Here is a 57,470-nt window from a genome sequence, read left to right as displayed (position 1 = left end):
ACCTGTAATTACGAGGCTAGAAAATATGGTGTCCATTCAGCCATGTCTTCTAAGGAAGCCTATGAACGTTGTCCTAATGCTGTCTTTATCTCAGGAAATTATAGTCATTACCGAGAGGTAGGGATGCAGATTCGTGAGATTTTTAAACGCTATACCGACTTGGTAGAGCCTATGTCTATCGACGAAGCCTATCTTGATGTGACGATAAATAAACTTGGTATCAAATCGGCGGTTAAGGTAGCTAAACTTATCCAGTATGATATCTGGCAGGAACTTCATCTGACTTGTTCAGCAGGCGTTTCCTACAATAAATTTATCGCCAAACTAGCTTCTGATTTTCAAAAGCCTGCTGGTTTGACGGTGGTGCTTCCAGAGGAGGCTCAGGAATTTTTGGAAAAGCTCCCTATTGAAAAGTTTCATGGGGTAGGTAAAAAGTCAGTTGAACGTCTTCATGATATGGAAATATACACCGGTGCCGATCTTCTGAAGATTCCTGAGATGACGCTGATTGATCGTTTTGGACGTTTTGGATTTGATCTCTTTCGAAAGGCCAGAGGGATTTCCAATAGTCCTGTCAGGCCCAATCGCGTCCGTAAATCTATCGGAAGTGAGCGAACCTACGGCAAGCTTCTTTATAATGAAGATGACATCAAGGCTGAGTTGACTAAGAATGCTAGGCGGGTAGCTGAAAGTGCTCAGAAAAATAAAAAAGTTGGTCGAATTATTGTCATCAAGGTCCGTTATTCGGATTTCTCGACCTTAACCAAGCGTATGACCTTGGACAAATCGACTCAGGATTTCGACACCATCGAAAGAATTGCCCATACCATTTTTGATCAATTGGAGGAAAATAGCAGCGGTGTTCGCCTGCTCGGTGTGACGCTGACGGGTCTGGAAGATCAAGAAGGCAGGCAATTGGACCTAGATGATTTAGAGTCATTATAATAGTAGAGTTTTGATTTTTTCTTTTGGAAAGTGACCTTGAAGAATCATCAGACCTATGCTATCTTAAATAGTAACTAAAAGAAATGAGGGAATAATCTTAATGAAAAAAGTTCTTACCTATTTAGGACTGATTCTGGCAGCTTGCTTGCTTCTCGTAGCTTGTGCTTCCAATAAGCCAGCTGAGAAGAAAAAAGCGACACCAACTCCGACAGAACGTGCCAAGGCTGATGCGACAGTTTTAATTGATACTATGCTTGGAAAATCTAGTAACGGTTTTTCAAAACTCTACGGTGAAAATTACGAAGCCTGGACTGAAACGAAAGTCTTTGAAAAACAAGTTGCAGATACTATCGAAGAAAAGGGGTATACACCGGAAGACAAGTATACGTTTAAATACATTGAAGGTTATGATGCTAAGACACCAACCCAAGTGCTTTCTAAGTTCCTCAAGGTCCGTCGTAATATGATTGGTAAGATTCAGGACTATAAGCTGAAAGATGTCAAAGTTAAAGGAAATGAAGCGACAGTTACCTTTACTTCACGCTCTGTTAGTGCCTATGGTGCTGCAGCTGCTGTTCGTACTCTCCTTATGAGTCTCTATGATAACGACATTGACAAGTTGAAACAGTGGAATCAAGCTGATAACAACGATGTAGAAAAAGGTAAAGCCAAAGATCTCACAACGAAATTCCTTTATGGTGAAAACTTTAACGGCGATTTGACACAATTTAAGGATATTGATAAAGAAATGGCCTATACACCTTTGACAGGTGCTGATGATCTAGAAAAGACCTTCAAGCTAACCAAAGATGATGGGGGTAACTGGACTATTTCTGTAGAAGATTATAAAGAGCTTGCCGAAGCCTTGGTTGACCATGATGAATCAGGAAGCAGAGCTGTTTACGCTGAACGCATCCATAAGAATTTATCAGATTATCAACCTGAAGACAGTAGCGATTCAAGCAGTAAGTCATCAAGTAAGGATAAGTAGAGTTTTATTGCATTTGATGTTAAACATGTACGGAAAGCTTTTTTGGACGAGAAGAGTTGTCACACCAGTGGCAGCTCTTTTCTTATTGTTCGTTGTATCCATTCCCCCTATAACCATTTTCTATCACCACTTAGGTTTTTATTATTAGACGAGTTTGGAGGAAGATGGTAAACTGTTATCACTAACTATTAATGAAAGTATCGAGGATTATAGATATGAAAAAATGGCTTGCAGGTTTAGGGATTCTTGGCTTGTCGGTTTTGACTTTGGCTGCTTGTGGGAACAAGAGTGACAGTAAGGCATCTGGTGAAAAGCAGACGATTACTGTTGCGACAGACTCTGATACGGCGCCTTTCACTTTCAAAAAAGGCGACGACTTCAAGGGTTATGATATTGATTTGGTCAAGGCTATTTTCAAGGATTCGGACAAGTATGAGGTCAAGTTTGTGACGACACCTTTTGATTCCATCTTGACAGGGGTGGATTCTGGACGTTATCAGATTGCGGCTAACGACTTCAACTACAATGAAGAACGTGCGCAGAAATATGGTTTCTCAGATCCGATTTCACGTTCTAACTATGCCATCACTAGTGCTGAGGGTACCAAGTATACTAGCCTAGATGATTTGTCTGGTAAGACGACAGAGGTGCTTCCTGGCTCTAACTATGCTCAGTTGCTTGAAAATTGGAACCATGCCAATGCGGACAAGACACCAATTACTATCAACTATGCTTCTAGCTCAACGGGTCTTTCAACACGTATTCAACATATTCAAGAAGGAAAAATTGATTTTATCCTTTACGATGCCATTTCGTCTGAGTACATTGTCAAAGATCAAGGCTATAAGCTAGCTGTAAACAAGATTAAAGACGATATTGGTATGAAGACTGATGGTCTTGAATATCTTCTATTCTCAAATGATAAGCAAGGTAAGGAACTCAAGGCCTTTGTTAATAAGCGTATCAAAGAGCTTAAGAAGGATGGAACCCTTGCCAAACTCAGCAAGGAATACTTCGGTGGCGATTACGTCAGTGATTTGAAATAAGACTGTTAAAAGTTGAGACTGCTGTCTCAGCTTTGAATTGAACACAAAGCTTTCTTTTGAGGCTTTCCTGAGGTGATGACGGACGTCAGCGACCTTCGTCGAAGCTCCATGACTAAGTTTTGAGCCTAAGGTCTCAAAACTTCCGAACACCTGAAACTTTAAAGTTTCAGGTGTTTTTCTCACGTCGGAAAGCCTCGGTTTATGCTCACTTTGTTCGTGAAATAAGGAATTAGTTCAAATCTTCTTAGTCTTAATAAGGTATTGCTATCAGTGATACGATTTTCTTATCACTATGATAAGAAAAGACTATTTCACAGACTTTCTGAGTCGTGCTAAAATGAATACTATAGAATTTATGATAAGATAATTGGACGGTTAGCACTAGGCTAACCTACTTTTTTAGAAAGAAAGGGCGACATTGTGAAAAAGAGTATAGAAGCATTTAATCGGTCACCTTGGTATCTCCAAGTTATCATGGGTTTGGTTGGTTTGGCAGTAGCAGTTACTTTAGCCATTCCCTTGTCTTGGCTAGTAGAAATTCTTTGGGGTTATATTTTGCAACTGGTTACGATTGTCTTCAAGTGGATTTCATCTTGGATGCCAGCTGGTAAACTCTTCTCATGGAAGGCAGTCTTCGATGCTGTTCCTAAGATTGTGGAACGCTTGCCTTTAACTTTGGGCTTGACCATTGCAGGTGCTTTCTTCGGTTTGATTTTGGCCCTTGTCTTTGCGGTCGTTAAGATCAATCGAGTACGTATCCTTTATCCGATTCAAGCAGTTTTTGTAAGCTTCTTACGTGGGACACCAATCCTTGTACAACTCATGTTGACTTACTATGGTATTCCACTCTTCCTTCGTTACTTGAATGGTGAGTTTGGTTTAGATTGGAACATTAATGAGATTCCACCAGCTATCTTTGCCATTACAGCCTTTGCCTTTAACGAAGCAGCCTACATGAGTGAAACCATTCGTGCAGCAATTCAAGCTGTTGATGCGGGGGAAATCGAAGCAGCCCGTTCTCTTGGGATGACATCAGCACAGGTTTACCGTCGTGTCATTATCCCAAATGCGGCAGTTATTGCAACTCCAAGTTTGATTAACAGTTTGATTGGTTTGACTAAGGGAACATCACTTGCCTTTAGTGCTGGTATCGTCGAAATGTATGCACAGGCTCAAATCTTGGGTGGTGCCGACTACCGTTACTTTGAACGTTATATCTCAGTTGCCCTTGTATACTGGGTAATCTCAATCTTGATTGAGTACATTGGTCGTTCAGTTGAAAATCACATGGCCATTAAGGCGCCTGAAGTGACTGACATTTCTGGAATTGGAGGTGACCGCTAATGATTAGTATCAAAAATTTGACCAAGGAATTTTCAGGTCAAAAGGTTCTCGATGGTATTGATATCGACATTGAAAAGGGTGAAGTTGTAGCTCTTGTTGGTGCCTCTGGTGCAGGGAAATCAACAATTCTTCGCAGCTTAAACTATTTGGAACAACCTGATTCTGGTACCATTATCATTGATGATTTCAAGGTAGATTTTGAAACAATTACCAAAGAACAAATCCTTACTCTTCGTCGTAAGTTGGCCATGGTGTTCCAACAGTTCAACCTCTTTGAACGTCGTACAGCCTTGGATAATGTTAAGGAAGGTCTTAAGATTGTTAAGAAACTTTCTGACGAAGAAGCTACCAAGATTGCCAAAGAAGAGCTCGCTAAGGTTGGGCTTTCTAATCGTGAAAATCACTACCCACGTCACTTGTCGGGTGGTCAAAAACAACGTGTGGCCTTGGCCCGTGCCCTTGCAATGAAGCCTGATGTGCTCTTGCTTGACGAACCAACATCTGCTCTTGACCCTGAGTTGGTTGGTGAGGTTGAAAAATCAATCGCTGATGCGGCTAAGTCAGGTCAAACCATGATTTTGGTCAGTCACGACATGAACTTTGTTTATCAAGTGGCTGACAAGGTGCTCTTCCTTGAAAAAGGTCGTATCCTTGAACAGGGAACACCTGATGAAATCTTTAACCATCCAAAAGAAGAACGAACAAAAGAATTTTTCGCTTCTTATTCAAAACAATATCTTTAAGATGGGATTTTTGTTACAATAGAAAAGGTAGTGGGAGTGGACGATACTTTAGTCCATAGTCAAAGTCCCACAAGGATGATTAGGAACTTTTGAATGTTTCAAAGGCGACTAAGTGTCCAATCAGAGACTGCATCGTGCAGTTATTACTAGTCGAATTTAGAGGTTGGAGAATGTTATCTCAGCCTTTTCTATTTCTCACTTTAGGATGATTTATGTTATTAAATATTTTTAAATTTTACCTCTTAGGCCTTGTGATTGCTTTCTTTGTGTGCTTGGTGATTGGTGCCATTTGGCTTGGATGGCGTGCTTTACGTCGTGCGGACAAAACTGTGAAGGAGCGTCAAGGTGCCCTCTATGATGCTATTATGATGTCGATGGTTTCGATTCCCGTTTTGGCATTTGCTTTTATGGCGATTCTTATCGTGCTGAATGCATAATTCTAGCTTTGTTGGCACATTAGGTGTAAGATATCTCTACAAGAAAATCATATAAGGAGTTACTCATGTACGATACAATTGTTATTGGAGCTGGTCCTGCGGGGATGACTGCAGCACTCTATGCAGCACGTGCCAACCTTAAAGTGGCAACTTTGGAGCAAGGTGCTCCTGGTGGACAGATGAATAATACGTCTGATATTGAAAATTACCCTGGTTTTGAAAGTATTTCTGGTCCAGAATTGTCAATGAAGATGTTCGAACCTTTGGAAAAATTGGGCGTTGAAAATCTTTATGGTATCGTGTCTGGTATCGAAGACAAGGGTGACTATAAAGTTGTCAAAACTGGTGATGAAGAGTACCAAACCAAGACAGTTATCATTGCGACTGGTGCCAAACACCGCCACATTGGTGTTGCTGGCGAAGAAGAGTATAACAGCCGTGGGGTGTCTTACTGTGCGGTCTGTGATGGTGCCTTCTTCCGTAATCAAGACCTCTTGGTTGTTGGTGGTGGAGACTCTGCCGTTGAAGAAGGAATTTATTTGACACGCTTTGCTAATAGCGTGACCATTGTTCACCGTCGTGATGAATTGCGTGCCCAAAAGGTTCTTCAAGACCGCGCCTTCGCCAATGAAAAGGTTAAGTTTATCTGGGACTCAGTCGTTGAAGAAATCAAGGGTGATGACATCAAGGTTCGCAGTGTTGATATCAAGAATGTCAAAACTGGTGAGGTGACTAACCACGAATTTGGCGGTGTCTTCGTTTATGTGGGACTTGATCCTGTTTCAGATTACTTGACAGGTCTCGACATCACTGACCAGGACGGTTGGGTAATTACAGATGATAAGATGGCGACACGTATTCCTGGTATCTTTGCCATTGGGGATGTCCGTCAGAAAGACCTTCGCCAAATTACAACAGCCGTAGGGGATGGTGCCACAGCTGGTATCGAAGCTTATAACTACGTGACTGCACTTGGTGATAAGTAAAATGAATGAAAACTCGGGAGCTTCTCGAGTTTTTTGTGTTCTCTTGGGGGGATTTAGCTTGTCTAGTCCCCTTTGGACCAACATCTAAGTGTGATTTTTTGTTATAATAGAAAAGTCTTACTAAAAATCAGTAAAAACGAGGTGACCGACTTGCGTGTTGTAGCAGGTGAATTTGGCGGGCGTCCGCTTAAAACGTTAGAAGGCAAAACGACTCGTCCAACAACGGACAAGGTCAAGGGTGCCATTTTCAATATGATTGGTCCTTTCTTTGATGGAGGACGTGTTTTGGATTTGTTCTCGGGGAGCGGTAGTCTGGCCATTGAGGCAATTAGTCGTGGCATGTCTTTTGCTGTCCTCGTGGAAAAGGATCGTCGGGCACAGGCTGTTATCCAGGAAAATATTAAGATGACAAAGAGTGAGAAACAGTTCCAGCTTTTGAAGATGGATGCAGTACGTGCGCTGACACAATTGACAGGAAAGTTTGACTTGGTGCTTTTAGATCCACCTTATGCCAAAGAGCAGATTGTGGCCAATATTACTCAGTTAGAGGAGCAAGGACTCTTGGCTGAGGAAGTTATGTTGGTTTGTGAAACTGATAAGGCTGTGGACCTGCCTGAAGAAATTTCAAACTTTGGGATTTGGAAACAGAAAACCTATGGTATCAGTAAGGTGACCGTTTACGTGCGTTAGCCTTTTATAGGGAAGTTGTAGAAAGGAATGCTATGACAAAGATTGCTATGTTTACGGGGTCTTTTGATCCGATTACTAATGGGCATATGGATATTATTGCCAGAGCCAGCAAGCTCTTTGATGAGCTTTATATCGGTCTCTTTTATAATAAAAATAAGCAGGGCTTCTGGGATGTGGAGACTCGCAAGCGTATCCTGGAAGAGGTTGTGGCAGATCTTCCCAATGTCAAGATTATAACGGCCCACGATAGTCTGGCTGTAGATGTCGCTAGAGATCTTGGGGTGACTTATTTGGTTCGAGGCCTTCGTAATGCGACAGATTTCGACTATGAAGCCAATATGGATTATTTCAATAAGGGGTTGGCACCTGAGTTAGAAACAGTTTATTTGATTGCCAGTCATGAGGTAACACCAGTCTCTTCAAGTCGTGTGCGTGAGTTGATTTATTTTGAGGGAGACATTAGTTCTTATGTTCCTCAAGCAGTTGTTAAGGAAGTGGAGGCCAAGCGTGGCAAACAAGAACGAATCTAAATCACTATTAGGGAAACTTTGGCGGATTAAGTGGTGGTTGTTAAGTATTTTTACGGTACTTTTCCTCCTATTTGCCCTCTTTTTCCCGCTAAATAATTATTATGTTGAGCTTCCGGGTGGTGCTTTTGATACCAAGGAAGTCTTGACTGTAGATAAGAAAGCTGATGATTCAAAAGGATCCTACAATTTTGTGGCAGTGGCTCAAACCAAGGCGACTTTGGCCTTGATGCTCTATGCTCAGCTTAATGATTTTGCAAAGCTTCAAACAGCTGAAGAGGCAACTGGAAATTACTCTGATGAAGATTTCATGCGTATCAACCAATTTTACATGGAGACTTCCCAAAACCAAGCGATTTATCAGGGCTTGACTCTGGCCGGTAAGGAGGCTAGCTTGGAGTATATGGGTGTCTATGTGCTTCAGGTGGCTGATGATTCTAGCTTCAAGGGTGTCCTCAATATTGCGGATACGGTGACAGCTGTCAATGGCAAGACCTTTGATAATTCTGCTGACTTGATTAAATACGTTCAAGGACTTAAGCTGGGTTCAAAAGTCAAGGTCACTTATACGACAGATGACAAAGAAAAGACTGCCACTGGTAAGATTATCAAGATTGCCAATGGTAAAAATGGTATTGGTATCGGTTTGACAGATCATACCGAGGTCAAAAGTCCTGAAAATGTGAAGTTTAAACTTGATGGTGTTGGCGGCCCAAGTGCGGGTCTTATGTTTACCTTAGCTATTTACGATCAGGTGTCTGGTCAAAATCTTAAGGCTGGTCGTAAGATTGCTGGAACAGGAACCATTGAAAAGGATGGTTCTGTCGGTGATATCGGTGGTGCCTACCTTAAGGTGAAATCAGCGGCTGATAGTGGTGCAGACATTTTCTTTGTACCAAATAATCCGGTAACCAAGGAAATGAAAAAGGCTGATCCGGATGCCAAAACCAACTATCAAGAGGCCAAGGAAGCTGCCAAGAAACTGGGAACCAAGATGAAAATCGTCCCTGTTAAAACAGCTCAAGAAGCCATTGATTATTTGAAAAAGACTAAATAAGAAGAGAGAGTAGGGCAGGCAGAAATCCATGATTTTTGTCTGAGTCTTACTCTCTTTTTTAGGTCAAAGTGTTATAATAGTCTTTATGAAAAAACGTTATAGAACAGTCAATGATTACTATCGTGAAATTTTTGGCGAAAAGATTTTCAAACTACCAATAGATGCGGGTTTTGATTGTCCCAACCGTGATGGCACAGTGGCTCATGGTGGCTGTACCTTTTGTACGGTATCGGGGTCTGGGGACGCCATTGTAGCTCCTGAGGCACCGATTCGTGAGCAGTTTTACCATGAGATTGACTTCATGCACCGCAAGTGGCCAGAAGTTCAGAAATATCTGGTTTATTTTCAAAACTTTACCAATACCCACGCGCCGCTTGAAGTTATCAAGGAACGCTACGAACAGGCTATCAATGAGCCTGGTGTTGTTGGTATCAATATCGGTACCCGCCCAGACTGTTTGCCAGATGATGTGATTGATTATCTGGCAGAACTCACAGAACGTATGCATGTGACCGTTGAACTTGGCTTGCAGACGACTTATGAAGAAACGTCAGAACTCATTAACCGAGCACACAGCTATGATCTTTATGTGGAGACGGTTAAGCGTGTGCGTGAGCGTGCGCCAAAGGCTGAGATTGTGTCGCATCTGATTAATGGGCTGCCAGGGGAAACCCACGAGATGATGGTGGAGAATGTTCGCCGTTGTGTGACGGACAATGACATTCAGGGGATTAAACTCCACCTCCTCCACCTGATGACCAATACGCGTATGCAAAGAGATTACCACGAGGGGCGTCTCAAATTGCTGAGCCAGGAAGAGTATGTGTCAATCATCTGTGACCAGTTGGAAATCATCCCTAAGGATATCGTCATTCATCGGATTACTGGTGATGCGCCGCGAGATATGTTGATTGGTCCTATGTGGAGTCTCAACAAGTGGGAAGTCCTTAATGCCATTGACAAAGAGATGGAACGTCGTGACTCATGGCAAGGGTGCAAAGTAGCTAGCGAGAAGGAGGAAAAAGCATGATTAAACGCCCCATTCATCTATCTCATGACTTTCTAGCAGAAGTGCTGGATGATGAGAGTCTAGCTATCGATGCGACCATGGGAAACGGCAATGATACAGCCTTTCTGGCTGGCCTTGCTAAGAAGGTCTATGCCTTTGACGTGCAGAAACAGGCGCTTGAAAAGACCAGTCAACGCTTGTCAGACCTGGGAATTGAAAATGCGGAACTCATTTTAGATGGTCACGAAAATCTGGACCATTATGTCACGGAACCTATTCGAGCAGCTATTTTCAATCTGGGCTACCTGCCATCTGCAGACAAAAGTGTCATCACTAAGCCCCATACGACTCTTGAGGCCATTGAGAAAATCCTTGACCGCTTAGAGGTTGGTGGGCGCTTGGCTATTATGATTTACTACGGTCATGATGGTGGTGATATGGAGAAGGATGCTGTGCTAGAGTACGTTATCGGTTTGGACCAGCGTGTTTTCACAGCTATGCTTTACCAACCCCTTAATCAAATTAATACCCCACCATTTTTGGTGATGTTGGAGAAATTACAATGATTACAGATATTAAAGAAAAACTTGCAGATATGCAGGCCAAATATATTGATAGGCAGAGTGCCGAGGGTACTTTGAAAAAGGTTGATAATCGTAAAACGGCTAAGATCAAGAAAAAGTTAGCTAGTCTTGAGGTCGAACGTTGTCATAAACTTTTAGCCAAGGAAGATGTCACTGCCATTGATAAAAAAATTAGTAAGCAAAAAGAACTATTCTCAAACTGTTGTCATAAGGAAGGGTAGGAAGAGCTATGCATCTATCGTTAGCTTTGCTTGTTCTTCTTTTTAGCTTGATTTTATCGAACGTTATCAATCGTGTTTTTCCACGTCTTCCCTTACCTTTGATCCAAATTATTTTTGGAGTGGGTATCGGTTCTCTTTTTAAGGGACGTGCTTTCGAGCTTGAAACGGAACTTTTTCTAGCTTTCATTATTGCTCCCTTGCTGTTTCGTGAGGGTGAAGAAAGTGATATTACCAGTATTTTACGTAACTGGAAACTCATTCTATTTTTGATTTTTCCAGTCATCTTCGTGTCTACACTGGGAATCGGTTATCTTGCTAAGGCTGTCTTGCCTGCCTCAGTGCCTTTGTCTGCCTGCCTAGCTATTGGGGCGGCTCTTGGGCCAACGGATTTGGTGGCCTATTCTGCTATTTCTAAACGCTTTAGTTTTCCAAAGTGGATTAGCTATATTTTGCAGGGTGAAGGACTCCTAAACGATGCCTCTGGCTTGGTTGCCTTTCAGGTGGCGGTGACTGCTTTGACAACGGGTGCTTTCTCCCTCCTTGATGCGAGCTGGAATTTGGTTATTTCTGTGCTTGGTGGTTTTTTGGTTGGCTTGATTACAGCCTTATTTAATCGTCTCTTTTTGACCATTTTGGATAATATGGATGCTGCAGATGTCACAGGTGCTCTCTTACTAGAGTTGGTACTACCGATTTCCTCTTACTTTGTAGCCGAGGAAATTCATGCTTCCGGAATTATTGCTGTTGTCGTAGCAGGAATTTCACTTGCCAGTCGCTTTAAAAAAATCACCGTTTTTGATGCCAAGTTGGATAGTGTTTCTCATACGATTTGGGGAACCATTACCTTCATGCTTAATGGCATGGTCTTTTTCCTCTTGGGAACAGAACTTCCAACCCTAGCAGCCCCAGTACTGCGTAGCACTACCTACGATAATATCTGGATGCTTCTTGCTATCGTCCTTTTAACAGCGACCATGTTTGGCATTCGTTTTGTTATGATTAGTGCGGTATTTGCCCAAAGAGCTTGGAGGGCCAAACGATCACTGAAAAAAATCTGGAAGGGTGCTACTCTTTTAACCTTTTCTGGTGTCAAAGGAACGGTCTCTATTGCAACCATCCTTTTGCTTCCGGTTGCCAATATGACGGCTTTGGAACATAGTCTCTTGCTCTTTACGGTAGCGGGTGTCACTTTATTAAGTTTCTTAACAGGTATTCTAGTCCTACCTAAGCTAGCCACTGGACCAGCGCACACAACCAACCATTATATGCAGATTGCCATTCTTAATGATGTGGTCGGCGAGTTGGAAAAAGATCTAAAACAGTCAACTAATCAAGGAGCTGTCTATGCTACTATTGACAACTACAATCAACGCTTGGAAGATTTAATCTTGGAGCAGGAATCAAATGATGTCAAAGAAGAGTTGGCCAATATCCGAGTCATGATTATGGAAATTGAGAGTGAGGGTCTGGAATATGCCTACAAGAAGGGCAAGATTTCAGAACTCGAATACAATCTCTACCAACGTTATATCAAGAGCTTAGAGCGTCGTATTAACCGTGGTTTTGTCTCTAGTCTTTCTTACGCTCTAGCTGTCTTTGTGCGTGGCCTTCGTAGATTGTTGCACTTGGCTCTTACTTTCAAGTTTCGTATTAATCAGGATGAAACTAGGAGGGGTCCTAGGTTGACGGAAGAAAACCGTGACCATATGGCTGAACTTTATTTAACAAATACGGAGCAGATTTTAGAAGCCTTGAGTAATCTGGAAGGTGTTTATCATTCAGAACTCTTGTCTTATTTGAAGCGTAATCGACTTCAAGAGGCTGAAATAATTCAATCAGGTGCTTTTGTTGAGCGGGTTATCACCCACCTTCATCCAGACAATATCGATGAAATGTTACGAGGCTACTATTTGGAACGTAAGGTTATCAACGAGTACGAGCAGGCTGAGCTTATCTCTAGCCGTTATGCCAAGCAACTTCGTAAGGAAGTCAATACTTTGGAGGATTATTCTCTCAAAGAAACTAGCAACACTTTAACCTATGATATGATTAATCTGGCTCGAGGTCGAGCTTAAGCAATGAATGTTATCACAAAAAGAAGCCAAGAAAAATTTTGGCTTCTTGTTCATATATTTTTATAGAACAGCTTGTCGTTCCAGCCTTAATTTTGTATGGCGTATCGAAAATAAAAGAGGAGTAGTGATAAAAGAACAAGTCCCCTAGACATTATCTGGGGGACTTGTGTCTTTGAGTGATTTTTATAGAAGAGGGTTAATGTAAAAACGATGGTCATCAATTGGAATAATTTGAACAGGATTTTGGTAGAAGTCAGCTAAAACTTCCGGTGTGATGATATCATTTTTTGGTCCTTGTGCCACGATTTTTCCTTGACGGAGTAGGAGGATGTGGTCCATTTTTTCAGTGATTTCTTCAGCATGGTGGGTGACGTAAAGGACCAGTGGTGCGTGAGGAAGCGAGGTGATACGGTCAATCTGACGTAAGAGCTTTTCGCGGGCAAACAGATCCAAGCCAACAGTTGCTTCGTCAAGGATGATGATGTCGGGATCTTCCATCAGACTACGAGCAATTAAACAGATTTGCTTTTCTCCCTGAGAGAGACCACGGTATTTACGACCAATCAAATCACCAGCACCAAGTGAAGTCAGCATATCCTTGGCTTCTTGTAGCTCTTTGTCTCCATAGGCTTTGTAGAGGATTGAGCTCTTGTATTTACCTGTAAGGACGATTTTTTCAGCTGTCATATGTTGAGGAAGACGCTCAGTGATGAAGGAGCTGACGATACCGATATGTTGACGAAGACCTGTGATGTCTCCATTCCCAAAGGTGTAGCCTAGTATCTCAGCCTTTCCCTCAGAAGGAAAGAATTCAGCTGTCAACAAACGTAGGAGGGTTGATTTTCCAGCACCGTTAAGTCCCAGAATAGCCCAAGTTTGACCTTTTTCAACTGTCCAGTTAAGGCCAGACAAAAGTGTTTTTCCTTGGCGGGCCAAACTGACATTTTCTAATCGTATAAGTGACATAAGTCTCTCCTTTGATGATAAATTACTCTAATTATAGCATAAAATAGACACCTTTATTGGGAAATTATGGTATAATGAAAGTCAGAATTTTTTTTTAGAGGAGAAGAAAAAATGGAAGACTCGAGTGGTCAGTCCTTATTATTTCAATCTATTTTACTACTAATTTTAACCTTGCTTACAGCCTTTTTCTCAGCATCTGAGATGGCTCTCGTATCACTTAACCGCTCACGTGTAGAGCAAAAGGCAGAAGAAGGTGATAAGAAATTTATTCGCCTACTCAAGGTTCTTGAAAATCCAAACAACTTCCTATCAACTATCCAAGTTGGTATTACCTTTATTAGCCTCTTACAGGGGGCCAGTCTCTCTGCGTCACTAGGTGCAGTGATAGCGACTTGGTTTGGTCATGTGGCTTGGGCTAAGACAGCGGGTAGCATGATTTCTTTGGTTGTCTTGACCTATATCTCTATCGTTTTTGGGGAACTTTATCCAAAACGTATCGCTATGAATCTCAAGGAAAATCTAGCCATCTACTCGGCACCTGTCATTATTGTTACAGGTAAGATTGTTAGTCCCTTTGTTTGGATTCTTTCGGCGTCAACCAATCTTTTGTCTCGTTTGACACCTGCGACCTTTGATGATGCAGATGAACAGATGACACGTGATGAGATTGAGTACATGTTGACAAAGAGTGAGGATACACTTGAGGCTGAAGAAATTGAAATGCTCCAAGGGGTATTCTCTCTTGATGAATTGATGGCGCGTGAGGTTATGGTTCCTCGTACAGATGCCTTCATGATTGATATTGAAGACAACACTCAAGAAAATATCCAAGCTATTCTCAAGGAAAGTTTCTCTCGTATTCCTGTTTACGAAGATGACAAGGATAAGATTATCGGTGTCATTCATACTAAAAACCTTCTAAAAGCAGGTTTTGAACTTGGTTTTGAAAATATCAAACTTCGTCGAATCATGAATGAACCACTCTTTGTTCCTGAGACTATCTTCGTAGATGATCTCTTGGCAGCCTTTCGTAACACCAATAATCAGATGGCTATCTTGCTTGATGAATACGGTGGCGTTGCTGGTCTTGTTACCTTCGAGGACCTTTTGGAAGAAATCGTTGGTGAGATTGACGACGAAACAGATAAATCTAGTGTGGAAGTTCGTGAAATTGGTGAGAATACCTATATTGTCGAGGGAGCTATGACTCTTAACGACTTCAATGAACATTTTGATACAGAACTTGAGAGTGATGACGTTGATACTATCGCAGGTTATTATTTGACTGGTGTGGGAGCCATTCCAACTCAAGAAGTCAAGGAACACTATGCAGTTATCAACAAGGACAAACACCTCGAATTTATCAATGATAAGGTTAAGGATGGTCGTGTAACCAAACTTAAGGTAATCATCACGGCAGCTCCAGAAGAGGCAGAAGAATAGTTTTCTACATGTTTTTATTAGAAAATATTGGAACTTAAAAGCGACTATTTACTAATTAGGCACTTTCTCTCATTATGAGTGAAAGTGCTTTTTCTTATCTATCTTGGAATATCAGCTTATCAAAATAATAAGATTAGAAAACGTCTATAAAACACGTCATAAAGCCTTTTTTACCTATCAAAACTGCCGGACTTTGTCAGGAAAACAACCATAATTTTGAAGATAATCTAACATTTTTCAGCGTATTGATAGATTTAGAATAAAAATAAATAAGATTTTAATTAAAACAGTCTTTTATTACTTTTTTATGGTAGAATATAAATTAACTGATAAATGAAAAAAGGAGAATCTTGATGGCTTCTAAAAAATCTATATATAGTAGCTTGCTTTTACTCACCCTTACCCTAGGAGCTTTTGTACCAGTAACTTCTTTTGCGGACGATGGTATTGCGACAAATGATGCTGTTCTTACACAACCAACGACAGATCGTGCAGTAACTGGTCCTTCAACAGCCCCAAGTGATGGAGACTTGGCTCGTAGCAATGATTCAAACACAGGTGCGGCAACGCCAACAACACCAACACCTACAGTTCCTGAAGTACCAGCTGAACCAACAACACCAGCAACTCCAGAAACACCTGCGACACCGGCTCCAACAGCTGATTCATCTACAAAACCAGCTGATAAACCAACTGAGAAACCAGCCGATAAGCCGGAAGACCCAGCTTCAGCAACTGATAAAGGGACAAGCGAAGCACCTCAAAACCCTGAAACTCCAGCAGTGAATGTTAATGGACAACCTGTTGTTACTGTAACACCGACAGCTCCAGTTATCACTGCAGCTGGCCAAACAATTGTGTCTACACAAAATAGCCAAATTGTTATCGCTAACACTGATGGTACAACAAGTGTTGTTGCTCCTGAAACAGTAGGATTCAAAGTGAACGCTGACGGTACATTGACTGGTAAAGATGCTAAAGGTAAGGAAGTTACACTTCCTAAGACTGGTGAAGCATCAACAGTAATCTTGACAATGGTAGGAACATTCTTCCTTGCTGCTGCAGCCTTTTTGGGGCTTAAGAAACGTGCCTAGTAATATAGATGATAAAAGACTGGATTTTTCCAGTTTTTTTGTTTTTCTTCTGGTATAGTATAGATATTCCTTAATTTCAGATGTATTATAGTATAACCTTTGCCTGAATTCAGGCAGATATGGAGCATGTTTCTGATAAAAGAGGTATAATAAAAACATGTAAAAAGCGTTTTCAAGGAGGCTGCCATGGCAGAAATTGATTACAGTCAGGTGACTGGACTTGTTCATTCAACCGAAAGTTTTGGATCCGTAGATGGTCCTGGTATCCGTTTTATTGTTTTCATGCAAGGCTGTAAGATGCGTTGCCAATATTGTCATAACCCAGATACTTGGGCTATGGAGTCAAATAAGGCTGTTGAACGTACAGTTGAAGATGTCTTAGATGAGGCTCTTCGTTTCCGTCATTTCTGGGGTGAGCATGGTGGTATCACTGTATCAGGTGGTGAGGCCATGCTTCAGATTGATTTTGTCACTGCCCTCTTTACAGAGGCTAAGAAGCTAGGGATTCATTGTACGCTTGATACTTGTGGGTTTGCTTACCGCAATACTCCTGAGTATCATGAAGTTGTTGACAAACTTTTGGCTGTTACTGACTTGGTCCTACTTGACATCAAAGAGATTGATCCTGAACAACACAAGTTTGTGACCCGTCAACCTAATAAAAATATTTTGGAATTTGCTCAATATCTGTCTGATAAACAAGTTCCAGTCTGGATTCGCCATGTTTTGGTACCTGGTTTGACAGACTTTGACGAACACTTGGTTAAGCTTGGTGAGTTTGTAAAAACCTTGAAAAATGTCGATAAATTTGAAATTCTTCCCTATCATACAATGGGTGAGTTCAAATGGCGTGAGCTCGGTATTCCATATCCTTTGGAAGGGGTCAAACCACCAACGGCAGATCGGGTTAAAAATGCCAAAGCTCTCATGCACACTGAAACGTATCAAGAGTATAAAAATCGTATCGGTGTTAAAACCTTGGATTGAAAAAGAAGCTCTTGACAAGAGCTTTTTAACTTTGCTATTATTTAGGGAGCAATAAAGAGTAGGTAAATTATGTTTCGTATTTTAAAATTTGATGATGACTTTGTTTATCTCAGTCATCCTGACGGGCGACTTAAGAAAATAGATCGCACGCTTTTTGATTTTGATATAAAATTAGGAGACCGTATAGATGTCTATCAGGATGGGGACTTGACAGTTGTTACTCCGGCAGAAGTCCAAACGGACTTGAGCCTAGAGGGAGACAAATCTGTTAAATCACACCTCTTGCAGGGGATTTTAGATATTTTCCTTGAGACCCTTAATATTCACAATAATCATTTGGGTGACTTGAAGAAGATTTTCACACAGTTATTGATTACACTCTTCATGGCTTGGAGCTTGTTGGGAGTTATTCTGGTTGAGATTCTTCTCTTTGCAGAGTCAATTATTGTCTTCCTATGGAGACTCTTGGTTCGTCTTATTAAGTGGATGCATATTAAAGACAATACTAAGGTCTTGATTGATGAGACGCAAAAACGTCATGCTAAGCGTGAGCGTCAAAAAGCCCAAAGACGTGAGCAGGAAAGACGTCGTCAGGAAGAACTTGAAGAACGTGAATATCTTCGTGAAACAGAACGTCAAAAGGAACTCATGATTGTTGAAGCTAGCCTTAGTCAGGAAGCAGAGCGTGAGAGCCTTTCAACTAGTCTTGCTTTGGAGCAAGCAGGTGCCTCAAGTCAATCTGCTAGTGAAGACTTGGCCGAAGAAAGCCAGTCAACTTCAGAGTCAGAAGTGATGTCTGAATCAGCAAAGTCTGAAAAATAGAACAAAAAAAGAACTGAGATTTAGGATCTCGGTTCTTTTTCATATGAGAAAAGCACCAGAGGTGCTTGTGAGAGGTGACTAAAGTGTTTTTTCAGAGTCACGAACAATGAGCAAGTCAACTTTTGCGTGACGGAGAATGTATTCAGAAGATGAACCAATAAGCAAGCGTTCAAAAGTATTGAGACCTGTGGCACCAACCATAATAAGGTCAACATTTTCCTTATCAGGGATATCAACAGCCAAGAGGCTCTTAGGATTACCGAACTCAATAACTTTGCGAATCTTGGTTAAACCAGCTTCTCTGGCTTGGCGTTCAAAGTCAGCCAAAACAGCTTTAGCTTCGTCTTCTAGTTTTTCATAGATGTAAGAGTCGAAAGTCGCAACGCTTTGAAGGGCGCGTGTATCGATAACGTGTACCAATAGTAACTGAGCATTATTACGTTTTGCAACGTGCACACCTTTAATAAAGGCCAGTTCTGATTCGTAAGAACCGTCGATAGCTACCATAATACGTTCATATTGTTGAGACATAAGCTCTACCTCCTATCTTTAGCTTTATTATACTCCTTTAATCTAAAAAATGAAAGCGTTGTTATAGATTTTCTGAAATCTTTTTTTGACTGCTTACTTTAGGACGCTCTTAGTAATGTGAAGATTTCAGTATTATCTAAAAATTGAAGATTGCTTGAAAAAGAGGTATAATACAATCTGTTATTAGCTTCGTAAGAAACATGATAATTAAAAAAGAGGAAGAAAAGTCTTCAGAAATGATACCAAATGGCCGAGCCTAAAGTTGGTGTCAATAAAAGTGGAAATCCCCATCAGGTGTTGAATTTTCTTATTTTCTGCTAGATGTATCTGCTTTTAGTATCTTTTGAAAGGATTAACTTATGAAAACATTTGATAAATCATCAAAGTTGGATCACGTTGCCTATGATATTCGTGGACCAGTTTTGGATGAAGCCAACCGTATGATTGCCAATGGTGAAAAGATTCTTCGTCTTAATACAGGAAATCCTGCGGAATTTGGCTTTACAGCACCGGATGAAGTCATTCGTGATTTAATTATGAATGTTCGTAACAGTGAAGGGTATTCGGATAGTAAAGGGATTTTCTCAGCTCGTAAGGCGATTATGCAGTACTGCCAGCTAAAGGGATTCCCAAATGTAGATATTGATGATATTTATATTGGTAATGGTGTTTCAGAGATGATTTCCATGTCTATGCAGGCTTTGCTTGATGATGGAGATGAGGTCTTGGTCCCAATGCCAGACTATCCTCTTTGGACAGCTTGTGTCAGTCTAGCTGGCGGTAATGCCGTACACTATGTCTGTGATGAAAAATCTAACTGGTATCCAGATATTGATGATATCAAATCAAAGATTACGTCAAATACTAAGGCAATTGTAGTCATCAATCCCAATAATCCTACAGGTTCGCTCTATCCTAAGGATGTTCTTGAACAGATTGTAGATATTGCTCGACAAAATGATTTGATTATCTTTGCGGATGAGATTTATGACCGCTTGGTTATGGATGGTAAGAAACATACTGCGATTGCTAGCCTTGCACCAGATGTTTTCTGTGTGTCTATGAATGGTCTTTCTAAATCTCACCGCATCTGTGGTTTCCGTGTAGGTTGGATGGTTCTCTCTGGACCTAAAAAGAACGTCAAAGGCTATATTGAAGGGCTTAATATGTTGGCCAACATGCGTCTTTGTGCTAATGTGCTCTCTCAGCACGTTATTCAGACTTCACTTGGTGGCTACCAATCCGTGGATGAGCTCTTGATTCCTGGTGGTCGTATCTATGAACAACGTGAGTTTATCACGAATACCGTAAATGCTATTCCAGGGCTCTCAGCTGTTAAGCCAGATGCAGGGCTTTACATCTTCCCTAAGATTGACCGTAACATGTATGATATTGAAGATGATGAAGAATTCTGTCTTCGTCTCTTGAAGAAGGAGAAGGTTCTCCTAGTTCCAGGTAAAGGCTTTAACTGGAATGAACCAGATCACTTCCGTATTGTCTACCTTCCTCGTGTGGAAGAGTTGGCTGATCTCGGTAACAAAATCGAACGAGTCTTGTCATATTACAAGCGTTAATTTCTTAAAAAACTGGACAAAAAGGCTTGTCCAGTTTTTATTGTTTCTAAAAAGGGGATGTATTTGAGCAAAATCCGGACGTTTTTCCTAAAAATGCCATAATATACTTAATATAATGAATAGTAGAATAATAAATAATTTTCAGACAATTGTTTGCAATTTCTGGGTTAAGTGTGCTATAATAGTAGGGCTAGTAGGTCTTGACGCAGAAGATTAGTGCAAGGCTTGATATTATTATGATTACAATAGAAAGTGAAGACAATAAATATGGCAAATTTGCTGGCTAAAACACGTAAAATTACATCTATCTTGCAACGCTCAGTAGACAGCTTGGAAGGAGATCTTCCATATAACAATATGGCTGCTCAATTGGCGGATATCATTGATTGTAACGCTGCTATCGTTAATGGTGGTGGTGCTCTCCTTGGTTTTGCCATGAAGTACAAAACCAACAATGATCGTGTAGAAGAGTTTTTTGAAGCTAAACAACTTCCAGAAGAATACACACGTGGAATCAGCCGTGTTTATGACACTCAAGAAAACATTGGTATTGACAGTGACTTGACCATTTTCCCTGTGGAATCAAAAGATGACTTCCCAGATGGTTTGACTACAATTGCCCCTATCTATGGTGGTGGGATGCGTCTTGGTTCTTTCATTATTTGGCGTAACGACCATGATTTTGTGGATGAAGATCTTATCTTGGTTGAGATTGCCTCTACGGTTGTTGGTTTGCAGTTGTTGAACCTTCAAACAGAGAACTTGGAAGAAACAATTCGTAAACAAACGGCTATCAACATGGCAATTAATACCTTGTCTTACTCAGAAATCAAGGCAGTTTCAGCTATCTTGAATGAGTTGGACGGTTTGGAAGGTCGCTTGACAGCGTCTGTTATCGCTGACCGTATCGGAATTACACGTTCAGTTATCGTTAATGCCCTTCGTAAGTTGGAATCAGCTGGTATTATTGAGAGCCGTTCACTCGGTATGAAAGGGACTTATCTTAAAGTCCTTAACGAAGGTATCTACGATAAATTGAAAGAATACGAATAAGAAGAATACTGAAAGAAAGTGAGGTAGGAGGAGCCTGCCCCACTTTTTTTAAAGGAGAAAGTAATATGACAAAGGCATTGATATCAATTGATTACTCTTATGATTTTGTGGCAGATGATGGGAAGTTGACGGCTGGTAAGCCTGCTCAAGCCATTGAAGACCGTATTGCTCAGGTAACTCAAGAGGCCTATGACAATGGGGATTATATCTTCGTTGCTATGGACCGACATGATGAAGGAGATACCTTCCATCCTGAAACCAAGCTCTTTCCACCGCACAATATTGCAGGGACGTCTGGGCGAGAACTTTATGGTAAGTTAGCTGAAGTATATGATGCTATCAAGGATGATAATCGTGTCTTTTGGATGGACAAGCGACACTATTCAGCCTTTTCGGGAACGGATTTAGATATTCGTTTGCGTGAGCGTCGTGTGACGACAGTTGTTTTGACAGGAGTTTTAACGGATATTTGTGTCCTACATACAGCCATTGATGCCTATAATTTGGGCTATGATATCGAGGTTGTAGCGAGTGCAACAGCTTCCTTGACACCTGAAGCTCATGACTTTGCTATTGGGCATTTTAAGAATGTTCTTGGAGCAACAATTGTGGAGTAAGAAGATTTATGATTGAGAGTGGGAATCTGTCCTACTCTCGTTTTTTGTCGAAATCATAGGATAGTATCAGTTTTTCGTAGTTTACTATAAGAAAACGATTCCATATTAGTATATACTATTACTGAAATAATCTTGAATCATAAAGAGGTAGAACAATGACTAAAAAAATGACTTTTCCTGATGGATTTTTGTGGGGTGGGGCGACAGCGGCCAATCAATGTGAGGGTGCCTATGATGCTGATGGGCGTGGTCTAGCCAATGTTGACGTGGTGCCAATTGGTGAGGATCGCCTTTCTATTATCACTGGACGTCGTAAGATGTTTGATTTTGAGGATGGCTATTTCTATCCAGCTAAGGAAAGTATCGACATGTACCATCGTTACAAGGAAGATATTGCTCTCTTTGGTGAAATGGGATTTAAGACCTATCGTCTTTCTATTGCTTGGTCACGTATTTTTCCTAAGGGTGATGAGGCTGAGCCAAATGAAGCTGGGCTTGCCTTTTACGAGGACCTCTTCAAAGAATGTCACAAGTATGGCATTGAGCCTTTGGTGACAATCACACACTTTGATTGTCCCATGCACTTGATTACAGAGTATGGTGGCTGGCGTAACCGTAAGATGCTTGGTTTCTATGAAAATCTTTGCCGTACCCTTTTCACACGTTATAAAGGTTTGGTTAAGTACTGGCTCACATTCAATGAAATCAATATGATTCTCCATGCACCATTTATGGGAGCAGGACTCTGCTTTGAAGAAGGTGAGAATGAGGAGCAGGTTAAATACCAGGCAGCTCACCATGAATTGGTAGCTTCGGCTATGGCGACGAAGTTGGCCTATGAGATTGACCCTGAAAATAAGGTTGGTTGTATGTTGGCAGCAGGTCAATATTATCCAAATACAGCCCACCCACGTGATTACTGGGCAGCCATGCAAGAAGATCGTAGTAGCTATTTCTTTATTGATGTTCAGGCTCGTGGAGAGTATCCAAATTATGCTAAGAAACAGTGGGAACGTGATGGCATTGAGATTGAGATGACTGAAGAAGATTTGGCTCTTCTCAAAGAGTATACAGTTGATTTTATTTCTTTCTCTTATTATTCAAGCCGTGTGGCTTCAGGTGATCCAGAAGTTAATGAAAAGACAGCAGGAAATATCTTTGCCTCTATTAAAAATCCATATTTGGAAGCTTCAGAGTGGGGCTGGCAAATTGACCCACTAGGTCTTCGTATTACCCTTAACGTTATTTGGGATCGTTACCAAAAACCGATGTTTATTGTTGAAAATGGTCTCGGTGCTGTGGATACACCAGATGAAAATGGTTATGTCGAAGATGATTATCGTATCGACTACTTGGCAGCCCACATCAAGGCCATGCGTGATGCTATCAATGAAGATGGTGTAGAGCTTTGGGGCTACACAACATGGGGCTGTATCGACCTTGTTTCTGCTGGAACTGGTGAAATGAAGAAACGTTATGGCTTCATCTATGTAGACCGTGACAACGATGGTAATGGTAGCCTGAAACGCTCTAAGAAGAAATCATTTAACTGGTATAAAGAAGTTATCGCAAGTAACGGTGCCTCTGTAGAATAGTCTATGAGTTGAGAGGTGTTCGCTGTTTTAAACCACGTGCTAGTCTGAATTCTATTTTACGCGTTTAACGAACACTAAAAGAAAATTGATCTCCAATTAAAGTCAGCCTTAGGGTTGGCTTTTTTTGTAAGAGATAGAAATTGTAATGTTTTCTAAAAAATGATATTCTTATTAGAGTTTGAGAGGAAGAAAACATGGGGAAAAAATCAGTTGTATTTGTAGCAGAGCTATCCTATATGGAAAAGTTAGAGGTGGCTCTAAAATCTTTGTGTGCACATAAAGGGCAGTGGAAAATTTATGTGCTAAATGAGAATTTACCAACAGAATGGTTTACGCTGATGAATCGTCGTCTAGAGGCTATTGATTCTGAAATTCTCAATTGTCGTGTGTCTGCCGAAAGCTTTAAACAATTTTCGCTTCCAAGTACGCATATTCATTATGCGACTTTTTTCCGTTATACAATTCCTGAGTTTGTTCAAGAAGATCGCGTTCTCTATTTGGATTGCGATATGATTTTTACGCAGGATTTGTCACCACTTTTTGAAGTGGATCTTGGCGGATTTGGTATTGGAGCGGTGGTGGACCGTCCGACGACGACAGATGGTTTTAACGCTGGCTTGATGGTTATTGATACCGATTGGTGGCGACAACACAAGGTGACAGACTCTCTTTTTGACTTGACAAAAGAGCATCATCAAAATGTTTATGGGGATCAAGGAATCATGAATCTTTATTTCAAGGATGCTTGGTATCAACTCCCATGGACCTATAATCTCCAAGTGGGTTCTGATAAGGACCAGTATGGTTATGGGGATTTGGAATGGTATGATGCTTTTAAAGGGGTACCAGCGGTTATTCATTACACTTCCCACAATAAGCCTTGGACGTCCAAACGTTTCAATCGTTTCAGGGATATTTGGTGGTTTTATTATGCCCTATCTTGGGAAGAAATCTTATTGAGAAAGCCGTCCTTAAAGCTTAGCTTTAGTGACATGGTAGGTGATTTTCCTTACCATACGGCGATTTATACTAATACTGCAGACATCTTTGAATTGGAACATTTGCTGCAGGCTCTTCCAGATGTAGCTTTTCATGTTTTGGCTCATTCTCATTTCGGGTTTAATTTGGTGAAGTTGGAGCAGTATCCAAACCTTATTCTCTATCCATCCTTTGATCCCTTGACTAGTCGAAAGGTCTTAGAAAAAATAGATTTCTATTTGGATATCAACCCATTTGACGAGGTTGATCATATCACAGAAACGATTCATCAGTTGGGGCTTCCGATTTTCTCTTTTGAAGGAACAAATCACGACCAAACTGGGCAAAATCAAGTGTTCAAGAATGACCAAGTAGACCAAATGGTAAAGGCTGTTCGAGATTATATAGATACGATTGAGAGATAGACCATGGAAAATAAAGAAGTAGTTAGTATTGTTATTCCCATTTATAATGTGGAAGCTTATTTAAAGCAGTGTTTGGAAACGATAGTGAATCAGACTTATCCAAACCTTGAAATCATTCTTGTCAATGATGGTTCGCCTGATAAGTCAGAGGAGATTTGCAAGGAATTTTTCAAGCGAGATTCACGTATTCGCTATGTGCGACAAGTTAATGGTGGCCTATCTGCAGCCCGAAATACAGGAATTGACCTAGCCACAGGTGATTACATCACTTTTGTAGACCCAGATGATTGGGTAACAGAGGATTATGTGGAGACCTTGTACACTCAGCTTAAGAAGTATGAGGCAGATGTTTCTATTGCCAATTATAACTTGTTCAACGAGAGTACCAGTAAGTTTTTGATTAAGGTAACGGAGAACGATTATTCTGAAACCCTTTATGAGGGGAGAGAGATTATAGACCAGGATGCCATTCAAGAGACAAGAGATATGGCCTGGGCATGTGCTATGATGAAACTCTACAAAATCTCCTTATTTGAGGACCTTCGTTTTCCTGTCGGGAAGAATGTCGAAGACAATTTCCTGATGTACAAACTCTTGTTAAAGGCCAATCGTGTTGTTCATACTGAAAAATGTATCTACTGGTACCGAGTGGGTCGTAAGGATACGCTGTCGCAGGTCTGGACAGAGAAGCGTGTCTTAGATGAGATGGAAGCCAAGAATGAAAAACTAGCTTTACTAGGTATGTTGGGCTATGATTTGACCTGGCACCGTTATATTTATAAGACACGCCTGAAGCGGGCGATTGAAAAAATGGAAGAAGCTAATCTTCAAGATACTGAGACCTATAAGACGGCGCAGGTTAACTTGAGATTTTTGGAGCAATAAAGGTCGAGGGTTAAGCTATTTATTGCTTGGATTAGTCAGAAAGGATAACTATGCTTATTATTGCACAAGAACCTAGTCAGGCAACGGAAAAACTGAGAAGATTACTAGACTCCTTTGGTATCCAATTCCGTGTGTTTTACACGAATTTTGAAACGGATGTTGATAAGGACACTATCAGTTTAGCATCGTCATTTATTTATTCATCAGAGGAAGATTATCAAGGGACACCACTCTTTTTTAACGATTTGTCAGTTCCTCTCTACTGGGAATTGTGGACTTTGGGGATTACGACCTACATTTTTGATGGTCAAGACCGCCGTGCCAGTGTCATTTTTCGTGACAATCTAAAGGAACGTACGGTCAAACAAGTCCAATGGTTTGGACAAGGGGAAAAAGTTGTTGCGGTTGATGATTATAATCGCTATGGCTGGCGGACCAAACAGCGTCTTCTGGATGATCAGGGGCAAGGCATTATGGATATTTACTTTAATCGTAACCAAGAAGAGGTCTTGCTTCACTATATTCAAGATGGGTACTTGATTGATCAGGGGTCTGAAGGAAGAGATAGGATTTTTTCAGGTAGGGAAGAATTAACTAAGGCTGTTTTGAATCAGATTCTGAAGTCAGACGAAGCTATCATCTGTATGGATTCCAATCTAATCCCGACATTGCAGACCTTGAATGTTAATCGTCTGGTCTATTGCTCCGATAGTCATGATGGTCTTGAGCTTATTCAAAATCAAGTGAATCATGTTTTGATTACTAATTATTATCCACAAGAGGAACGGAAGTCAGGCATGATTTATTTAGCTGGTGCGGAACAAGAAGGTTCTCAGACTTTTGTGCCTCAAGCCATGGTGATGACTGCTTCTGAAAATATTGAGGGCCTAGCTGACTTAATTGATGCTTTCCCGGATATTGACTTTCATATCGGAGCTCAAACTAGTATGGGGCCAAAATTGACTTGTCTAGAAGATAAGAGAAATGTCCATCTTTATCCAGGAATTCGTCAGGAGAAATATCAAGAGCTACTTAGGAATTGTTTCATTTATTTAGACTTGAATTATGGAAGTGAAGTGTCTGATGTAACTTTGGATGCGATTGAAAATGGGCAGTTGCTTTTTGGCTTAGAATCAACGGTTCATCGTCACTACTATAAGGACTTACCAACGGTCTATACTTCCTTAGAGCAACTAGAGCAGGGGTTCCGACAACTCATACAGCAAGCAGAGTTTTACCCTAAGGTTCTTAAAAGTCAGAAAGAGGTTTTGAAACTCGCCGAGAGGGAAGAAATCTTAGCTTTCTTTACTAGATTGGAGGGGGAAAAAGATGACGATTTACACCTTTAACCTATTGGTGGGCTATGAGCCCAATGGTGTGGATGTGGCCCAGGCGTCTAGAGCTTTGATGCTACGTGAATTAAATGAGCCTGCTAAGTTTATCTTTACGACCTGGCCACAACCCTATAAATTAGATTATTATCTTTCTTTGGGGCATCGCTACGAGGAACTCCTCCATGCCTATCTTAGCTTTACAGATCAAGACAGTCATATCCCATCTTTGACAGTGGGGGCCTTGCAGCAAAAATTTAAATTGACACGTCTAGATTTGAAGAGCCAAAGCGCAACAGACTCTGTGTATACTTGTTCTGATGGTACTTCTTTAGTCTTCAAGATGGATTCCTACCAAAAGGGTGGTGTGCGGTATGTAGACTACCACGTCAATGGTATGCTATTGAAGCGTGAGTGGTATGGAACAAGTAAATTAGTCACAGAATACTTTGAAAAAGGCATCATCATCCGAAGAAGTTATCATAATAAAGATGGTCGCATTGCCTTTGAAGAACTCAAGCAAGGAGCCAGTTGGTTATATAGGCTGGGCACTGAGATTTTAGTGACCAAGACAGAGGTCATGCGTCGTTTTCTAGCAAGGCTTCCTTTGACAGCTGAGGATACCTTGTTGCTGGATAGGGCTTCCTTGATGGAATTTATGCGACCGATTTATGAACTGGACTCACCTGCAAAGCTAGGTTTTGTTTTTCATTCAGAGCATGAGTTTGAAAATGGTGACCTCTACTATGAGTATTATTACATCTTTAAGTACGCCCAACGCTTTGACTTCTTTATCACAGCTACTGAAGCACAAAAGGCTGTTTTAGAAAATACCCTGCAAAAGCAAGGTGTCACAGACGCCGCTATTTATGCCCTAGCAGTGGGACATTTGGATAAGCTTAGTTTTCCAGAGGAGCAGAGGAAGCCTCTTAGTTTGATGACGGCTTCGCGATTGGACCCACGTAAACGCTTGGATTTGGCTATAAGAGCCGTTGCCCTTGCCCATCAAAAAGAGCCTAACCTTCGCTTTGACATCTACGGTAAAGGTGGGGAGCAAGAGAATCTACAAGATCTAATTGATACTTTAGGGGCGAATGATTACATCCAACTTAGAGGACATGCGGATTTGCGTGACGTCTACCCTCAGTATGAACTTTATGTCACTACCTCTCAGTGGGAGACCTTTGGTTTGACCCTGATGGAAGCGGTAGGAGCAGGTTTAGCCCTGGTTGGTTTTGATGCCCGTTACGGCAATCCAACCTTCATCAAAGATGGTGAGAATGGCTATCTGGTTACTTATAGCGAGACTATGGATGAGGACCTGCTTGTTTCTCAGATGGCGGATAAAATTGTATTTGCCTTAGAGAGTGATCTTGAGTCTATGCACCAAGTTTCATATGACCTGGCAAAACAGTATTTGAAACCTGAAATTCTAGAGGCTTGGAGAAAGCTCTTGATAGCCATACGATAAGTGTTTTGAAAAAGCTCTATCTCTGTAAACTGTAGTGACAAAAAAGTTACTACAGTTTTTTTATCCTCCAAGCAAAATAGGCTAAATTATGGTAAAATAGAAGGTATTGAAAAATCATCATTTCACGAAAGGAAGCAAGATGAAAATTACGCAAGAAGAGGTAACCCACGTTGCCAATCTTTCAAAATTGAAATTCTCTCCAGAAGAGACAGCTGAGTTTGCGACAACCTTGTCTAAAATTGTCGACATGGTGGAATTGTTGGAAGAAGTGGACACAACAGGTGTTGCCCCAACAACGACCATGGCTGACCGCAAGACCGTATTGCGTCCGGATGTTGCTGAAAAAGGGACTGACCGTGACCGCTTGTTTAAAAATGTACCTGAAAAAGATAACTATTACATCAAGGTACCAGCTATCTTAGAAGATGGAGGAGATGCCTAATGTCATTCAACAATAAAACCATTGAAGAGTTGCACGACCTCCTTGTCTCTAAGGAAATTTCGGCAACGGAATTGACACAAGCGACGCTTGATGATATCAAGGCGCGTGAAGAAGCAGTTAATGCCTTTGTAACGGTGGCCGAAGAAGCTGCCCTTGCACAAGCTAAGGCCATTGATGAAAAAGGAATCGATGCAGACAACCTCCTGTCAGGGATTCCACTCGCTGTCAAAGACAATATCTCAACAGATGGCATCTTGACCACTGCGGCTTCAAAAATGCTCTATAACTACGAGCCAATCTTTGATGCGACAGCTGTTGCCAATGCCAAAACCAAAGATATGATTGTCATCGGGAAGACCAACATGGATGAGTTTGCCATGGGTGGATCTGGTGAAACATCTTACTATGGCGCGACTAAAAACGCTTGGGACCACAGCAAGGTGCCTGGTGGATCTTCTAGTGGTTCAGCAGCTTCTGTAGCTTCAGGGCAAGTCCGTTTGTCCCTTGGTTCAGATACCGGTGGTTCTATTCGTCAACCAGCTGCTTTTAACGGGATTGTTGGTCTCAAACCTACTTATGGAACAGTTTCACGTTTTGGTCTCATTGCCTTTGGTAGCTCACTTGACCAAATTGGTACTTTCTCACCAACGGTTAAGGAAAATGCCCAATTGCTTAATGTCATTGCCAGTGAAGATGCCAAGGATTCAACATCTGCACCTGTTCGTGTAGCAGACTTTACTTCTAAGATTGGTCAAGACATTAAAGGCATGAAGATTGCCCTTCCTAAGGAATACCTCGGTGAAGGGATTGATCCAGAAGTCAAAGAAACCATCCTCAATGCGGCTAAACACTTTGAAAAATTGGGAGCAACTGTCGAAGAAGTCAGCTTGCCTCACTCTAAATACGGGGTTGCCGTTTACTACATCATCGCTTCATCTGAAGCTTCTTCAAACTTGCAACGTTTCGACGGTATTCGCTATGGTTTCCGTGCAGAAGATGCTAAAAACTTGGATGATATCTACGTGAACACTCGTAGTCAAGGCTTTGGCGATGAGGTCAAACGCCGTATCATGCTTGGTACCTTTAGTTTGTCATCTGGTTACTACGATGCTTACTACAAGAAAGCTGGTCAAGTCCGTACCCTTATTATCCAAGACTTCGAAAAAGTCTTTGCGGATTATGACCTTATCCTTGGTCCAACAGCTCCAAGTGTAGCCTTTGATTTGGATTCGCTCAACCATGATCCGGTTGCCATGTACTTGGCTGACCTCTTGACCATTCCAGTCAACTTGGCAGGTCTTCCAGGGATTTCGATTCCTGCAGGTTTTGCGCAAGGTCTTCCAGTTGGTTTGCAGTTGATTGGTCCTAAGTATTCTGAAGAAACCATCTACCAAGCTGCAGCTGCCTTTGAAGCAACGACGGATTACCACAAGCAACAACCCCTTATTTTCGGAGGTGACAATTAATGAACTTTGAAACAGTCATCGGACTTGAAGTCCACGTTGAATTGAATACAAACTCAAAAATTTTCTCACCAACCTCTGCTCACTTTGGAAATGAGCAAAATGCCAATACCAATGTGATTGACTGGTCTTTCCCAGGGGTGCTTCCTGTCTTGAACAAGGGTGTTGTAGATGCTGGTATCAAGGCTGCTTTGGCGCTGAATATGGATATCCATCAGCACATGCACTTTGACCGTAAGAACTATTTCTATCCTGATAATCCAAAGGCTTACCAAATTTCGCAATTTGACGAGCCAATCGGATATAACGGTTGGATTGAAGTGCAATTGGAAGATGGCTCAACCAAGAAAATCGGGATTGAACGGGCCCACTTGGAAGAAGATGCCGGTAAGAATACGCATGGAACAGATGGCTTCTCTTACGTAGACCTTAACCGTCAAGGGGTTCCATTGATTGAGATCGTATCTGAAGCAGATATGCGTTCTCCAGAAGAAGCTTACGCCTATTTGACAGCTTTGAAAGAAGTCATCCAGTACACTGGTATTTCAGACGTCAAGATGGAAGAAGGATCTATGCGTGTGGATGCTAACATTTCCCTTCGCCCATACGGTCAAGAGGAATTTGGTACCAAGACTGAGTTGAAGAACTTGAACTCTTTCTCAAACGTCCGTAAAGGTCTTGAATACGAAGTGCAACGCCAAGCGAAAATCTTGCGTTCAGGTGGTGTCATTCGTCAAGAAACACGCCGTTATGATGAAGCTAATAAGAGCACTATCCTTATGCGTGTCAAAGAAGGAGCAGCGGATTACCGTTACTTCCCAGAACCAGACCTTCCATTGTTTGAAATCTCAGATGAGTGGATCGAGGATATGCGTACTGAGTTGCCAGAGTTTCCAAAAGACCGTCGTGCTCGCTACGTGGCAGAGCTTGGTTTGTCTGACTATGATGCCAACCAATTGACAGCTACGAAAGTTACTTCAGACTTCTTTGAAGCAGCCGTAGCCCTTGGTGGCGATGCCAAACAAGTGTCTAACTGGCTCCAAGGTGAAGTCGCGCAATTCTTGAACGCAGAAGGCAAAACGCTTGAAGAAATCAAGTTGACACCAGAAAACTTGGTCGAAATGATTGCCATCATCGAAGATGGAACCATTTCATCTAAGATTGCCAAGAAAGTCTTCGTTCACTTGGCGAAAAACGGTGGCGGTGCGCGTGAATACGTCGAAAAAGCTGGTTTGGTACAGATTTCAGATCCTGAAGTCTTGATCCCAATCATCCACCAAGTCTTTGCAGACAATGAAGCAGCCGTAGCCGACTTCAAGTCAGGTAAACGTAACGCTGACAAAGCCTTCACAGGCTTCCTCATGAAAGCAACCAAAGGCCAAGCCAACCCACAAGTAGCCCTCAAGCTACTTGCTCAAGAATTGGCTAAGTTGAAAGAAGATTAATAGATAAAGAACCAGCCGAAAGGTTGGTTTTTTCTTTGCAATATTTGTGTTAGACTAGTTGGGAATATTTTTATAGAAGATTTTAGGAGGCAACCCTATGAACAAATTCTTAAGAGTCCTATTTATCCTCGTCATCCTGGCTATGACTGGTGCCATTATTTTTCAGCTATTTTTCCCAACCTATATGGGAAGTCACTCGGGGTACGGTATTTCAGTTGGTTGGCAGAGGGAGATTGGTATCTGGAATGTGGCAGTTCTAATCATCCTTCTTGCTGTGAATCTCAAGTACGATTGGTTTTATCTGAGAGCTGTACTGATAGCTTTGATTATTGGAGGCCTTGGAATTGGGACTAATCATTTCCTTAGCTATCTTCAACATCATCACTCAGTCAATGCTATTGGTGCTTTTGAAAATTATCTTTTAGTCCTTGGCTGGATTATCGGTTGGTGGCTTGAAAATTCCTCAAGAAAAACTGCTTAAGTTTTATGGGGTAACCGCTTACCTTATCCACTCTGTGATATAATAATTAAGCATTATCATAATCGAGGGAAACACATGTCTAAACAACTAAAGGGGAGCTTGATGGTATTGACAGCAGGAATTGCCTGGGGATTTTCAGGAGTTTCTGGTCAATACCTAATGGCTCATGGTGTTAATGTCAATCTTTTGACGAGTTTACGTTTGCTTTTGTCTGGTATTTTACTAACGGCTTCGGTCTTTTTTAGGCAGCGAGACAAATTAGTTCAAGCGATTAAAGATAAGAAAACCTTAGTGACCATCGCCTTATTTGCAGTCTTTGGTCTGGTTTTGAATCAGTATGCCTATCTTAGTGCCATCCAGCACACCAATGCTGGGACTGCGACTGTTCTACAGTATGTCACACCAGTCCTCATTCTGGCTTTTGTGTGTGCTAAGAACCGCAGATTTCCAACGGTTTCAGAGCTTGTGGCGATTATCATGGCTATTGTGGGAACCTTTATCATCGCCACACATGGTCAGCTGACAGAGTTGGCCATCACACCTATTGGCTTGTTCTGGGGCCTCTTTTCAGCGGTGACCTATGCGCTCTATATCTTATTGCCTGCTAAGGCTATTGAAAAGTGGGGCAGTCTGATTGTTATTGGGCTAGGCATGTTACTTGGTGGTTTGGTCTTTCCGATTGCTATCCAAGCCTGGAAGTATGAGTTACCCTTGACTAGTGGAAATCTTCTAGCTCTCTTTGGTTTGGTTTTTATCGGGACAGTCTTTGCCTATACGGTTTTCCTTAAGGGGACGACCATGGTTGGAGCCGTAAAAGGGAGTCTTTTAGCTTCGGTAGAGCCTGTGGCTTCTGTCATTTTAACGGTTTTAATTATGGGCGACCATTTCTTTGCCATTGATGTGGTTGGGATGATTTTAATTGTTCTTGCCGTTATTCTCATTTCACTTAAGGATTTAGTAGCCCTTAAAAAACAAGGAAAAATTCAGAGATAAGAATGGAGCCTGAGTGATTGTGGCTCTTTTCTTTATTGTTCTGTAAAGGATGTTCTTAAAAAATAGGACTTAAGTCCCACACATAAACCTTAAAAATATGGTAGAATAAGAGGTAAACTAACATTTTGGAGAGAAAATGACTATAGACGATTATAGGCCCCATTTTATGGTGGAGGCTGTTTATGATTTGAAACCTGACCAGCTACGTGAACACGGTATTCGTGCCGTCTTGGTCGATTTGGACAATACCTTGATTGCTTGGAACAACCCTGATGGGACTCCTGAGCTACGTGCTTGGTTAGATGAGATGACAGAGGCTGACATTCCAGTGGTTGTGGTCTCTAACAACAAGCATGAACGTGTGGAACGTGCGGTAGCCAATTTCCATGTGGATTTCGTGAGTCGTGCCATGAAGCCTTTCACTAAAGGTATTAATGAAGCGATTGAGCGTTACCACTTTAATCGAGACGAGGTCGTTATGGTGGGAGACCAGCTAATGACTGACATCAGAGCTAGCCACAGAGCTGGAATTCGATCGATTTTGGTCAAGCCTTTGGTGAAATCAGATGCTTGGGTAACCAAGTTTAACCGTTGGCGTGAACGTCGCATGTGGAAAAAGATTGAAAAAGCATATGGTCCAATGACCTTCAACAAAGGAATTTAATGGAAGAATTATTTTGTATTGGGTGTGGAGCCCAAATTCAAACAGAAGATAAAGAAAAAGCAGGTTTCACACCTGCTAGCTCTATTAAAAAGGCCGAAGAAACAGGTGAGTTATACTGCCAACGCTGTTTCCGTCTTCGTCATTACAATGAGATTGTGGATGTCCACATCACAGATGATGAATTTTTAAAATTGCTTCATGAAGTTGGTGATAGTGATGCCCTCGTTGTCAATGTCGTTGATATTTTTGATTTTAATGGATCAATCATACCAGGCTTATCACGCTTTGTTTCGGGTAACGATGTGCTCTTGGTTGGAAATAAAAAGGATATCCTACCTAAATCCGTAAAAGATGGTAAGGTAACCCAATGGTTGACAGAACGTGCCCACGAAGAAGGGATGCGTCCGGTGGATGTCATGTTGACATCTGCTCAAAATCATCATGCCATTAAAGAGCTAATCCAACGTATTGAAAACCTCCGTAAGGGTCGTGATGTCTATGTTGTTGGTGTGACGAATGTTGGTAAATCAACCTTAATTAATGCCATTATCAAGGAAATTACAGGTGATAAAGATGTTATCACAACCTCTCGTTTCCCTGGAACGACCCTTGATAAGATTGAAATCCCATTGGATGACGGTAGCTATATTTTTGATACACCAGGAATTATTCACCGACACCAGATGGCGCACTATCTGTCAGCGAAGGATCTCAAGTACGTTAGTCCTAAGAAGGAAATTAAGCCAAAAACTTACCAGTTAAATGCAGGACAAAGCCTATTCCTAGGCGGTCTTGGACGCTTTGACTTTATTGATGGTGATAAACAAGGATTTACAGCCTTCTTTGACAATAATCTAAAGCTTCATCGTACCAAACTAGAAGGCGCAGATGCCTTCTATGATAAGCATGTTGGAAGTCTCCTCATGCCTCCTGGGCCAAAGGAATTGGCTGATTTTCCAAAACTTGTTCGTCATGAATTTACTGTTAAAGATAAGACAGACATTGTCCTCTCAGGATTAGGATGGATCCGTGTCCAAGGAAAAGCTGACCAACCAACCATCGTTGCTGCTTGGGCACCAGAAGGTGTTGGCGTTGTCGTACGAAAAGCGATTATTTAAACTTAGTTAAGTAGTTAAAAGGAATAAACATGTCATTAACATCAAAACAACGTGCTTTCCTCAAATCGGAAGCACACACACTTAAACCTATTGTACAAATCGGGAAAAACGGTCTTAACGACCATATCAAAACTAGTGTTCGCAACGCCCTTGATGCCCGTGAATTGATCAAAGTAACCCTACTCCAAAACACTATGGAAGATATTCATGAGGTTGCTGAAATCTTGGAAGAAGAAATTGGCTGTGATACAGTTCTTAAGATTGGACGTATCTTGATTCTCTATAAAGAGTCAGCTAAAAAAGAAAATCGTAAGTTGTCACCAAAGGTCAAAGCTATCCAAAAATAGTTGCCGACTTTGCTTGGTGAAGGACAAACTAAGGTATAGGAACACTTTTGAAGCATTAAAGCTAGCCTTAAGACAGTTGTATAATGCTTGAAAAAGAGGAGGCGTACATGGCACTAGATCTCGTAACCCCATTTACAAAGGTTCAACTAGAGGAAGAAATCAAGGATACAGGCCGTAAGCAAGTGGGAATATTAGGTGGAAATTTCAATCCTGTCCACAATGCCCACTTGGTTGTTGCTGACCAGGTGCGTCAGCAGTTAGGTCTCGATGAAGTTCTTCTCATGCCTGAGTTTGAGCCACCTCATGTCGATAAAAAAGAAACCATTGATGAACAACATCGCCTAAATATGCTCATGTTGGCTATTAACGGCATTGAAGGTTTGGATATTGAAACCATCGAGTTGGAACGTAAGGGAATCAGCTATACCTATGACACTATGAAGCTCTTGACAGAGGCTAATCCTGATACGGATTATTACTTTATTATTGGAGCGGATATGGTCGAATACCTACCAAAATGGCATCGTATTGATGAACTAATCGAGATGGTCCAATTTGTTGGTGTTCAGCGTCCTAAGTATAAGGCTGGAACCTCATATCCCGTTATCTGGGTGGATGTGCCCCTTATGGATATTAGTTCGAGTGCAGTCAGAGCCTACATTAAGAAGGATCGTACACCTAACTTTATGGTGCCGCAGTCTGTACTTGCCTACATCAAGAAAGCGGGGCTCTATAAATGACCTATGAAAAATATCTAGACTATTCTCGTGAAGAACTTCTTGAAAAGGTTCGAGCAGTCATGAGTCCTAAACGCTTCAATCATGTTCTGGGTGTTGAGCGAGCTGCTATTGCTCTTGCTGAAAAGTACGGATATGATACTGAAAAAGCTGGCTTAGCTGGTTTGCTTCATGATTATGCCAAGGAACTTCCAAATCAGGAATTCTTGGAGCTTATCGATAAATATAAGCTTGATCCTGAATTAAAAAAATGGGGAAACAATGTCTGGCATGGTATGGTTGGGATTTACAAAATCCAAGAAGATTTGGGATTGACTGATCCCGAAATTCTACGCAGTATTGAGATCCATACCGTCGGAAGCCATGAAATGTCAACCCTAGATAAGATTGTCTATGTGGCTGATTATATTGAGCATAACCGTAATTTCCCTTTGGTAGAGGAAGCTAGACAAGTAGCAGAGCAATCCTTGGATAAGGCCGTTGCTTTTGAAACAGTCCATACGGTAGAACACTTGGCCCACCAAGCTCTACCGATTTTCCCGCAAACCTTAGAAACCTATAATGCTTTTGTGCATTACTTAAAAGATTAATAACAATTACTGGAGAATATCATTGACTAAAGAAAAATTACTTGAATTGGTTGTCAAAGCTGCTGATGAAAAGCGAGCTGAAGACATTGTTGCCCTTGATTTGTACGGCCTTACAAGCCTAACAGATTACTTTGTTATTTTGAGTGCAATGAATAGCCGTCAGTTGGAAGCTATTGCTGACAACATCCGTGAGAAAGTGAAAGAAGCTGGCCTTGACGCTAGTCACATGGAAGGTGACAACAAGGGTGGTTGGATTCTTTTGGATCTTAACGACGTCGTTGTTCACATCTTTACAGAAGATGAACGTGCTCACTATAACCTTGAAAAACTCTGGCACGAAGCACCAATGGTAGATGTGTCAGCTTATTTGGCATAAAAATTGAACTCAGTTGGCGACAACTGGGTTTTGTTGCTTAAACTAAAGATTTAATAGGAAGGATAGAGCCTTGTGTTTGGTTGGTTTGTTAACTGAATACGAGCTGAAAGCCGTGAGAAAAAGATAAACTTTCGTATCTAGTGATACGGCAGAAAGTTTCCTATTTTCTCTGTGCTTTTGACGCTCTTTGTATCTTAGAAAGGATTTGAACCCGTCCTGTAATCGTCGGAAAATAGACAGTTCTATGTCAAATTATCAATATTAAAATTTATTATTTGGCGCAGTAGCTGATTGGACTCTTCATTCGCTTTTTAAGCTCGGAAGAGTACCTAATCAGCCTTGCGGGGGTGAGACAACGAACGATTTTTTTAAGAAAACTCGTTCTGTCTCACTCCCCCTAATTTTCATTCCGATTATGGACGGACTTGGTATCATCATTATGGCTACTTATGAAACTTTTGCGGCGGTCTACGACGCTGTTATGGATGATAGTCTTTACGATTTGTGGACGGATTTCTCCCTCCGTCATTTGCCAAAGACTAAGGAAAAAAAGAAATTGCTTGAATTGGCTTGTGGAACTGGGATTCAATCTGTACGTTTTTCTCAAGCTGGTTTTGATGTAACTGGACTCGATTTGAGTGCTGATATGTTGAAGATTGCGGAGAAGCGTGCGTCTTCCGCCAAACAGAAAATTGACTTTATTGAAGGCAACATGTTGAATTTATCGCAAGCTGGTAAGTACGACTTTGTGACTTGCTACTCAGATTCAATCTGCTATATGCAGGACGAAGTAGAGGTTGGGGATGTCTTCAAAGAGGTTTACAATGTCCTCAATGAGGGTGGCGTCTTTATCTTTGATGTGCACTCAACCTATCAGACGGATGAGGTTTTCCCTGGCTATTCCTACCATGAAAATGCAGAAGACTTTGCTATGCTTTGGGATACCTATGAGGATGCGGCACCACATTCTATCGTCCATGAATTGACCTTCTTTGTCCAAGAGGAAGATGGAAGCTTTAGTCGACATGATGAGGTCCATGAGGAGCGTACCTATGAGGTCTTGACTTACGATATCTTGTTGGAGCAAGCTGGCTTCAAATCCTTCAAGCTTTACGCCGATTTTGAGGATAAGGAACCGACAGAAACTAGTGCACGTTGGTTCTTTGTAGCCCAAAAATAAGAGCTATGACAGTTACAGGTATTATTGCTGAGTTCAATCCTTTTCATAACGGCCACAAGTATCTCTTGGATCAGGCTGAAGGCGTAAAAATCGTTGCCATGTCCGGGAATTTTGTCCAGCGAGGTGAGCCAGCTATTGTGGATAAGTGGACTAGGGCTCAGATGACTTTGGAAAATGGGGCAGACCTCGTGGTTGAGTTGCCTTTCTTGACGGCAGTCCAGTCTGCCGATTATTTTGCTGCTGGAGCCGTCTATATCTTGTCACGACTGGGAATTGATAGCCTTACTTTTGGAACGGAAGAAGTCCTAGATTACCAGGCAATAGCAAATGTCTATGCTGAAAAGTCCGAGGACATGGAAGCCTTTGTGGAAAACTTGCCGAGTGACCTATCTTATCCACAGAAGACGCAAAAAATGTGGGAGAAATTTGCTGGTGTGGACTTTACTGGCAATACACCCAATCATATCCTAGGATTAGCCTATGCCAAAGCTTGTGCTGGTAAGGGCATTAAGTTGAATCCTATCCAGAGACAAGGGGCTGGCTATCATTCCTCAGACAAGGAAGTATCTTTCGCCTCAGCGACCAGTCTACGTCTCCACAAGCAAGATAGTGATTTTGTGGATAAGTTCATGCCCAATAGCAAACTTTTTCAGACTTCTCCACAGGTCTCTTGGGATAATTATTTCCAATTGCTGGTTTATCAGATTCTTACACACCCTGATTTGACCAGTGTTTTTCAGGTGAATGAAGAGATTGCCAGTCGTTTAAAAGCTGCTATCCGTGAGGCCTCTTCTGTGGAGGAATTGGTGGATAAGGTAGCAACTAAACGATATACAAAGGCTCGTGTACGTCGTATTTTGACTTATATCCTGGTCGGAGCTGTGGACAACTCTCTGCCTGAATCCATTCATGTGCTTGGGTTTTCTCAAAAAGGGCAGTCTCATCTCAAATCTGTGAAAAAGACTGTGGATATAGTGGCTCGGATTGGAAGGGAACCTTGGGATATGCTTACACAACAAGCGGATAATGTTTATCAATTAGGTAACTCCGAGCTTTGCGAACAAAACTTTGGACGTGTACCGATTAGAGTAAAATAGTTTTATAGAAGGTCTACCTTTGGTAGGCTTTTTTAATCTTTTTTCGAATAAATGTTATAGAAAGTATAAACTTGTCAGGAACTTGTACAAGTTTATACTTTTGGTATATAATAAAGGAAAAGAGGAAAATGAGGTATGCTAATGGAAGCAGTCGTCTATTCAACGTTTCGAAATCATTTGAAGGATTATATGAAAAAGGTTAATGATGAATTTGAACCTCTAGCTGTAGTCAATAAAAATCCTGATGAAGATATTGTAGTGGTCTCAAAGAGTGAGTGGGATAGCATTCAAGAAACATTGCGTATTGTTCAAAATAAAGAACTATCAGACAAGGTTTTAAGAGGAATGGCTCAGGTACGTGCTGGAGAGACTCAAGAGCATGCACTAAAGGAGTAGAAAATGTTACTCACTTTCACTGAAGATGCATGGATAGATTATTGTTATTGGCAAAATCAGGACAGGAAGACACTTAAGCGAATCAATAAGCTGATTAAAGACATTCAACGGGATCCTTTTTCAGGTATTGGGAAACCAGAGCCCTTGAAGTATGACTTTCAAGGAGCTTGGTCTCGGCGAATTGATGCTGAAAATCGTTTGATTTATATGATTGATGGTAAGAGTGTCGCCTTTCTCTCTTTTAAAGATCATTATTAGGTCTACCTCTGGTAGGCTTTTTTTACTTTCCGTAAATTATTTTCCAAAAGGTCAAAAAAGATCAAGCAAAACTATTGACCTATACTGACCAATGGTGTATTATAATCTCATAAGGACTTAGCTTCCTTATAAATCTTGCAGTGCTTGCCTAAATACTTGTCATAAAGTTATTTTGGTTTGACTGCAAAAAAATATGACAAAGGTCAAAAAAAGTCAAAAAAACTATTGACTATTACTGACCAATGTTGTACAATATAAACATAAGGAAATGAAATCCTTATGAAGGCTGTGTCAATAGCCCATATACCAATAAAAAGGATTGCAGCTAGTCTGCAAAAATTTTCATCTGAAAGGTCAGTAAAAGTCAAAACTAAATTCTTGACCCAAGCAGATGAAAGGTATATGATACAGCTATAAGGAAAAAGGTTTCCTTAATCTACAAGTTTCTTTCTGAAAGAGGCTTAGAAGTTAGCTATATTGAGAGATTCACAGAAAGAAGGTGGCTCTTATGCTAAATGACAATTTATTTAAGACTGTGAAAGTTCTCAGTCTCCTACCAAGAGCAAAACCTGAAATTATTAGAAGAGTAGTTGAAGCTACTAAAAATTTTTAGGGTTTTGGTCAGTAAAAGTCAAAAAACACATTAACATAAAAATAACACTTAAAAAATTTCACAAGAAAACACAAAACGAGGTAATTATATGAACAACAACTTTAACAATATGGACGATCTTTTCAATCAATTGATGGGGAACATGGGTGGTTACCGTTCAGAAAACCGTCGCTACATGATTAACGGTCGTGAAGTGACACCTGAAGAATTTGCTATCTACCGTCAAACAGGTCAATTGCCTAGTAATGAAGGTGAAGCAGTGAACCCAACTCAACATCAAGGTAAAGGACCTAAACAAGATGGTATTCTTGCTAAACTTGGTCGTAACTTGACTGAAGAAGCTCGCGAAGGTAAATTGGATCCTGTTATCGGACGTAACAAAGAAATCCAAGAAGCTTGCGAAATCTTGGCTCGTCGTACCAAGAATAACCCAGTCCTTGTCGGGGACGCTGGTGTTGGTAAAACAGCTGTAGTTGAAGGTTTGGCTCAAGCTATCGTTAATGGTGATGTCCCAGCTGCTATCAAGAACAAAGAAATCATCTCAATTGATATTTCTGGACTTGAAGCTGGTACGCAATACCGTGGTAGCTTTGAAGAAAACATTCAAAACTTGGTAAATGAAGTCAAAGAAGCTGGAAATATTATCCTCTTCTTCGATGAAATCCACCAAATTCTTGGTGCCGGAAGCACTGGCGATGGCCAAGGGTCTAAAGGTCTTGCTGATATCTTGAAACCTGCTCTTTCACGTGGTGAATTGACAGTGATTGGTGCAACAACTCAGGATGAATACCGTAACACTATCTTGAAGAACGCTGCTCTTGCTCGTCGTTTCAACGAAGTTAAGGTTAATGCTCCTTCTGCTGAAGATACCTTCAAGATTCTCCAAGGTATCCGTGATCTTTATGAAAAACACCACAATGTTATCTTGCCAGATGATGTCTTGAAAGCAGCAGTAGATTTCTCTGTCCAATACATTCCACAACGTAGCTTGCCAGATAAGGCTATCGACCTTGTCGATGTAACAGCGGCTCACTTGGCTGCTCAACACCCAGTGACTGATGTGAATGCTGTTGAACATGAAATCGAAGAAGAAAAAGCTAAACAAGAAGCTGCAGCTGCCAAAGAAGACTACGAAGCAGCTCTAAATGCTAAAGTTCGCATTGAAGAACTTGAAAAGAAAATTGCTAACCACACAGCAGACCTTAAAGTCACTGCAACTGTTAACGATGTGGCTGAATCTGTAGAACGTATGACTGGTATCCCAGTATCGCAAATGGGAGCAACTGATATCGAACGTTTGAAAGATATGGGCCACCGTTTGCAAACTAAGGTTATCGGTCAAGATAAAGCCGTTGAAGCAGTGGCACGTGCCATCCGTCGTAACCGTGCAGGATTTGACGAAGGTAACCGTCCAATTGGTAGCTTCCTCTTTGTAGGACCTACTGGTGTTGGTAAAACTGAGTTGGCTAAACAATTGGCTCTTGATATGTTCGGAACAAAAGATGCTATCATCCGTTTGGACATGTCAGAATACAGCGACCGCACAGCCGTTTCTAAATTGATTGGTACAACAGCTGGTTATGTTGGTTATGATGACAATAGCAATACTTTGACAGAACGTGTTCGCCGTAACCCATACTCAATCGTCCTTCTCGACGAAATTGAAAAGGCTGACCCTCAAGTCATCACCCTTCTCCTCCAAGTTTTGGATGATGGTCGTTTGACAGATGGTCAAGGTAACACTGTAAACTTCAAGAATACTGTGATTATCGCAACTTCAAACGCTGGCTTTGGTTACGAAGCTAACTTGACAGAAGATGCTGATAAACCAGAACTTATGGATCGTTTGAAACCTTACTTCCGTCCAGAATTCCTTAACCGTTTCAATGCTGTCATCGAATTCTCACACTTGAGCAAAGAAGATCTTTCTAAGATTGTAGACCTTATGTTGGTTGAAGTTAACAAGACGCTTTCTAAGAAAGACATTGACTTGGCAGTTAGCGAAGCTGCTAAAGAATACATGACTGAAGAAGGCTACGACGAAGTCATGGGTGTTCGTCCACTCCGCCGTGTGGTTGAACAACAAATCCGTGACAAAGTCACAGACTTCCACTTGGATAACCTTGATGCTAAACACCTAGAAGCTGATATGGAAGATGGTGTCTTGGTTATCAAAGAAAAAGATGCTAAATAAAAAGCATAAAGCCTCCTAATCCTATTTATGAAGCAGAGATGTTAAACGTCTCTGCTTTTCTTTTTATAAATTTTTTAGACTTTCCTTGGGTGCTAGGGACGGAAGTGACTTCCTAGCGGATTCCATTCCTAAGATTTGAGCCTGGGTCTCAAATCTTCCGAGTGAGGGAAACATTATTGCTTCTCTCACTTTTAGCACAGCGGAAAGTATCTGATCTATACAGAGTGGGGTGAGTAAGAATTTGATAATAGCAAGCGTATTCAAAATTGTCTGTATAGAGTCAAGCGAGAGAAGAAAATAAAAGTATTAGGTTAACTCATTTGTAATAATCTGAAAAAACATAAAAAAATTTATTTTATTTTCATAAATAGTTGACAGTTAGTAAAATTAAAAATATAATATATAACGAAAATTAAATAGTGAGGAAATTTTATGAAAAAGATTACTATTCTATTATTGCTTTTGATTGGGATTGTTACATTATCAGCTTGTACAAACTCTAATGAAAGTAAAACGTATGATGGAGCTTTTATAAAGTCTTTAGCCAAGGGTCTAGATGCTCGTTGGAAGTATATTGATAATGAAAAAAGTGACTCGGCTAGTTCGTTTAAAAAAGCAATTAATAAAGAATTAGATGAAATTAGTGAATATAAAGATAAGAAGTTTAAGGATAGTAAACTTCAAGAGTTAGCAATTTCTTATATTAATGAATTAAATAATGGATTAGAAATTGCGAAAACATATGGTTCGGATAGTTTTGAAACCAAGTGGGATGAGCATATTGGTAAAAGAACATCCTTACTTTCTGCAATAGATAAAATAAATTCTATTCCAGTACAAGATAAAGATAGTTTATCAGAGTTACTTGCTCAAGGAAATGAAGTTAAAGATAACAATGCAAAGAAAGAAGCTATTGAAAATCTTGTTAAGAATATCAATTTTACAGTAGATAATACTAAATCTAATGAATATACAAAATATTATTCTGCAACAGTTGAGAATACAACAGAATATTTAATAAAAGATATCTACTTAACAATTAATTTGGTAAATGCTGACGGTGTTACAGTTGGTACGCAGTACGTATCTGCTAATAACTGGGCTCCATCTGGTAAGACTCTGTTTGAGTTCTCTCAGTTTAAGGGTGATAATGAGTTTACAACAACTCAAGTCTCTATAAGTTCTTTTAATGCTGAAAAAACTGAATAACAAAAAGGTAAGTAGCACAGGCTACTTACCTTTATTCTTTATCATCACCTTGATACTTTTGCAAGCGTTCTTGGATGATATTGAGTCGGGGTTCGAGGTCTTTCTTGAAGACACGTGTTTTATAGTTGAGGTCTTGCTTAATGTCAGCAAGAACAAGGTTTTGTTCCTTGATGATGTCAAGGTTGCGTTTGATATTGTCCAAATCGTAGGAGATATTTTCTCGTGATTGGTTGAGGTCTAGGATTTCCTCTTTGATGTCTTCACGTCGTTTATAGGCGTAGTAGGCACCGTAGGCGAGGGCTCCAAGAGCTAGAAAGCGTCCAATTTTCATTCTGTTACCTCTTTAGCGATGCTGTCAGCAAGGTCAGCCAGGGCAGCGAAGTCTGGTTCGTGTTCGTCAAATCCCATGTGGATACCATCGTCTGCACCGTAACGAGGAACGAGATGAATATGAGCGTGGAAGACGGTTTGTCCAGCAACTTCTTCGTTGTTATTAAGGATATTCATGCCGATTGCTCTAGTTGCTTTTTGCACGGCACGAGCAATTTTTGGAACACGGCTAAAGACAGTCTCAGCAGTCTCAGCAGACATTTCTAAGATGTTACGAACGTGCTCTTTAGGAATAACCAAGGTATGTCCTTTTGTAGCTTGTGAAATATCGAGGAAGGCTAGAACCTTGTCGTCCTCGTAGACTTTTGATGAAGGGATTTCTCCAGATATAATTTTACAGAAAATACAATTATCCATAATAACGACCTTTCCATGAGTTTTTGTTATAATAGATTATATCATACCAAAGAGAGAAAAGATAATGCTTAAATTAGAAAAGGTGACGGGTGGTTACGCTAATATTCCCGTCCTAAAAGATGTGACTTTTGAGGTGGCTGATGGCGAATTAGTTGGTCTTATCGGTCTTAATGGTGCTGGGAAATCAACAACAATTAACGAGATTATTGGTCTCTTAACACCTTATGGGGGACAGATTGCCATTGATGGGTTAACCATTCAGCAAGATTCAGCTAGCTATCGTCAGAAGATTGGTTACATCCCTGAAACGCCAAGCCTCTATGAAGAATTGACGCTTCGTGAACATTTGAAAACGGTGTTGATGGCCTATGGTCTTGATGTGACTGAAGGAATGGCACGTGCGGACAAGTACCTTAAGCTCTTTCGTTTAGATGAAAAGCTAGATTGGTTCCCGACTCAGTTTTCAAAGGGGATGAAGCAGAAGGTCATGATTATCTGTGCCTTTATTGTGAATCCAAGTCTTTTCATTGTTGATGAGCCCTTCCTAGGTTTGGATCCCTTGGCGATTTCGGACTTGATTGAGCTTTTGGCTGAGGAAAAAGCGAATGGTAAGGCGATTCTCATGTCTACCCACGTTTTGGATTCGGCTGAGAAAATGTGTGATCGCTTTGTGATTTTGCACCATGGACAGGTCTTAGCACAGGGGACTCTCGAGGAGCTCCGTCAGACTTTTGGCGACGATAGTGCTAGTCTTAACGATATCTACATGCAGTTAACTAAGGGAGAATTGTCATGATAGCTAAGCTATTTAAGGAGCGTAGCAAGCGATTCAATGCCCGCTGTGCTAAGTATAGTCGCTACGTTTTTAATGATCATTTTATCTTGGTTCTTCTCTTTCTGCTAGGCTTTGTCTTGGTTCAGTATAGCCAGTTGCTGAAGCATTTTCCAAAAAATCCGTGGGCAATCATTCTTGGCTTGCTTGTGCTTTGTCTGTTATTACCTTTCTGGGGGAATATTGCGACTTATCTAGAACCTGCGGACAAGCACTACCTTTTGGTTAAGGAAGAAGAGGTACTAGACCATGTTAAGAAGGCAACAGGACGTGCTTTTAGATTTTGGTTAATAGTACAAACCCTGATTTTTATTTTGGTTATTCCTCTCTTTTTAGCCTTGGGACTTCCAGTTTGGGGAGTTATCCTTGTAGCTGTGGCTATGGCTATTCTTAAGTACTTCATTTTTCAGAAAAAGGCTCAACCTTTTTATAAGCAGTCTGGACTGAATTGGACTGAGGCTATTGCAGCGGAAAATAAGCGTCAACAATCGATTCTGAAGTTCTTTTCACTCTTTACCAATGTTAAAGGGATTACGTCGAGTGTTAAACGCCGTGCTTATTTGGATGGTATTCTCAAACGTACAAAGAAAGACAAGGAACATACTTGGTACAATCTTTACCTAAGAGCCTTCTTGCGTTCTGGGGATTACTTTGCCCTTAGTTTACGCCTGTTTGCCCTAACACTTCTAGTTATCTTTTTGGTTCCTGAAAAATGGTTGGCTATGGTGCTTGTGGTTGTTTTTGATTACCTCTTGCTCTTTCAGCTCACGGCACTTAAATCGCACTTTGCTTATCAGAGAATGGCTAACCTTATGCCAGTTGGAAAAGACATGCAGGTAAGCAATCTTAAGCGCTTGATTAGCCAGATTGTACTTGGGATGACTCTGGTACAGGCTATTTGTCTCTTCGACCTTAAGTTTAGCCTGATTTTGGTTGGAATGATGCTAGTTCTGAGCCTTGTTTACCTACCAGCCAAGCTTAAGAAGATGATTGACTAACACCTATTAAATAAGTTAAAATAGAAACGAATGACTAAAGAAAAAGGAGATGCCTAGGTGACATCAACAGATAAAGATTTGAGCCTGACTCCTCTCAAAGGAAATAGTGGTAAGGCCTATATGGGAACTTACCCAAACGGAGATCGCGTCTTTGTGAAGATGAATACAACACCAATCTTGGCAGCTCTTGCCAAGGAACAGATTGCACCACAGCTCTTGTGGGCTAAGCGTCTGGGAAATGGTGACATGATGAGTGCACAGGAGTGGCTTGATGGTCGTATTTTGACCAAACATGACATGAACAGTAAACAGATTATCCAAATTCTTGGTAATTTGCACCGCTCTAAACACTTGGTTAATCAACTCTTGCAGTTGGATTATCATATTGAAAATCCTTTTGATCTTCTACACGAGTGGGAAGAAAATGCCGCTTATCAATTGCGTGAAAATGGCTTCCTTCAAGACGTTGTTAGAGATTTGAAACGCCATCTTCCTGAGTTTCGTGCGGAGATTGCAACAATTGTTCACGGAGATGCTCGTCATAGTAACTTTGTCATCACAACCTCAGGATTGATTTATTTGGTTGATTGGGATTCTGTACGTCTAACAGATCGTATGTATGATGTGGCACAGATCCTCAGCCATTATATTCCATTGGCACATTGGCCCCAGTGGTTGTCATATTATGGCTATAAGAACAATGACCTTGTGATGGACAAGATTTACTGGTATGGGCAATTTTCATATTTGACACAGATTTCAAAATTCTTTGATAGCCGTGATATGGAACATGCCAACCGAGAGATTTATGAACTTCGTAAATTCAGAGAGACCTTGCACAGATATTAGAAAGTAGACATGCGAGTTAGAAAACGTAAAGGTGCAGAGGAACACCTAGCTAACCATCCTCAGTACGTTATTCTTGAGCCGGAAGCTGCTAAAGGTAAGTGGCATGAGCTTTTTGGTAATGATAATCCTATCCATATCGAGGTAGGATCTGGTAAAGGGGCCTTCATTACTGGTATGGCCCAACAAAACCCTAACATCAACTACATTGGTATTGATATTCAGTTGTCTGTTTTGAGTTACGCCTTGGATAAGGTCTTGGCCTCTGGTGCTGAAAATGTCAAGCTCTTGCGTGTGGATGGATCTTCCTTGACCAACTATTTTGAAGATGGCGAAGTGGATATGATGTATCTGAATTTCTCAGATCCATGGCCTAAGAGCCGTCATGAGAAACGTCGTCTAACTTACAAGACTTTCCTAGATACTTATAAGCAAATTCTGCCTGAAAATGGAGAGATTCACTTTAAGACAGACAATCGTGGACTTTTCGAATACAGTTTGGCGAGCTTTTCACAGTATGGAATGGTTATCAACAAAGTTTGGTTGGACCTTCATGCAAGTGATTATGAGGGCAATGTCATGACTGAGTACGAGCGTAAGTTCTCAGAAAAAGGTCAGGTCATCTACCGAGTAGAGGCTCAGTTTAAAGATTAAATCTTGAAAACTTGATTAAAAATAACGATTAGCCTATTGATGGCTAATCGTTTGATATGGAGAGGTCGCATAGAGGCCGAGTGCGCACGCTTGGAAAGCGTGTAGTCCTTAACGGGGCTCGGGGGTTCGAATCCCCTCCTCTCCTTTGAGAAATAGACAAAAAATCCCTTCTATGACAGAAGGGACCTTTTTGTTGTCGTTAATTGAAAAAGCTTCTTAGTCCCAAGGGCTCTGAATACCTGCAACCCAACCAGTACAGAGGGCGCTAGTGATATTAAAACCGCCGGTATGGGCATTGATGTCTAGGACCTCTCCTGCAAAGTGTAGGTGAGGGACTTTTTTACTTTCTAGGGTCTTGGGATTAATTTCCTTAAGGTCAACGCCACCTTTAGTCACAAAGGATTTGGCAAGTGACATTTTACCTGTGATTGGGATTTCCATATCCTTAAGCTGACTGATAATGTTTTCCAAGTCTTTGGGGTGCAGTTGTTTAACCTTGTTATCAGCCTTGTCTTCTGCTAGGAATTCAGCGACTCGCTCAGGCACAAGAGCTTTGAGGGTGTTTTTGACAGATTTCTCACGGTTTTCCTCAAAGTAAGTCTTGAGATTCTCTTGGCTTTGGTTGGGAAGAAAGTCAAGATGAGCAATCTCACCACCCTTGACAAAGCTGGAAAGACGTAGGGCAGCTGGTCCAGATAGGCCAAAATGGGTGAAAAGAAGGTCGTGGGTAATCTTGTGTTTGCCATAGGACAGAGTGACATCGTCAAGAGAAATTCCCTGTAAAGCCTTGTGGGGAAAGTCCGTTAGGAGTGGACTTTCCGCAGCTTCAAGATTAGTGACATGGAGCTTAAAATGGCGGGCAATATCATGTCCAAAACCAGTTGAACCAGTCGATGGGTAAGATTTTCCTCCAGTTGTAATGATGAGTTTATCACTGGTAAAAGTCTGGTCTGAAGACTTAACTTGGAATTGCTCATCAACCTTTTTGACGGAGACAACTTCTGTATTGGTAAGGATACTAGCACCTAGTTCTTGAATTTTATTTTCCAGAGCTTGGATGATGGTCCGTGATTTATCTGTCTTAGGGAAAACACGTCCGTGATCCTCAACCTTGAGTTTGACACCATTGTCCTCGAAAAAAGCAATGATATCGTGGTTATCAAATTGTGAAAAGACGCTATAGAGGAAACGTCCATTACCAGGAATGCCTGCTAGAAGATCGTCTAAAGTCCCGTTGTTAGTAACATTACAACGTCCACCACCAGTACCAGCCAGCTTCTTTCCGAGACGTTTATTTTTTTCAATTAGGAGAGTTTGTTGGCCATAGAAGGCTGAGGCAATGGTCGCCATCATGCCAGCAGGCCCCCCACCAATAACGATAGTATCAAAATGTTTCATGCCTTTATTTTAGCATAATTTAAAAAGGGAGAATAGTTGGTAAATGGTCAGTTTTTTTAGACAATTTATGTTAGAATAGGAGTAGAAGTTTAAATTAGAATAGTTATTAACTATGGAGGAAAATATCGTGTCTGAAAATAACATGAAACACCGTTCATCTGTTTACGATAGCATGGTTAAATCACCTAACCGTGCCATGCTTCGTGCGACTGGGATGACGGATGATAGTTTTGAAAAGCCTATTGTTGGGGTTATCTCAACTTGGGCTGAGAACACACCATGTAATATCCACTTGCACGGTTTTGGTCAAATTGCCAAAGAAGGTGTTAAAGACGCGGGTGCTTGGCCAGTTCAATTTGGTACGATTACCGTTGCCGATGGTATTGCCATGGGGACACCAGGGATGCGTTTCTCATTGACATCTCGTGATATCATTGCCGACTCAATCGAAGCAGCTATGGGTGGTCACAATGTCGATGCCTTTGTTGCTATTGGTGGTTGTGATAAGAATATGCCTGGTTCTATGATTGCCATTGCTAACATGGATATCCCAGCGATTTTTGCCTATGGTGGTACCATTGCGCCAGGTAATCTTAACGGTAAGGATATCGACTTGGTTTCTGTTTTCGAAGGTATCGGTAAATGGAACCACGGTGATATGACTGCCGAAGAGGTTAAAGAACTTGAATGTAATGCCTGCCCTGGCCCTGGTGGTTGTGGTGGTATGTATACTGCCAACACAATGGCGACAGCAATCGAAGTAATGGGTATGAGTCTTCCAGGATCATCATCTCACCCTGCAGAATCGGCTGAGAAAAAAGCAGATATCGAAGAAGCAGGTCGTGCGGTTGTTAAGATGCTTGAACTAGGTCTTAAACCATCAGATATCTTGACACGTGAAGCCTTTGAAGATGCCATCACCGTCACAATGGCACTTGGTGGTTCAACAAATGCGACACTTCACTTGCTTGCTATTGCTCACGCAGCTAATGTTGATTTGACACTTGAAGATTTCAACGATTTCCAAGAGCGTGTGCCTCACTTGGCTGACTTGAAACCATCAGGTCAATATGTCTTCCAAGACCTTTACAACGTCGGTGGTGTGCCAGCCGTTATGAAATACCTTCTTAAGAATGGTTTCCTTCACGGTGATCGTATCACATGTACTGGTAAGACTGTTGCAGAAAACTTGGAGGCCTTCGATGATTTGACACCAGGTCAAAAAGTCATTATGCCGCTTGAAAATCCTAAACGTGCTGATGGTCCATTGATTATCTTGAAAGGTAACTTGGCTCCAGAAGGTGCGGTTGCTAAAGTATCAGGGGTTAAAGTTCGTAACATTACTGGTCCTGCTAAAGTATTTGACTCAGAAGAAGATGCCATCGAAGCCGTTCTTTCTGATGAAATCGTTGATGGCGACGTAGTTGTTGTACGTTTTGTAGGTCCTAAGGGTGGTCCTGGTATGCCAGAAATGTTGTCATTGTCATCAATGATCGTTGGTAAGGGGCAAGGGGACAAGGTTGCCCTCTTGACAGACGGACGTTTCTCAGGTGGTACTTACGGACTCGTTGTTGGTCACATTGCTCCTGAAGCTCAGGTTGGTGGACCTATTGCTTACCTCCGTACAGGTGATATGGTTACAGTTGACCAAGATACTAAAGAAATTACTATGCACGTTTCAGACGAAGAGTTGGCGAAACGTAAAGCTGAGACTGAGTTGCCACCACTTTATAGCCGTGGTGTCCTCGGTAAGTATGCTCACATCGTTTCTTCAGCATCTCGTGGTGCCGTTACCGACTTCTGGAACATGGATAAATCAGGTAAAGCCTAATTACATGATATAAAATAAAATCACACCGGCCATTTGTTCGATGTGATTTTTTGGTGTTAAATCCTAAGACAGTTGATTATAGTATCATGACAAGTGATCGTCTATCTGCTGTTAGCCTGATAAAAAACCGGTTGGAGATGTCCAATCGGTTTTCCTTTTATTTTCCGCCTCGAGGTGAGATACCAAGAGCAATGCGTCCATAACGACTGATACGTGTCATCTTCCAGACTGGTGAATAAGTGGTCTCCACCTTGACAGAGTTAATGCCGTCGATGGCTTTTAGCTTTTCAGCGATTTCATAAGGCATTGTCTCTTCACAGCCACAACCAGTATCAGTAAAGGTCATAAGGAAGTAGCAGTGGCCATTTTCATCGACAGTGATTTCATAAATCAAACCAAGGTTGTAAATATCTAGCTCAATCTCAGGGTCGAATACAGTGGTCATTTGTTCAACGATTGCCTCTAAGAAGGGCTGGGCCAAATCATTGACCTTAATATCATCACGGAAGTTTTTCATAGGACTCATTCTTTCTATTTTGCTTTTGTTTATTATGGCATAATTTAGGGCTTTTTTCAATCTCAGATGGCAATATGAGGCTTTAGTGAGCGAGTGGATTGACAATAAAAAAACTCCAACAGTTAAACCGTTGAAGATAATGTGATTTATGCTTCAATATCAAGCAGTTTTGCAACCAAGGTTGCTCGAATGCCACCCATAATTGGAGCAAGAATGAAAATCCCAAACCTTGTGGAATTGTTCCCACCATTCCTAGATACAACAGATCTGATATCGGCCAAACCTAATTTGGAAGTACCGGTTGTATAAGTCAAAGACTTTCCTTCTATATACATTTACACCCACACCTAGTTTACCAAAAGCTTAGCTTCCTATCAAGTAAATTGTTTGAAGAGTGAAAGGAAAAAGTGACTTAAAAAGAGCCCTTCAGATATCCGGAATAACTAGTCAAATTGACAGAAAGGAGTGATTGTGATATTCTCATAGTAAGACATTTCAAGAGAAAATGAGGCTATTATGAGTATTGAAAAGACAGTCAGCGAGATTGCTGAAATCCTTGGCGTTAGTCGTCAAGCAGTCAATAATCGTGTCAAACAACTTCCAGAAGAAGATTTAGAAAAAAATGCTAAAGGGGTTACTGTCGTTAAGCGCAGTGGCTTGATTAAGTTGGAGGAAATCTACAAGAAAACTATCTTTGACGATGAGCCAATCGATGAAGAAACAAAGCAACGTGAGTTGTTAGAGATTCTTGTAGACGAGAAAAACTCTGAGATTGCCCGTCTTTATGCTCAGTTGAAGGCTAAGGATGAGCAGTTGTCTAACATGGATGATCAATTGCGTGTCAAAGACGTTCAAATCGCTGAAAAGGACAAGCAAATCGATCAACAGCAACAATTGACCTTGACTGCTATGAAGGACAAGGAAGAACTTAAACTGGAACTCGATGAGGCTAAGGTTGAGGTTGACGAAGCTAAGGCCCAAGTGGAAGAAATCCAGACCAAACAAGAAGAAGCTTCTAAAAAAGGTTTCTTTGGACGTCTATTTGGAAAATAAAAAAGAAGCTGGGACTCAGTCTCAGCTTTAACTATTATAGGAGATAAAATGGAAAATTTAGAAACTTATATTGCCTTTGATTTAGAGTTCAACACAGTGGACGGGGTTAGACATATTATCCAAGTATCGGCCGTTAAGATGGCTCAGCATGAGGAAGTGGATCAGTTTGACTCTTTTGTCTATTCGGACGTTCCTTTGCAGTCCTTTATCAATGGTTTGACGGGGATTACAGCGGACAAGATTGCCAAGGCACCAAAGCTAGAGTCCGTTCTAGCGGATTTTAAATCATTTGTTGGCGACACTCCACTTATCGGCTACAATGCCCTTAAGTCGGACTTGCCTCTTTTGTCGGAAAATGGTTTGGACTTGGAAGAGCAATATGCTTTAGATGTTTTTGATGAGGCTTTTGACCGTCGTGCTTCGGATTTGAATGGTATTGTCAACCTCAAGCTAACCAGTGTGGCAGATTTCTTCGGAATCAAGGGACACGGTCATAACAGCTTGGAGGATGCTCGGATGACCGCTCAGATTTACGAGAAGTTTCTCGAATTAGATGAGAATGCCAAGCTTCTGGAGCAACAGGAAGAAGTCAGTAACAATCCTTTTGCGGCTTTAGGTTTGGGTGGTCTTTTCGACTAAACCTTTACAGGAGCTGTAAAGGTTGTAAAGAGTGATAGCTAACTTTTTCTGTAAGAAAAGAAAATCCTCTAGGGTTATAGCTTGCATATTACCTTGCGTTATAAGGTAGAATCTAGGTATCAAAGGTGGTGAAAGACCTCCCTTGATAGAAAATCTTAAAAGGAGGTGACTGAGATGTCGCAGTTTTCAACAGGAGAGTTGGCTAAAGCAGCAGAAGTGTCTGTTAGGACCGTCCAGTACTATGATCAACGAGGGATCTTGACGCCATCTGAAGTCACAGAGGGTGGTCGGAGAATCTATCACGACTCAGATTTGGAACGACTACAAGTCATTTGTTTCTTAAGAGATTTGGATTTCTCAATCAAACAAATCCAAAAACTCTTGCAAGAGGAGAATAGGGAACAGGTTTTAGAGCTTTTATTGACAGACCAAATTGAAAGCTTGGAAAAGTCTTCAGAGGAAATAGAGGTCAAACTAAAACGTGCCCGTCACTTGCAAAAAGCAACTGCTAAACGACATCAACTTTCGTTGGAAGATTTGTCAGACATTTCACGTCTTATGGAAAATCAAAAATCATGGCGTCATTTGCAGTTGAGAATGTATGGGAGTGTCATTCTAACCTCCCTTCTTTATCTGATGGGTCTACTGGTTGTCATTTATTATTTTAAGGATCCTAGAGGTTTGTTTGTTGTCTGTCCTGCTTATATTATAGTAGTGAATTTAGTGATGTTTCACTATAGAAAGCAGTTTGAATACCTTTGTCCTAATTGTCATAGGACCTTTGATCCAAGTTTTAAAGAATTTGCCATTGCCGGACATACACCAAGGACTCGTAAGTTGACTTGTCCTCATTGTCATGTAAAGACCTACTGTTTGGAGTTAGCTAAGACTAAAACGAAATAAATTTATCGAATATAAAAAAACGCTTGAGAATTACTTCTCAGGCGTTTTTAGCTTATTCAACTGAACTTAGAGCTTCGAGCATATTAAGCTTGGCTAGGCGGTTATTAACAACGAAGCCAAGGATAATAAGAATGAAGCCGATAAGAACAGCTGGTAGAAGGTAGGTAGCCAAACCGATAGATGGATCAAACATGATACGATCTGGCGGAATGATGCTTACCATATATTGGTGGAGTGCTTGTCCAAGACCAAACCCTACGAAGATACCGATGATAGACAGGTAAATAGTTTCACGATAGATGTAGAGGGATACTTCATTATTGTAGAAACCAAGAACCTTAACGGTTGAAAGTTCGTGGATACGTTCTGAAACGTTGATGTTAGTTAGGTTATAGAGAACAACCACAGCAAGGAGAATGGAAACTGTAATCAAAATACCAATAACCTGTGTCAATGAATTGACCATAGTGCTGATTTGCAGTTTAAGGTTGTTGTTTTGAACAACACCGTAAACATTTGGCAAGTTGATGAATTTGGCTGCCATATTTTCAACATTTTGCTTAGTTGGTTCAGCGAGAGTAACAAGGTTGGCATTATTCACTGAAGGTGTCCCAAAAGCTTTTTGGTAGTAGCTAGCATTCATAAAGAGGAAATGCCCCATGTACATTTCAGTGATACCAGCTATCTTAATCTTGACAGATTCATCCTGACTGTTTTGCACAGTAATGGTATCTCCAACCTTGAGGTTTAGAAGTTTTGCCATTTTTTCAGAGATAATTGCTCCGTCATTAGATAGCTTGAGAGTCTTATTGCGGTCTCGGTCATGTAAGCTAACGTAACTGTCAATGAGCTTTTCGTCACGGTCGTTAAAGACAAGGGTTGAGATTTCTTGGGTGTCCTTATTGGTACCGGCAATTTTTTGCAAGGTTTCAAAATGGACATTCAAGTATTCTTTGACGTCTTTGCTATCGAGGAGTTTAGTGAGTTCCTCATCCAGAGTACTTGACGCATTTGGTTGCTTAGCAACAATCATATCATAGTGAATGATATCTTCAAACTGTTGTTGGTTAAGGTTAGATACAGAAGATCGAATTCCTAAACCTGCGAAGAGAAGTGCAATAGAACCTGCGACACCAAAGAGGGTCATAAACATCCGTTGCTTATAGCGGAAAATATTTCGCATGGTAACTTTTTCCGTAAAGCTGAGACGTTTCCAAAGCGGTGTGATGCGCTCTAGGACAATCTTAGCTCCTGCTCGAGGTGGTTTTGGAAGGAGGAGTTGGGAAGGCTTTTCCCAGAGCTCTTTCTTGGCAACCACAAAGGCAGGTAGCACAGCAGATAAGAGACCTAAAAGGAAGGCCACAAGGGTAAGTCCTAAGTAGAAGTGCAATTCAAAAGCAGGAAGCTGCAAATCGCTCTTATAAGTGTTGTGAATTAGAATCGGAAGTAGTGTATGACCGGTAATAACACCTGCGGTTGTACCAGTAATACTTGTTATCAAACCATAAATGACGAATTTATGGATAATTCGCGAATTACTGTAGCCTAGGGCGTTGAAAATACCAGCCTTACCACGCTCTTCTTCAACAAAGCGTCCCATGGTTACAAAGGTAACCAAAGCTGCCATAAAGTAGAGAGCGACAGGGAAGATGTTACTCACATCGTGAATGATGTTAATATTACTTTCATAAGCAACATATCCCTCGGAACCCGGAATCTCTCGACGTGAGTAGAATTGATAGCTAGGCGCTGGTAAATTATCAACCATTGCTTGACTTTCTTCGAGTTCTTTTTGCTTGGCTTCAATCTTGGTAGTAGCTTCTTTGACACTAGCAGCTTCAGCAGCGTTGCTTGTAGCCATTTGCTGGGTCTGTGCGAGAGCTGTTTCAAGTTCTTGTTTAGCTTGAGTAATTTGAGCTTGAGACTGAGACTTGATCTCAGTTAGGCGTTTCTCAGGTTCATCTTTAAAGAGTTTCTTAAGTTCAGCCTTTCGTTCAGAAATCTTATTTGCGTATTCCTCACTAAAAGGACTAACATTTTCCAAATCCTTGTAGCGGATGCGGGCAATCATGTAATCATTAGAGGTGAAGTTCGTCTCTGGAACAATGGCGTAGCCATCTAGTTTCCCCGTACCAGCGCTGGCATTACCAAGACGGTTCCTAGAGAGAAGTTCAGAGGAATTAACAAAACCAGTAATGGTATATGTTTGTTCCTTTAACTGTTTTTGCCCTGAGCTATCTACTGGCTCAGAAAAGTTAATCTTATCTCCGACGCTATATTCTTCTTTATAAGTTGAGGAAAGAGCGATTTCCCCGTCCTTGGTAGGAAGTTTCCCCTCAATAAGGTCGTAAGTGGAGATTTTCTTAGGTTTAGAGAAGATACGAAATGCCGTATTCGTTCCCTTGACGACAGCATCTTTGAAATAACCATACTCGATGTCTACATTTTTCTTTTTAATTGTATTGAGAAGGTCCTGATCGGTTTGGTTGATACTGTAAGTACTGATTAAGCTCAAGTCAGCTGTTTGATGCGTCTTGAAGAAGTGTTCCCCAGTTTTCTTCATATTAGGAGAAGTTACTTTAAGACCAATCAAGGCAAAGGATCCCAGTGCCATAAGTAAGGCAATAGAGAGCATACGCCCTTTAGAAGCTACAAAGGTTCGCCAAACATCTTTCCAATAAGTTGTTTTTTTCATGACGTTGCTCCTTTCTAGTATTCCAAGTCCTCGATTTTTTGTGGATTAGAATTAAGTTCCACACTCTTAATCTTGGCATCGTGCATTCGAATGACACGATCGGCAATTGGAGCTAGAGAAGCATTATGGGTCACGATAATAACAGTTGTTCCCTGTTTGCGAGCCATTTCTTGAAGGAGGGTCAGGATTTGTTTTCCTGTTTGATAATCCAGAGCCCCTGTTGGTTCATCACAAAGAAGAATCTTTGGATTTTTGGCAACGGCGCGTGCAATAGCGACACGTTGTTGCTCACCACCAGATAGTTGTGATGGGAAGTTGTCTAAGCGG

Annotated in this window: 59 protein-coding genes and 1 tRNA gene (2 of these 60 cut by a window edge); 52 read left to right on the top strand and 8 right to left on the bottom strand. The window is 41.1% G+C overall.

The features are described from left to right. The 14 genes from dinB to HMPREF3112_RS02540 form a co-directional block, all read left to right on the top strand. Positions 1-945 carry the 3' portion of a DNA polymerase IV gene (dinB, locus tag HMPREF3112_RS02605; protein WP_014634976.1) on the top strand. It extends 165 nt beyond the left edge of the window, so the window shows 945 of its 1,110 coding nt (coding positions 166-1,110); the start codon falls outside the window, past its left edge; the stop codon is at positions 943-945. Between the two features lie 100 nt (positions 946-1,045). Then, complete coding sequence (locus HMPREF3112_RS02600; RefSeq protein ID WP_022495900.1) at positions 1,046-1,936, top strand: hypothetical protein; 891 nt, start codon at positions 1,046-1,048, stop codon at positions 1,934-1,936. Positions 1,937-2,151: 215 nt separating this feature from the next. After that, entirely contained in the window at positions 2,152-2,982 is an 831-nt protein-coding gene (locus tag HMPREF3112_RS02595) for a transporter substrate-binding domain-containing protein (protein WP_022495901.1), read from the top strand. Between the two features lie 597 nt (positions 2,983-3,579). Beyond that, complete coding sequence (locus HMPREF3112_RS02590) at positions 3,580-4,326, top strand: amino acid ABC transporter permease (protein WP_096832659.1); 747 nt, start codon at positions 3,580-3,582, stop codon at positions 4,324-4,326. Then, positions 4,326-5,069 (top strand): amino acid ABC transporter ATP-binding protein, encoded by a 744-nt coding sequence (locus HMPREF3112_RS02585; RefSeq protein ID WP_037602492.1) that lies wholly within the window; start codon positions 4,326-4,328, stop codon positions 5,067-5,069. Before HMPREF3112_RS02590 ends, HMPREF3112_RS02585 begins: the two co-directional genes overlap by 1 nt. A gap of 212 nt (positions 5,070-5,281) precedes the next feature. Next, positions 5,282-5,506 (top strand): DUF4059 family protein, encoded by a 225-nt coding sequence (locus tag HMPREF3112_RS02580; protein ID WP_002884393.1) that lies wholly within the window; start codon positions 5,282-5,284, stop codon positions 5,504-5,506. A gap of 32 nt (positions 5,507-5,538) precedes the next feature. Beyond that, positions 5,539-6,492 (top strand): thioredoxin-disulfide reductase, encoded by a 954-nt coding sequence (trxB, locus tag HMPREF3112_RS02575; RefSeq protein WP_255296714.1) that lies wholly within the window; start codon positions 5,539-5,541, stop codon positions 6,490-6,492. A 90-nt stretch (positions 6,493-6,582) separates the two neighbouring features. Then, complete coding sequence (rsmD, locus tag HMPREF3112_RS02570; protein WP_073686155.1) at positions 6,583-7,182, top strand: 16S rRNA (guanine(966)-N(2))-methyltransferase RsmD; 600 nt, start codon at positions 6,583-6,585, stop codon at positions 7,180-7,182. 32 nt (positions 7,183-7,214) lie between these two features. Next, complete coding sequence (coaD, locus tag HMPREF3112_RS02565; protein ID WP_048674796.1) at positions 7,215-7,712, top strand: pantetheine-phosphate adenylyltransferase; 498 nt, start codon at positions 7,215-7,217, stop codon at positions 7,710-7,712. Continuing rightward, positions 7,690-8,766, top strand: coding sequence for a SepM family pheromone-processing serine protease (locus HMPREF3112_RS02560; protein WP_048674793.1), 1,077 nt, complete (start codon positions 7,690-7,692; stop codon positions 8,764-8,766). Before coaD ends, HMPREF3112_RS02560 begins: the two co-directional genes overlap by 23 nt. 85 nt (positions 8,767-8,851) lie before the next feature. After that, complete coding sequence (locus HMPREF3112_RS02555; RefSeq protein WP_070437884.1) at positions 8,852-9,796, top strand: tRNA modification radical SAM protein MnmL/YtqA; 945 nt, start codon at positions 8,852-8,854, stop codon at positions 9,794-9,796. Next, positions 9,793-10,341: a tRNA 5-(aminomethyl)-2-thiouridylate-methyltransferase MnmM gene (locus HMPREF3112_RS02550; protein WP_070437881.1), complete on the top strand. Its 549-nt coding sequence runs from the start codon at positions 9,793-9,795 to the stop codon at positions 10,339-10,341. Before HMPREF3112_RS02555 ends, HMPREF3112_RS02550 begins: the two co-directional genes overlap by 4 nt. Then, entirely contained in the window at positions 10,338-10,580 is a 243-nt protein-coding gene (locus HMPREF3112_RS02545; protein ID WP_061389500.1) for a hypothetical protein, read from the top strand. The genes HMPREF3112_RS02550 and HMPREF3112_RS02545 overlap by 4 nt, the downstream gene beginning before the upstream one ends. An 8-nt stretch (positions 10,581-10,588) precedes the next feature. Next, positions 10,589-12,655 carry a cation:proton antiporter gene (locus HMPREF3112_RS02540; protein WP_070437878.1) on the top strand — a complete coding sequence of 689 codons (2,067 nt, stop codon included), beginning with the start codon at positions 10,589-10,591 and terminating at the stop codon, positions 12,653-12,655. A gap of 183 nt (positions 12,656-12,838) precedes the next feature. Here the strand turns inward: HMPREF3112_RS02540 and HMPREF3112_RS02535 are convergent, their stop codons facing one another. Further along, complete coding sequence (locus tag HMPREF3112_RS02535; RefSeq protein ID WP_014634965.1) at positions 12,839-13,621, bottom strand: ABC transporter ATP-binding protein; 783 nt, start codon at positions 13,619-13,621, stop codon at positions 12,839-12,841. Positions 13,622-13,732: 111 nt separating this feature from the next. On the opposite strand from HMPREF3112_RS02535, the gene HMPREF3112_RS02530 reads away from it, so the two are divergent. From HMPREF3112_RS02530 to HMPREF3112_RS02515, 4 genes are all read left to right on the top strand, one after another. Further along, positions 13,733-15,064, top strand: a complete 1,332-nt coding sequence (locus tag HMPREF3112_RS02530) for a hemolysin family protein (RefSeq protein ID WP_037602475.1) — start codon at positions 13,733-13,735, stop codon at positions 15,062-15,064. 353 nt (positions 15,065-15,417) lie between these two features. Further along, positions 15,418-16,158, top strand: coding sequence for an LPXTG cell wall anchor domain-containing protein (locus HMPREF3112_RS02525; RefSeq protein WP_037602472.1), 741 nt, complete (start codon positions 15,418-15,420; stop codon positions 16,156-16,158). A 186-nt stretch (positions 16,159-16,344) separates the two neighbouring features. Then, a complete protein-coding gene (gene pflA, locus HMPREF3112_RS02520) occupies positions 16,345-17,145 on the top strand; it encodes a pyruvate formate-lyase-activating protein (RefSeq protein WP_021143691.1) in 801 nt (266 codons plus the stop codon). Between the two features lie 69 nt (positions 17,146-17,214). After that, positions 17,215-17,967, top strand: a complete 753-nt coding sequence (locus HMPREF3112_RS02515) for a hypothetical protein (protein ID WP_070437875.1) — start codon at positions 17,215-17,217, stop codon at positions 17,965-17,967. Positions 17,968-18,045: 78 nt separating this feature from the next. On the opposite strand, the gene HMPREF3112_RS02510 is transcribed toward HMPREF3112_RS02515, so the two are convergent. After that, positions 18,046-18,498 (bottom strand): universal stress protein, encoded by a 453-nt coding sequence (locus HMPREF3112_RS02510; RefSeq protein WP_002891687.1) that lies wholly within the window; start codon positions 18,496-18,498, stop codon positions 18,046-18,048. Between the two features lie 359 nt (positions 18,499-18,857). Here HMPREF3112_RS02510 and HMPREF3112_RS02505 point away from each other — a divergent pair, with 359 nt between their 5' ends. The 25 genes from HMPREF3112_RS02505 (at position 18,858) to HMPREF3112_RS02385 (ending at position 44,030) form a co-directional block, all read left to right on the top strand. After that, positions 18,858-20,072: a pyridoxal phosphate-dependent aminotransferase gene (locus HMPREF3112_RS02505; RefSeq protein WP_002884715.1), complete on the top strand. Its 1,215-nt coding sequence runs from the start codon at positions 18,858-18,860 to the stop codon at positions 20,070-20,072. Positions 20,073-20,339: 267 nt separating this feature from the next. Beyond that, complete coding sequence (gene codY, locus HMPREF3112_RS02500) at positions 20,340-21,125, top strand: GTP-sensing pleiotropic transcriptional regulator CodY (protein ID WP_002884784.1); 786 nt, start codon at positions 20,340-20,342, stop codon at positions 21,123-21,125. A gap of 65 nt (positions 21,126-21,190) precedes the next feature. Continuing rightward, complete coding sequence (locus HMPREF3112_RS02495) at positions 21,191-21,742, top strand: cysteine hydrolase family protein (protein ID WP_070437872.1); 552 nt, start codon at positions 21,191-21,193, stop codon at positions 21,740-21,742. Between the two features lie 155 nt (positions 21,743-21,897). Then, positions 21,898-23,337 carry a 6-phospho-beta-glucosidase gene (locus tag HMPREF3112_RS02490; protein ID WP_070437869.1) on the top strand — a complete coding sequence of 480 codons (1,440 nt, stop codon included), beginning with the start codon at positions 21,898-21,900 and terminating at the stop codon, positions 23,335-23,337. Positions 23,338-23,531: 194 nt separating this feature from the next. Then, positions 23,532-24,740 (top strand): glycosyltransferase, encoded by a 1,209-nt coding sequence (locus HMPREF3112_RS02485; RefSeq protein ID WP_070437866.1) that lies wholly within the window; start codon positions 23,532-23,534, stop codon positions 24,738-24,740. A gap of 3 nt (positions 24,741-24,743) precedes the next feature. After that, on the top strand, positions 24,744-25,625 hold the full coding sequence (locus HMPREF3112_RS02480) for a glycosyltransferase family 2 protein (protein ID WP_037611917.1): 882 nt from the start codon (positions 24,744-24,746) through the stop codon (positions 25,623-25,625). Positions 25,626-25,675: 50 nt separating this feature from the next. After that, a complete protein-coding gene (locus HMPREF3112_RS02475; protein ID WP_070437863.1) occupies positions 25,676-26,974 on the top strand; it encodes a glycosyltransferase family protein in 1,299 nt (432 codons plus the stop codon). Then, positions 26,955-28,427 carry a glycosyltransferase gene (locus HMPREF3112_RS02470; protein ID WP_070437860.1) on the top strand — a complete coding sequence of 491 codons (1,473 nt, stop codon included), beginning with the start codon at positions 26,955-26,957 and terminating at the stop codon, positions 28,425-28,427. The genes HMPREF3112_RS02475 and HMPREF3112_RS02470 overlap by 20 nt, the downstream gene beginning before the upstream one ends. 139 nt (positions 28,428-28,566) lie before the next feature. Further along, a complete protein-coding gene (gene gatC, locus HMPREF3112_RS02465; RefSeq protein ID WP_002884769.1) occupies positions 28,567-28,869 on the top strand; it encodes an Asp-tRNA(Asn)/Glu-tRNA(Gln) amidotransferase subunit GatC in 303 nt (100 codons plus the stop codon). Beyond that, positions 28,869-30,335, top strand: a complete 1,467-nt coding sequence (gene gatA, locus HMPREF3112_RS02460) for an Asp-tRNA(Asn)/Glu-tRNA(Gln) amidotransferase subunit GatA (protein WP_070437857.1) — start codon at positions 28,869-28,871, stop codon at positions 30,333-30,335. Before gatC ends, gatA begins: the two co-directional genes overlap by 1 nt. Continuing rightward, positions 30,335-31,777 carry an Asp-tRNA(Asn)/Glu-tRNA(Gln) amidotransferase subunit GatB gene (gene gatB / locus HMPREF3112_RS02455; protein ID WP_070437854.1) on the top strand — a complete coding sequence of 481 codons (1,443 nt, stop codon included), beginning with the start codon at positions 30,335-30,337 and terminating at the stop codon, positions 31,775-31,777. Before gatA ends, gatB begins: the two co-directional genes overlap by 1 nt. 97 nt (positions 31,778-31,874) lie before the next feature. Further along, positions 31,875-32,258, top strand: coding sequence for a hypothetical protein (locus HMPREF3112_RS02450; RefSeq protein ID WP_070437852.1), 384 nt, complete (start codon positions 31,875-31,877; stop codon positions 32,256-32,258). 75 nt (positions 32,259-32,333) lie between these two features. Then, positions 32,334-33,251, top strand: a complete 918-nt coding sequence (locus HMPREF3112_RS02445; protein WP_070437849.1) for a DMT family transporter — start codon at positions 32,334-32,336, stop codon at positions 33,249-33,251. Between the two features lie 136 nt (positions 33,252-33,387). Continuing rightward, positions 33,388-33,915, top strand: coding sequence for a YqeG family HAD IIIA-type phosphatase (locus HMPREF3112_RS02440; protein ID WP_037602453.1), 528 nt, complete (start codon positions 33,388-33,390; stop codon positions 33,913-33,915). After that, positions 33,915-35,033: a ribosome biogenesis GTPase YqeH gene (gene yqeH / locus HMPREF3112_RS02435; RefSeq protein ID WP_070437846.1), complete on the top strand. Its 1,119-nt coding sequence runs from the start codon at positions 33,915-33,917 to the stop codon at positions 35,031-35,033. The genes HMPREF3112_RS02440 and yqeH overlap by 1 nt, the downstream gene beginning before the upstream one ends. A gap of 29 nt (positions 35,034-35,062) precedes the next feature. Beyond that, entirely contained in the window at positions 35,063-35,380 is a 318-nt protein-coding gene (gene yhbY, locus HMPREF3112_RS02430; protein WP_002884193.1) for a ribosome assembly RNA-binding protein YhbY, read from the top strand. Between the two features lie 107 nt (positions 35,381-35,487). After that, positions 35,488-36,120 (top strand): nicotinate-nucleotide adenylyltransferase, encoded by a 633-nt coding sequence (locus tag HMPREF3112_RS02425; protein WP_021143701.1) that lies wholly within the window; start codon positions 35,488-35,490, stop codon positions 36,118-36,120. Further along, a complete protein-coding gene (yqeK, locus tag HMPREF3112_RS02420; protein ID WP_070437843.1) occupies positions 36,117-36,707 on the top strand; it encodes a bis(5'-nucleosyl)-tetraphosphatase (symmetrical) YqeK in 591 nt (196 codons plus the stop codon). The genes HMPREF3112_RS02425 and yqeK overlap by 4 nt, the downstream gene beginning before the upstream one ends. A gap of 22 nt (positions 36,708-36,729) precedes the next feature. Next, the gene (rsfS, locus tag HMPREF3112_RS02415; protein WP_070437840.1) at positions 36,730-37,083 is read left to right on the top strand and encodes a ribosome silencing factor; all 354 of its coding nucleotides are present in this window, start codon (positions 36,730-36,732) and stop codon (positions 37,081-37,083) included. Positions 37,084-37,522: 439 nt separating this feature from the next. Beyond that, positions 37,523-38,263, top strand: a complete 741-nt coding sequence (locus HMPREF3112_RS02410; RefSeq protein ID WP_290438583.1) for a class I SAM-dependent DNA methyltransferase — start codon at positions 37,523-37,525, stop codon at positions 38,261-38,263. A gap of 5 nt (positions 38,264-38,268) precedes the next feature. Next, entirely contained in the window at positions 38,269-39,360 is a 1,092-nt protein-coding gene (locus tag HMPREF3112_RS02405; RefSeq protein WP_070437835.1) for a nucleotidyltransferase, read from the top strand. A 141-nt stretch (positions 39,361-39,501) separates the two neighbouring features. Beyond that, positions 39,502-39,756 carry a type II toxin-antitoxin system Phd/YefM family antitoxin gene (locus tag HMPREF3112_RS02400; RefSeq protein ID WP_060971904.1) on the top strand — a complete coding sequence of 85 codons (255 nt, stop codon included), beginning with the start codon at positions 39,502-39,504 and terminating at the stop codon, positions 39,754-39,756. A gap of 3 nt (positions 39,757-39,759) precedes the next feature. Beyond that, entirely contained in the window at positions 39,760-40,014 is a 255-nt protein-coding gene (locus HMPREF3112_RS02395) for a Txe/YoeB family addiction module toxin (RefSeq protein ID WP_060971903.1), read from the top strand. 701 nt (positions 40,015-40,715) lie between these two features. After that, on the top strand, positions 40,716-42,821 hold the full coding sequence (locus HMPREF3112_RS02390) for an AAA family ATPase (protein ID WP_014634941.1): 2,106 nt from the start codon (positions 40,716-40,718) through the stop codon (positions 42,819-42,821). Positions 42,822-43,253: 432 nt separating this feature from the next. Further along, complete coding sequence (locus tag HMPREF3112_RS02385) at positions 43,254-44,030, top strand: FxLYD domain-containing protein (RefSeq protein ID WP_049546038.1); 777 nt, start codon at positions 43,254-43,256, stop codon at positions 44,028-44,030. 31 nt (positions 44,031-44,061) lie between these two features. On the opposite strand, the gene HMPREF3112_RS02380 is transcribed toward HMPREF3112_RS02385, so the two are convergent. Together HMPREF3112_RS02380 and HMPREF3112_RS02375 are read right to left on the bottom strand one after the other, a co-directional pair. Then, the gene (locus HMPREF3112_RS02380) at positions 44,062-44,361 is read right to left on the bottom strand and encodes a hypothetical protein (protein ID WP_060972580.1); all 300 of its coding nucleotides are present in this window, start codon (positions 44,359-44,361) and stop codon (positions 44,062-44,064) included. Next, the gene (locus HMPREF3112_RS02375; protein ID WP_037599159.1) at positions 44,358-44,777 is read right to left on the bottom strand and encodes an HIT family protein; all 420 of its coding nucleotides are present in this window, start codon (positions 44,775-44,777) and stop codon (positions 44,358-44,360) included. The genes HMPREF3112_RS02380 and HMPREF3112_RS02375 overlap by 4 nt, the downstream gene beginning before the upstream one ends. Before the next feature lie 64 nt (positions 44,778-44,841). Between HMPREF3112_RS02375 and HMPREF3112_RS02370 the strand changes: the two genes are divergently transcribed. The 5 genes from HMPREF3112_RS02370 (at position 44,842) to HMPREF3112_RS02350 (ending at position 48,252) form a co-directional block, all read left to right on the top strand. Continuing rightward, positions 44,842-45,573, top strand: a complete 732-nt coding sequence (locus tag HMPREF3112_RS02370; RefSeq protein ID WP_070437832.1) for an ABC transporter ATP-binding protein — start codon at positions 44,842-44,844, stop codon at positions 45,571-45,573. Next, entirely contained in the window at positions 45,573-46,607 is a 1,035-nt protein-coding gene (locus HMPREF3112_RS02365) for an ABC transporter permease (RefSeq protein WP_371106348.1), read from the top strand. The genes HMPREF3112_RS02370 and HMPREF3112_RS02365 overlap by 1 nt, the downstream gene beginning before the upstream one ends. A 57-nt stretch (positions 46,608-46,664) precedes the next feature. Then, positions 46,665-47,456 carry a cell cycle regulator CcrZ gene (gene ccrZ, locus HMPREF3112_RS02360; RefSeq protein ID WP_002884270.1) on the top strand — a complete coding sequence of 264 codons (792 nt, stop codon included), beginning with the start codon at positions 46,665-46,667 and terminating at the stop codon, positions 47,454-47,456. 9 nt (positions 47,457-47,465) lie between these two features. After that, positions 47,466-48,107, top strand: coding sequence for a tRNA (guanosine(46)-N7)-methyltransferase TrmB (gene trmB / locus HMPREF3112_RS02355; protein ID WP_070437826.1), 642 nt, complete (start codon positions 47,466-47,468; stop codon positions 48,105-48,107). Between the two features lie 58 nt (positions 48,108-48,165). Next, positions 48,166-48,252: transfer RNA gene (locus HMPREF3112_RS02350), tRNA-Ser, on the top strand. Between the two features lie 71 nt (positions 48,253-48,323). Here the strand turns inward: HMPREF3112_RS02350 and HMPREF3112_RS02345 are convergent. After that, positions 48,324-49,505 (bottom strand): aminoacetone oxidase, encoded by a 1,182-nt coding sequence (locus tag HMPREF3112_RS02345; RefSeq protein WP_022495744.1) that lies wholly within the window; start codon positions 49,503-49,505, stop codon positions 48,324-48,326. Positions 49,506-49,617: 112 nt separating this feature from the next. Between HMPREF3112_RS02345 and ilvD the strand changes: the two genes are divergently transcribed. Continuing rightward, positions 49,618-51,336, top strand: coding sequence for a dihydroxy-acid dehydratase (gene ilvD / locus HMPREF3112_RS02340; RefSeq protein ID WP_014632703.1), 1,719 nt, complete (start codon positions 49,618-49,620; stop codon positions 51,334-51,336). Between the two features lie 157 nt (positions 51,337-51,493). On the opposite strand, the gene HMPREF3112_RS02335 is transcribed toward ilvD, so the two are convergent. Beyond that, entirely contained in the window at positions 51,494-51,853 is a 360-nt protein-coding gene (locus tag HMPREF3112_RS02335; RefSeq protein WP_022495745.1) for a metal-sulfur cluster assembly factor, read from the bottom strand. Positions 51,854-52,369: 516 nt separating this feature from the next. Here HMPREF3112_RS02335 and HMPREF3112_RS02325 point away from each other — a divergent pair. From HMPREF3112_RS02325 to HMPREF3112_RS02315, 3 genes are all read left to right on the top strand, one after another. Next, a complete protein-coding gene (locus HMPREF3112_RS02325; RefSeq protein ID WP_002884601.1) occupies positions 52,370-52,906 on the top strand; it encodes a DUF536 domain-containing protein in 537 nt (178 codons plus the stop codon). Positions 52,907-52,954: 48 nt separating this feature from the next. Beyond that, a complete protein-coding gene (locus HMPREF3112_RS02320; protein ID WP_048790355.1) occupies positions 52,955-53,545 on the top strand; it encodes a 3'-5' exonuclease in 591 nt (196 codons plus the stop codon). Positions 53,546-53,719: 174 nt separating this feature from the next. After that, positions 53,720-54,448 carry a MerR family transcriptional regulator gene (locus HMPREF3112_RS02315; RefSeq protein ID WP_070437820.1) on the top strand — a complete coding sequence of 243 codons (729 nt, stop codon included), beginning with the start codon at positions 53,720-53,722 and terminating at the stop codon, positions 54,446-54,448. Between the two features lie 52 nt (positions 54,449-54,500). Here HMPREF3112_RS02315 and HMPREF3112_RS02310 read toward each other — a convergent pair whose 3' ends face one another. Then, positions 54,501-57,143 (bottom strand): FtsX-like permease family protein, encoded by a 2,643-nt coding sequence (locus HMPREF3112_RS02310; protein WP_049546043.1) that lies wholly within the window; start codon positions 57,141-57,143, stop codon positions 54,501-54,503. Between the two features lie 14 nt (positions 57,144-57,157). After that, a protein-coding gene (locus HMPREF3112_RS02305) for an ABC transporter ATP-binding protein (RefSeq protein WP_070437818.1) crosses the window boundary here: on the bottom strand, positions 57,158-57,470 show its 3' portion. It continues 389 nt past the right edge of the window; 313 of the gene's 702 nt are visible here — the last part of the coding sequence; its start codon lies beyond the right edge, outside the window — the gene reads right to left on this strand; it ends in the stop codon at positions 57,158-57,160.

The organism is Streptococcus sp. HMSC10E12, from assembly GCF_001807855.1.
Lineage (GTDB): Bacteria > Bacillota > Bacilli > Lactobacillales > Streptococcaceae > Streptococcus > Streptococcus salivarius.
The sequence above is the reverse complement of the archived record's forward strand: the minus strand, read 5'-3'. Positions and strand labels throughout refer to the sequence as shown.

Coding starts and splice junctions, on each gene's coding strand:
- HMPREF3112_RS02600 (WP_022495900.1), top strand. CDS start 1,046: ATGAAAAAAGTTCTTACCTATTTAGGACTGATTCTGGCAGCTTGCTTG.
- HMPREF3112_RS02595 (WP_022495901.1), top strand. CDS start 2,152: ATGAAAAAATGGCTTGCAGGTTTAGGGATTCTTGGCTTGTCGGTTTTG.
- HMPREF3112_RS02590 (WP_096832659.1), top strand. CDS start 3,580: ATGCCAGCTGGTAAACTCTTCTCATGGAAGGCAGTCTTCGATGCTGTT.
- HMPREF3112_RS02585 (WP_037602492.1), top strand. CDS start 4,326: ATGATTAGTATCAAAAATTTGACCAAGGAATTTTCAGGTCAAAAGGTT.
- HMPREF3112_RS02580 (WP_002884393.1), top strand. CDS start 5,282: ATGTTATTAAATATTTTTAAATTTTACCTCTTAGGCCTTGTGATTGCT.
- coaD (WP_048674796.1), top strand. CDS start 7,215: ATGACAAAGATTGCTATGTTTACGGGGTCTTTTGATCCGATTACTAAT.
- HMPREF3112_RS02555 (WP_070437884.1), top strand. CDS start 8,852: ATGAAAAAACGTTATAGAACAGTCAATGATTACTATCGTGAAATTTTT.
- HMPREF3112_RS02550 (WP_070437881.1), top strand. CDS start 9,793: ATGATTAAACGCCCCATTCATCTATCTCATGACTTTCTAGCAGAAGTG.
- HMPREF3112_RS02545 (WP_061389500.1), top strand. CDS start 10,338: ATGATTACAGATATTAAAGAAAAACTTGCAGATATGCAGGCCAAATAT.
- HMPREF3112_RS02540 (WP_070437878.1), top strand. CDS start 10,589: ATGCATCTATCGTTAGCTTTGCTTGTTCTTCTTTTTAGCTTGATTTTA.
- HMPREF3112_RS02535 (WP_014634965.1), bottom strand. CDS start 13,621: ATGTCACTTATACGATTAGAAAATGTCAGTTTGGCCCGCCAAGGAAAA.
- HMPREF3112_RS02530 (WP_037602475.1), top strand. CDS start 13,733: ATGGAAGACTCGAGTGGTCAGTCCTTATTATTTCAATCTATTTTACTA.
- HMPREF3112_RS02525 (WP_037602472.1), top strand. CDS start 15,418: ATGGCTTCTAAAAAATCTATATATAGTAGCTTGCTTTTACTCACCCTT.
- pflA (WP_021143691.1), top strand. CDS start 16,345: ATGGCAGAAATTGATTACAGTCAGGTGACTGGACTTGTTCATTCAACC.
- HMPREF3112_RS02515 (WP_070437875.1), top strand. CDS start 17,215: ATGTTTCGTATTTTAAAATTTGATGATGACTTTGTTTATCTCAGTCAT.
- HMPREF3112_RS02510 (WP_002891687.1), bottom strand. CDS start 18,498: ATGTCTCAACAATATGAACGTATTATGGTAGCTATCGACGGTTCTTAC.
- HMPREF3112_RS02505 (WP_002884715.1), top strand. CDS start 18,858: ATGAAAACATTTGATAAATCATCAAAGTTGGATCACGTTGCCTATGAT.
- codY (WP_002884784.1), top strand. CDS start 20,340: ATGGCAAATTTGCTGGCTAAAACACGTAAAATTACATCTATCTTGCAA.
- HMPREF3112_RS02495 (WP_070437872.1), top strand. CDS start 21,191: ATGACAAAGGCATTGATATCAATTGATTACTCTTATGATTTTGTGGCA.
- HMPREF3112_RS02490 (WP_070437869.1), top strand. CDS start 21,898: ATGACTAAAAAAATGACTTTTCCTGATGGATTTTTGTGGGGTGGGGCG.
- HMPREF3112_RS02485 (WP_070437866.1), top strand. CDS start 23,532: ATGGGGAAAAAATCAGTTGTATTTGTAGCAGAGCTATCCTATATGGAA.
- HMPREF3112_RS02480 (WP_037611917.1), top strand. CDS start 24,744: ATGGAAAATAAAGAAGTAGTTAGTATTGTTATTCCCATTTATAATGTG.
- HMPREF3112_RS02475 (WP_070437863.1), top strand. CDS start 25,676: ATGCTTATTATTGCACAAGAACCTAGTCAGGCAACGGAAAAACTGAGA.
- HMPREF3112_RS02470 (WP_070437860.1), top strand. CDS start 26,955: ATGACGATTTACACCTTTAACCTATTGGTGGGCTATGAGCCCAATGGT.
- gatC (WP_002884769.1), top strand. CDS start 28,567: ATGAAAATTACGCAAGAAGAGGTAACCCACGTTGCCAATCTTTCAAAA.
- gatA (WP_070437857.1), top strand. CDS start 28,869: ATGTCATTCAACAATAAAACCATTGAAGAGTTGCACGACCTCCTTGTC.
- gatB (WP_070437854.1), top strand. CDS start 30,335: ATGAACTTTGAAACAGTCATCGGACTTGAAGTCCACGTTGAATTGAAT.
- HMPREF3112_RS02450 (WP_070437852.1), top strand. CDS start 31,875: ATGAACAAATTCTTAAGAGTCCTATTTATCCTCGTCATCCTGGCTATG.
- HMPREF3112_RS02445 (WP_070437849.1), top strand. CDS start 32,334: ATGTCTAAACAACTAAAGGGGAGCTTGATGGTATTGACAGCAGGAATT.
- HMPREF3112_RS02440 (WP_037602453.1), top strand. CDS start 33,388: ATGACTATAGACGATTATAGGCCCCATTTTATGGTGGAGGCTGTTTAT.
- yqeH (WP_070437846.1), top strand. CDS start 33,915: ATGGAAGAATTATTTTGTATTGGGTGTGGAGCCCAAATTCAAACAGAA.
- yhbY (WP_002884193.1), top strand. CDS start 35,063: ATGTCATTAACATCAAAACAACGTGCTTTCCTCAAATCGGAAGCACAC.
- HMPREF3112_RS02425 (WP_021143701.1), top strand. CDS start 35,488: ATGGCACTAGATCTCGTAACCCCATTTACAAAGGTTCAACTAGAGGAA.
- yqeK (WP_070437843.1), top strand. CDS start 36,117: ATGACCTATGAAAAATATCTAGACTATTCTCGTGAAGAACTTCTTGAA.
- HMPREF3112_RS02410 (WP_290438583.1), top strand. CDS start 37,523: ATGGCTACTTATGAAACTTTTGCGGCGGTCTACGACGCTGTTATGGAT.
- HMPREF3112_RS02405 (WP_070437835.1), top strand. CDS start 38,269: ATGACAGTTACAGGTATTATTGCTGAGTTCAATCCTTTTCATAACGGC.
- HMPREF3112_RS02400 (WP_060971904.1), top strand. CDS start 39,502: ATGGAAGCAGTCGTCTATTCAACGTTTCGAAATCATTTGAAGGATTAT.
- HMPREF3112_RS02395 (WP_060971903.1), top strand. CDS start 39,760: ATGTTACTCACTTTCACTGAAGATGCATGGATAGATTATTGTTATTGG.
- HMPREF3112_RS02390 (WP_014634941.1), top strand. CDS start 40,716: ATGAACAACAACTTTAACAATATGGACGATCTTTTCAATCAATTGATG.
- HMPREF3112_RS02385 (WP_049546038.1), top strand. CDS start 43,254: ATGAAAAAGATTACTATTCTATTATTGCTTTTGATTGGGATTGTTACA.
- HMPREF3112_RS02380 (WP_060972580.1), bottom strand. CDS start 44,361: ATGAAAATTGGACGCTTTCTAGCTCTTGGAGCCCTCGCCTACGGTGCC.
- HMPREF3112_RS02375 (WP_037599159.1), bottom strand. CDS start 44,777: ATGGATAATTGTATTTTCTGTAAAATTATATCTGGAGAAATCCCTTCA.
- HMPREF3112_RS02370 (WP_070437832.1), top strand. CDS start 44,842: ATGCTTAAATTAGAAAAGGTGACGGGTGGTTACGCTAATATTCCCGTC.
- trmB (WP_070437826.1), top strand. CDS start 47,466: ATGCGAGTTAGAAAACGTAAAGGTGCAGAGGAACACCTAGCTAACCAT.
- HMPREF3112_RS02345 (WP_022495744.1), bottom strand. CDS start 49,505: ATGAAACATTTTGATACTATCGTTATTGGTGGGGGGCCTGCTGGCATG.
- ilvD (WP_014632703.1), top strand. CDS start 49,618: ATGGAGGAAAATATCGTGTCTGAAAATAACATGAAACACCGTTCATCT.
- HMPREF3112_RS02335 (WP_022495745.1), bottom strand. CDS start 51,853: ATGAAAAACTTCCGTGATGATATTAAGGTCAATGATTTGGCCCAGCCC.
- HMPREF3112_RS02325 (WP_002884601.1), top strand. CDS start 52,370: ATGAGTATTGAAAAGACAGTCAGCGAGATTGCTGAAATCCTTGGCGTT.
- HMPREF3112_RS02320 (WP_048790355.1), top strand. CDS start 52,955: ATGGAAAATTTAGAAACTTATATTGCCTTTGATTTAGAGTTCAACACA.
- HMPREF3112_RS02315 (WP_070437820.1), top strand. CDS start 53,720: ATGTCGCAGTTTTCAACAGGAGAGTTGGCTAAAGCAGCAGAAGTGTCT.
- HMPREF3112_RS02310 (WP_049546043.1), bottom strand. CDS start 57,143: ATGAAAAAAACAACTTATTGGAAAGATGTTTGGCGAACCTTTGTAGCT.